The 57671-nt window shown below is 69.9% G+C and carries 50 protein-coding genes, 1 pseudogene and 1 riboswitch (1 of these 52 running past the window's edge); of the genes and pseudogenes, 24 read left to right on the top strand and 27 right to left on the bottom strand.

What is annotated here, in order from left to right:
* Nucleotides 1–524, bottom strand: partial view of an L-2-hydroxyglutarate oxidase gene (lhgO, locus tag IMZ11_RS17555; RefSeq protein ID WP_228642700.1) — the 5' end (the start) only. Its footprint begins 658 nt before the window's first position; only the first 524 of its 1182 coding nucleotides appear in the window; the start codon lies at nt 522–524; its stop codon lies beyond the left edge, outside the window.
* 101 nt (nt 525–625) lie between these two features.
* Between lhgO and IMZ11_RS17550 the strand changes: the two genes are divergently transcribed.
* On the top strand, nt 626–994 hold the full coding sequence (locus tag IMZ11_RS17550) for a hypothetical protein (RefSeq protein WP_228642786.1): 369 nt from the start codon (nt 626–628) through the stop codon (nt 992–994).
* Nucleotides 995–1010: 16 nt separating this feature from the next.
* Here the strand turns inward: IMZ11_RS17550 and IMZ11_RS17545 are convergent, their stop codons facing one another.
* Complete coding sequence (locus IMZ11_RS17545; protein ID WP_228642698.1) at nt 1011–2129, bottom strand: hypothetical protein; 1119 nt, start codon at nt 2127–2129, stop codon at nt 1011–1013.
* A gap of 151 nt (nt 2130–2280) precedes the next feature.
* Here IMZ11_RS17545 and IMZ11_RS17540 point away from each other — a divergent pair, with 151 nt between their 5' ends.
* On the top strand, nt 2281–3249 hold the full coding sequence (locus IMZ11_RS17540; RefSeq protein WP_228642696.1) for an aldo/keto reductase: 969 nt from the start codon (nt 2281–2283) through the stop codon (nt 3247–3249).
* A 94-nt stretch (nt 3250–3343) separates the two neighbouring features.
* Here IMZ11_RS17540 and IMZ11_RS17535 read toward each other — a convergent pair whose 3' ends face one another.
* The 4 genes from IMZ11_RS17535 to IMZ11_RS17520 all read right to left on the bottom strand — a co-directional run bounded on the left by IMZ11_RS17535 (nt 3344) and on the right by IMZ11_RS17520 (nt 7623).
* Complete coding sequence (locus tag IMZ11_RS17535; protein ID WP_228642694.1) at nt 3344–4033, bottom strand: 2'-5' RNA ligase family protein; 690 nt, start codon at nt 4031–4033, stop codon at nt 3344–3346.
* Nucleotides 4034–4142: 109 nt separating this feature from the next.
* Nucleotides 4143–5636, bottom strand: coding sequence for an MFS transporter (locus IMZ11_RS17530; RefSeq protein WP_228642692.1), 1494 nt, complete (start codon nt 5634–5636; stop codon nt 4143–4145).
* Complete coding sequence (locus tag IMZ11_RS17525) at nt 5543–6004, bottom strand: MarR family winged helix-turn-helix transcriptional regulator (protein ID WP_228642689.1); 462 nt, start codon at nt 6002–6004, stop codon at nt 5543–5545. The genes IMZ11_RS17530 and IMZ11_RS17525 overlap by 94 nt, the downstream gene beginning before the upstream one ends.
* Before the next feature lie 146 nt (nt 6005–6150).
* The gene (locus IMZ11_RS17520; protein ID WP_061260819.1) at nt 6151–7623 is read right to left on the bottom strand and encodes an NCS2 family permease; all 1473 of its coding nucleotides are present in this window, start codon (nt 7621–7623) and stop codon (nt 6151–6153) included.
* A gap of 252 nt (nt 7624–7875) precedes the next feature.
* Between IMZ11_RS17520 and IMZ11_RS17515 the strand changes: the two genes are divergently transcribed.
* Nucleotides 7876–8082, top strand: coding sequence for a DUF2530 domain-containing protein (locus tag IMZ11_RS17515; protein WP_228642687.1), 207 nt, complete (start codon nt 7876–7878; stop codon nt 8080–8082).
* Between the two features lie 93 nt (nt 8083–8175).
* Here IMZ11_RS17515 and IMZ11_RS17510 read toward each other — a convergent pair whose 3' ends face one another.
* Both IMZ11_RS17510 and IMZ11_RS17505 read right to left on the bottom strand, forming a co-directional pair.
* Nucleotides 8176–11286 (bottom strand): sacsin N-terminal ATP-binding-like domain-containing protein, encoded by a 3111-nt coding sequence (locus tag IMZ11_RS17510; protein ID WP_228642685.1) that lies wholly within the window; start codon nt 11284–11286, stop codon nt 8176–8178.
* Between the two features lie 210 nt (nt 11287–11496).
* A complete protein-coding gene (locus tag IMZ11_RS17505) occupies nt 11497–12366 on the bottom strand; it encodes a DUF3027 domain-containing protein (protein WP_228642683.1) in 870 nt (289 codons plus the stop codon).
* 88 nt (nt 12367–12454) lie between these two features.
* Here IMZ11_RS17505 and IMZ11_RS17500 point away from each other — a divergent pair, with 88 nt between their 5' ends.
* Complete coding sequence (locus IMZ11_RS17500) at nt 12455–14167, top strand: MFS transporter (RefSeq protein WP_228642681.1); 1713 nt, start codon at nt 12455–12457, stop codon at nt 14165–14167.
* 15 nt (nt 14168–14182) lie between these two features.
* Here IMZ11_RS17500 and IMZ11_RS17495 read toward each other — a convergent pair whose 3' ends face one another.
* Both IMZ11_RS17495 and IMZ11_RS17490 read right to left on the bottom strand, forming a co-directional pair.
* Nucleotides 14183–14581 carry a cold-shock protein gene (locus IMZ11_RS17495; RefSeq protein WP_061260809.1) on the bottom strand — a complete coding sequence of 133 codons (399 nt, stop codon included), beginning with the start codon at nt 14579–14581 and terminating at the stop codon, nt 14183–14185.
* Between the two features lie 88 nt (nt 14582–14669).
* Complete coding sequence (locus tag IMZ11_RS17490) at nt 14670–15281, bottom strand: HAD family hydrolase (RefSeq protein WP_228642679.1); 612 nt, start codon at nt 15279–15281, stop codon at nt 14670–14672.
* Nucleotides 15282–15444: 163 nt separating this feature from the next.
* Here IMZ11_RS17490 and IMZ11_RS17485 point away from each other — a divergent pair, with 163 nt between their 5' ends.
* The 5 genes from IMZ11_RS17485 (at nt 15445) to IMZ11_RS45290 (ending at nt 24139) form a co-directional block, all read left to right on the top strand.
* The gene (locus IMZ11_RS17485) at nt 15445–17952 is read left to right on the top strand and encodes a helicase C-terminal domain-containing protein (RefSeq protein WP_228642677.1); all 2508 of its coding nucleotides are present in this window, start codon (nt 15445–15447) and stop codon (nt 17950–17952) included.
* A gap of 312 nt (nt 17953–18264) precedes the next feature.
* A complete protein-coding gene (locus tag IMZ11_RS17480) occupies nt 18265–18837 on the top strand; it encodes an MgtC/SapB family protein (protein WP_228642675.1) in 573 nt (190 codons plus the stop codon).
* A gap of 67 nt (nt 18838–18904) precedes the next feature.
* Nucleotides 18905–20569: a DNA repair helicase XPB gene (locus IMZ11_RS17475; protein WP_228642673.1), complete on the top strand. Its 1665-nt coding sequence runs from the start codon at nt 18905–18907 to the stop codon at nt 20567–20569.
* A 442-nt stretch (nt 20570–21011) separates the two neighbouring features.
* The gene (locus tag IMZ11_RS17470) at nt 21012–23033 is read left to right on the top strand and encodes an AAA family ATPase (protein WP_228642671.1); all 2022 of its coding nucleotides are present in this window, start codon (nt 21012–21014) and stop codon (nt 23031–23033) included.
* A 527-nt stretch (nt 23034–23560) separates the two neighbouring features.
* Complete coding sequence (locus IMZ11_RS45290; RefSeq protein WP_308066805.1) at nt 23561–24139, top strand: septum formation family protein; 579 nt, start codon at nt 23561–23563, stop codon at nt 24137–24139.
* An 80-nt stretch (nt 24140–24219) separates the two neighbouring features.
* On the opposite strand, the gene groL is transcribed toward IMZ11_RS45290, so the two are convergent.
* The 5 genes from groL to IMZ11_RS17440 form a co-directional block, all read right to left on the bottom strand.
* The gene (gene groL, locus IMZ11_RS17460; protein ID WP_228642667.1) at nt 24220–25845 is read right to left on the bottom strand and encodes a chaperonin GroEL; all 1626 of its coding nucleotides are present in this window, start codon (nt 25843–25845) and stop codon (nt 24220–24222) included.
* A 361-nt stretch (nt 25846–26206) separates the two neighbouring features.
* Nucleotides 26207–26410: a cold-shock protein gene (locus IMZ11_RS17455; protein ID WP_061260793.1), complete on the bottom strand. Its 204-nt coding sequence runs from the start codon at nt 26408–26410 to the stop codon at nt 26207–26209.
* A 361-nt stretch (nt 26411–26771) separates the two neighbouring features.
* Nucleotides 26772–27047, bottom strand: a complete 276-nt coding sequence (locus IMZ11_RS17450) for a MoaD/ThiS family protein (RefSeq protein WP_228642665.1) — start codon at nt 27045–27047, stop codon at nt 26772–26774.
* A gap of 37 nt (nt 27048–27084) precedes the next feature.
* Complete coding sequence (thrC, locus tag IMZ11_RS17445) at nt 27085–28347, bottom strand: threonine synthase (protein ID WP_228642663.1); 1263 nt, start codon at nt 28345–28347, stop codon at nt 27085–27087.
* 14 nt (nt 28348–28361) lie between these two features.
* A riboswitch (SAM riboswitch) is annotated at nt 28362–28501 on the bottom strand.
* Between the two features lie 147 nt (nt 28502–28648).
* Entirely contained in the window at nt 28649–29200 is a 552-nt protein-coding gene (locus IMZ11_RS17440) for an RNA polymerase sigma factor (RefSeq protein ID WP_061260787.1), read from the bottom strand.
* Nucleotides 29201–29316: 116 nt separating this feature from the next.
* Here IMZ11_RS17440 and IMZ11_RS17435 point away from each other — a divergent pair, with 116 nt between their 5' ends.
* Together IMZ11_RS17435 and IMZ11_RS17430 are read left to right on the top strand one after the other, a co-directional pair.
* Nucleotides 29317–30744 (top strand): trehalose-6-phosphate synthase, encoded by a 1428-nt coding sequence (locus IMZ11_RS17435; RefSeq protein ID WP_228642661.1) that lies wholly within the window; start codon nt 29317–29319, stop codon nt 30742–30744.
* 144 nt (nt 30745–30888) lie between these two features.
* Nucleotides 30889–32055, top strand: coding sequence for a sugar MFS transporter (locus tag IMZ11_RS17430; RefSeq protein WP_228642659.1), 1167 nt, complete (start codon nt 30889–30891; stop codon nt 32053–32055).
* Here the strand turns inward: IMZ11_RS17430 and IMZ11_RS17425 are convergent.
* The 3 genes from IMZ11_RS17425 to IMZ11_RS17415 all read right to left on the bottom strand — a co-directional run bounded on the left by IMZ11_RS17425 (nt 32033) and on the right by IMZ11_RS17415 (nt 33924).
* Nucleotides 32033–32623, bottom strand: coding sequence for a hypothetical protein (locus IMZ11_RS17425; protein ID WP_228642657.1), 591 nt, complete (start codon nt 32621–32623; stop codon nt 32033–32035). The genes IMZ11_RS17430 and IMZ11_RS17425 overlap by 23 nt on opposite strands.
* A gap of 121 nt (nt 32624–32744) precedes the next feature.
* On the bottom strand, nt 32745–33590 hold the full coding sequence (gene otsB, locus IMZ11_RS17420; protein ID WP_228642655.1) for a trehalose-phosphatase: 846 nt from the start codon (nt 33588–33590) through the stop codon (nt 32745–32747).
* Nucleotides 33591–33615: 25 nt separating this feature from the next.
* Entirely contained in the window at nt 33616–33924 is a 309-nt protein-coding gene (locus IMZ11_RS17415) for a DUF3263 domain-containing protein (protein WP_061260776.1), read from the bottom strand.
* Nucleotides 33925–34019: 95 nt separating this feature from the next.
* On the opposite strand from IMZ11_RS17415, the gene IMZ11_RS17410 reads away from it, so the two are divergent.
* On the top strand, nt 34020–34841 hold the full coding sequence (locus IMZ11_RS17410) for an S-adenosyl-l-methionine hydroxide adenosyltransferase family protein (protein ID WP_228642653.1): 822 nt from the start codon (nt 34020–34022) through the stop codon (nt 34839–34841).
* 110 nt (nt 34842–34951) lie between these two features.
* Nucleotides 34952–35989 carry a S8 family serine peptidase gene (locus tag IMZ11_RS17405; protein ID WP_228642651.1) on the top strand — a complete coding sequence of 346 codons (1038 nt, stop codon included), beginning with the start codon at nt 34952–34954 and terminating at the stop codon, nt 35987–35989.
* A gap of 51 nt (nt 35990–36040) precedes the next feature.
* On the opposite strand, the gene IMZ11_RS17400 is transcribed toward IMZ11_RS17405, so the two are convergent.
* The 5 genes from IMZ11_RS17400 to IMZ11_RS17380 form a co-directional block, all read right to left on the bottom strand.
* A complete protein-coding gene (locus IMZ11_RS17400) occupies nt 36041–37060 on the bottom strand; it encodes an ABC transporter ATP-binding protein (RefSeq protein ID WP_228642649.1) in 1020 nt (339 codons plus the stop codon).
* A complete protein-coding gene (locus IMZ11_RS17395) occupies nt 37044–38072 on the bottom strand; it encodes an ABC transporter ATP-binding protein (RefSeq protein WP_374462281.1) in 1029 nt (342 codons plus the stop codon). Before IMZ11_RS17395 ends, IMZ11_RS17400 begins: the two co-directional genes overlap by 17 nt.
* Nucleotides 38073–38087: 15 nt before the next feature.
* Nucleotides 38088–39038 carry an ABC transporter permease gene (locus IMZ11_RS17390; RefSeq protein ID WP_228642644.1) on the bottom strand — a complete coding sequence of 317 codons (951 nt, stop codon included), beginning with the start codon at nt 39036–39038 and terminating at the stop codon, nt 38088–38090.
* On the bottom strand, nt 39031–39957 hold the full coding sequence (locus IMZ11_RS17385; protein ID WP_228642642.1) for an ABC transporter permease: 927 nt from the start codon (nt 39955–39957) through the stop codon (nt 39031–39033). The genes IMZ11_RS17390 and IMZ11_RS17385 overlap by 8 nt, the downstream gene beginning before the upstream one ends.
* A 193-nt stretch (nt 39958–40150) precedes the next feature.
* Nucleotides 40151–41851: an ABC transporter substrate-binding protein gene (locus tag IMZ11_RS17380; protein WP_228642640.1), complete on the bottom strand. Its 1701-nt coding sequence runs from the start codon at nt 41849–41851 to the stop codon at nt 40151–40153.
* A gap of 472 nt (nt 41852–42323) precedes the next feature.
* Between IMZ11_RS17380 and IMZ11_RS17375 the strand changes: the two genes are divergently transcribed.
* The 4 genes from IMZ11_RS17375 to IMZ11_RS17360 all read left to right on the top strand — a co-directional run bounded on the left by IMZ11_RS17375 (nt 42324) and on the right by IMZ11_RS17360 (nt 44875).
* Nucleotides 42324–43229, top strand: a complete 906-nt coding sequence (locus IMZ11_RS17375; RefSeq protein ID WP_228642638.1) for an ABC transporter permease — start codon at nt 42324–42326, stop codon at nt 43227–43229.
* Nucleotides 43230–43251: 22 nt separating this feature from the next.
* The gene (locus IMZ11_RS17370) at nt 43252–44034 is read left to right on the top strand and encodes an ABC transporter ATP-binding protein (RefSeq protein ID WP_228642784.1); all 783 of its coding nucleotides are present in this window, start codon (nt 43252–43254) and stop codon (nt 44032–44034) included.
* Nucleotides 44035–44112: 78 nt separating this feature from the next.
* Nucleotides 44113–44649 carry a YbhB/YbcL family Raf kinase inhibitor-like protein gene (locus tag IMZ11_RS17365; RefSeq protein WP_228642636.1) on the top strand — a complete coding sequence of 179 codons (537 nt, stop codon included), beginning with the start codon at nt 44113–44115 and terminating at the stop codon, nt 44647–44649.
* Between the two features lie 64 nt (nt 44650–44713).
* Nucleotides 44714–44875, top strand: coding sequence for a hypothetical protein (locus IMZ11_RS17360; protein ID WP_228642634.1), 162 nt, complete (start codon nt 44714–44716; stop codon nt 44873–44875).
* 200 nt (nt 44876–45075) lie between these two features.
* On the opposite strand, the gene IMZ11_RS17355 is transcribed toward IMZ11_RS17360, so the two are convergent.
* Together IMZ11_RS17355 and IMZ11_RS17350 are read right to left on the bottom strand one after the other, a co-directional pair.
* Nucleotides 45076–46116: a hypothetical protein gene (locus IMZ11_RS17355; RefSeq protein WP_228642632.1), complete on the bottom strand. Its 1041-nt coding sequence runs from the start codon at nt 46114–46116 to the stop codon at nt 45076–45078.
* 374 nt (nt 46117–46490) lie between these two features.
* Nucleotides 46491–47807, bottom strand: coding sequence for a KamA family radical SAM protein (locus tag IMZ11_RS17350; RefSeq protein ID WP_228642782.1), 1317 nt, complete (start codon nt 47805–47807; stop codon nt 46491–46493).
* Nucleotides 47808–47999: 192 nt separating this feature from the next.
* On the opposite strand from IMZ11_RS17350, the gene IMZ11_RS17345 reads away from it, so the two are divergent.
* The 4 genes from IMZ11_RS17345 to IMZ11_RS17330 all read left to right on the top strand — a co-directional run bounded on the left by IMZ11_RS17345 (nt 48000) and on the right by IMZ11_RS17330 (nt 53015).
* Nucleotides 48000–48593 (top strand): DUF1707 domain-containing protein, encoded by a 594-nt coding sequence (locus IMZ11_RS17345; RefSeq protein ID WP_228642630.1) that lies wholly within the window; start codon nt 48000–48002, stop codon nt 48591–48593.
* Between the two features lie 74 nt (nt 48594–48667).
* The gene (gene plsX, locus IMZ11_RS17340) at nt 48668–49714 is read left to right on the top strand and encodes a phosphate acyltransferase PlsX (RefSeq protein ID WP_305075886.1); all 1047 of its coding nucleotides are present in this window, start codon (nt 48668–48670) and stop codon (nt 49712–49714) included.
* Between the two features lie 53 nt (nt 49715–49767).
* Nucleotides 49768–51489 carry an arginine--tRNA ligase gene (argS, locus tag IMZ11_RS17335; protein WP_228642628.1) on the top strand — a complete coding sequence of 574 codons (1722 nt, stop codon included), beginning with the start codon at nt 49768–49770 and terminating at the stop codon, nt 51487–51489.
* A gap of 212 nt (nt 51490–51701) precedes the next feature.
* A complete protein-coding gene (locus tag IMZ11_RS17330) occupies nt 51702–53015 on the top strand; it encodes a hypothetical protein (protein ID WP_228642778.1) in 1314 nt (437 codons plus the stop codon).
* A gap of 272 nt (nt 53016–53287) precedes the next feature.
* Here IMZ11_RS17330 and IMZ11_RS17325 read toward each other — a convergent pair whose 3' ends face one another.
* Nucleotides 53288–53668 carry a cell division protein SepF gene (locus IMZ11_RS17325; protein ID WP_061260749.1) on the bottom strand — a complete coding sequence of 127 codons (381 nt, stop codon included), beginning with the start codon at nt 53666–53668 and terminating at the stop codon, nt 53288–53290.
* A gap of 165 nt (nt 53669–53833) precedes the next feature.
* On the opposite strand from IMZ11_RS17325, the gene IMZ11_RS17320 reads away from it, so the two are divergent.
* Nucleotides 53834–54724 (top strand): PhzF family phenazine biosynthesis protein, encoded by an 891-nt coding sequence (locus IMZ11_RS17320; RefSeq protein ID WP_228642626.1) that lies wholly within the window; start codon nt 53834–53836, stop codon nt 54722–54724.
* Between the two features lie 749 nt (nt 54725–55473).
* Nucleotides 55474–55770 (top strand): annotated as a pseudogene (locus IMZ11_RS46715) (nuclease-related domain-containing protein); the annotation flags it as partial.
* A gap of 210 nt (nt 55771–55980) precedes the next feature.
* On the opposite strand, the gene IMZ11_RS17315 reads toward IMZ11_RS46715, so the two are convergent.
* Entirely contained in the window at nt 55981–56610 is a 630-nt protein-coding gene (locus IMZ11_RS17315; protein WP_228642621.1) for a TetR/AcrR family transcriptional regulator, read from the bottom strand.
* Nucleotides 56611–56756: 146 nt separating this feature from the next.
* Here IMZ11_RS17315 and IMZ11_RS17310 point away from each other — a divergent pair, with 146 nt between their 5' ends.
* Nucleotides 56757–57512, top strand: coding sequence for an SDR family oxidoreductase (locus IMZ11_RS17310; RefSeq protein WP_228642619.1), 756 nt, complete (start codon nt 56757–56759; stop codon nt 57510–57512).
* The last annotated feature ends 159 nt before the right edge of the window (nt 57513–57671 follow it).

Raw genomic sequence — 57671 nt, 5'->3', positions numbered from 1 at the left:
GTCTCGCGCAGCCGCCTGACCGGATGCGACAGCCGTACGGCACCGCCCATGGCGGCCAGGTCCTCGGCGAGGCGGCGGGCGACGGCCGGGAAGTCGGTGATCGCGGTGGTGGGCGAGTGCACCGCGCCCGCGCCCACCGCGAACGGCTCGATCTCGCGCAGGGCGAGCGCGTCCAGTTCGGCGATGCCGGGCACCCCGTTCTCGCGTGCCCTGGCCGCGATCCGCCGCAGGCCGGGTAGCTCCGCGCGGGTCGAGGCGATGACCAGCTTGCCCACCTCGTCGTACGGCAGGCGGTGCTCGGCGCAGTATTCCCGGAGCATGGCGGCGCCGTCCCGGCACAGCCGCGCCTTGAGCGATCCGGGGGCGTAGTAGATGCCCGCGTGCACGACCCCGCTGTTGTGCCCGGTCTGGTGCGCTCCGACTCGGCTCTCCTTGTCGAGCACGGTCACATCGGCGCCCGTGCCCGCCAGCTCCCGGGCCACGGCCAGCCCGAGGATGCCGGCGCCGATCACCCCGATCTTCATGGACGTACGGCTTTCGCCCCCAGAACGCGCATCATCGCAAGTTAGCGCAGGCGACACCCCAAGGGACAGTCCCCTTGATCGAACTCTTGTTCGGTATGCTGATGGGCGTGTATCTGCCTCCCGGATGGCCGTCCGAGGTGCGCCCGCCGGACACCCCCGACTGGGAGGAGTCGGCGGCGGCGTGGCTGCTCGACGCGGTCCCGCCGGACTACCGCGCGTACGGCGTGCTCAGGCGGCATCCGCTCGCGCTCGCCCGGATGGCCCGCCACCACGTCCAGGCCGAGATCGAGGCGGCGAGGACCGGTTATCGGGGCGCCGCGGTCGAGCTCAAGGGCCACCTGCCGCCGCACGCCGTCGAGGCCGTGCTGGACGCCTACCGCCGCGAGGGCCCCCGCCTGGTCCGCCTGGCCCGGTCGATCGAGCTGGTGGAGCACGCGCTGCGCGGCGAGCCGTTCGTCGCCAGGATGTGACCCACCGTCCCGGAGGTCAGCGCGCGGTCCGATAGGCGATCACGGTGATGATGCCGATCGCCCCGACGGCCGTCCCCAGCCAGAGCGCGACCATCGAGAGCGGGATCCCGCCGCTCTCCCGCCCGCCCGACGCCGCGGTGGAACCCGTGTCGGCGGGCCGTGCCGTACCGGCCGGGGCGTCCGCGGCCTCAGCCGGCGTCGGGGAGGCCGATGCCGAGGCCGACGTGACACCGGCCGGCAGCGGCACGAGGTAGACCGGGCTGCCCACCCCCTCCGAGCCGGTCAGCAGCGCCTTGCCGTCCCGCGTGTACGTGATGGACTCGGCCTGCTTGAGCGGCGGCATCGTGAGATGGGCGATGAGATCGCCGGGCGCGCGGTAGAGCGAGGCGGAGAAGTAGGTGCGGATCACGAAGCTCGACCCGTCCGGCGCGTACGCGGCGTCCGTCGCCATGATCGGCGCGGGGCCGACCCGGCGGAGCAGGTTGACCCGGTCGGTCCGCAGGCTCTTGGGCGCCGCGTAGACGGAGCCGGAGAACTCCTTGCTCACGATGTACAGCCGGCCGGTCTTGGGGTGGACCATCAGGCCCTCGGCGTTCCTGGCGCCGCCCTCGTACCGGAAGCGGTACCGCGTGGCCTGGAGCGTCGCCGACCGCATCGTCTCCGGCTCGGCGACCTTGTACACCGAGACGTCCGGCCAGGCGCCGTCGAGGTTGTCCCCGATGTCGGCGAACCACAGCACGCCCTTGCCGGTCGCGGGGTCCACGGAGGCGGCCATGGCCTCCCAGTCCCGCGCCGTCACCCCGGCCAGCCTGAACGTGGCCCGGGTCCGCCCGTCCGTGCCGACGGCGAAGAACCGCGCGCTGTCGCCGCTGTCGTTGTGGGTGTAGACGATGTCGTCATGGGTGGGCGAGACCGCGAGACCGCTGGACTCGTCGATCCGCGAGTCGCTGAAGCTGAACAGCAGCCGCTCGCCGTCCCGCGTCGCGGAGGAGCCTGTCCCGGCGGTCGCCTGCTCGGCCGTGGCGGGACCGGCGCCGAGCGGCAGGGCGAGCACCGGCACGAGGGCGAGCATCGGCGGCACCAGCCGGCGCAGACGCCCACCGGCGCGGCCGTCCGAGTGCTTTGTCCTCCGCATCGGCAATCTCCCCGTCCCGCTCCCCATGCGCCAATCATTCCCGACGGAACCCGCGCCGACGCCGGGGCCGGGCCGCGCCGGCCGTGATCGGGTGGATTCGGCGCCGGATGCGCTCGACTGGAGTCCACTCCAGGTTCCTAGTGTGGACTCCATGGATTACGGACAGCTCGGCCGCACAGGTCTCCAAGTCAGCAGGCTCTGCCTCGGCACGATGAACTTCGGCCCCGTGACCTCGGAGGCCGATTCCTTCGCCATCATGGACCACGCCCATGAGCTGGGGATCAACTTCTTCGACACGGCCAACGTGTACGGATGGAAGCTGGGCGAGGGGATCACCGAGAACATCATCGGGCGCTGGTTCGCCCAGGGCAGGGGCCGCCGCGAGAAGACGGTCATCGCCACCAAGCTCTACGGCCCCATGGGCGAATGGCCGAACGAGGGACGCCTGTCGGCGCTCAACATCCGCCGGGCCTGCGACGCGTCGCTGAAGCGCATGCAGACCGACTACATCGACCTCTACCAGGCCCACCACGTCGACCGGAACACCCCGTTCGAGGAGTTCTGGGAGGCCATGGACATCCTGAAGCAGCAGGGCAAGATCCTGTACGTCGGCTCGTCCAACTTCGCCGGCTGGCACATCGCCAAGGCGCAGGAATCCGCCCGCCGTCGCAACTCGCTCGGGCTGGTCTCCGAGCAGTCCCACTACAACCTGCTCGTCCGGGCGGCGGAGCTGGAGGCCATCCCGGCGTGCGAGGACTACGGGCTCGGCCTGATCCCGTGGAGCCCGCTCGCGGGCGGCCTGCTCGGCGGCATCCTCCGCAAGATCGACAAGGGTCGCTCCGCCTCGGACGTGATCGCCAAGGAGCTGGAGAAGCACCGCGACAAGATCGAGCGATACGAGGGGTTCTGCGACGAGCTCGGCGAGGACCCGGCGAACGTCGGCCTGGCCTGGCTGCTCCACCAGAAGGCCGTCACCGCGCCCATCATCGGGCCGCGCACGCTGGACCAGCTCGACGGGACGATGAAGGCCCTGGAGATCACGCTCGACGAGAAGGCGCTCGCCCGTCTCGACGAGATCTTCCCGGGCTTCAAGACCGCTCCCGAGGAGTACGCCTGGTAGCTAGCGGAGCAACGCTCCGACCACCACGATGAGCACGAGCAGCGCGAGCACCGTAGGCAGCAACCAGCGACGAGGACGATCCACGCATTGGAGCCTAATCGCGTCCACCGAGTGGGTAGACCGCGACCTGCTCATAGCGAACATGGGATCCCAGATGGCTGCGCACCAGATGGACGGCTCCCGCCTCCCATTCGCGCCCGTGGAACGCGCTCATCGAGGAGACGAGCGACCGCAGATCGTCGCCGTGCCGTGAGCGGGCCCGTGAGCGGGCCAGGGTCAGGTGGGGGTGGAACGACTTCCGGTCCACCTCCGCGGCCCCGGCCCGCCGCGCGCCGGCGGCGAGCGACGCCGCCAGCCGTACCAGCGGCTCCGCGAACGGCCCCGAGGGAGATCGGCCGTGAGCGCCCCCGTGATCATCCCCGTGAGAGCTCTCCTGCAGGTCGCCGGGAGGGCCGGCGTACGCGTCCCGGGCGCTCGCGGACCCGGCGGGAACGGTGTTGAGGCCGATCCAGAAGGTCCTTGCCCGGCCGGGCGAGGGAAACGCCCCCGCGGCGCCGAACCACACCGTCATGGGCGCATAGCGCGAGGCCGCGCGCGCCAGCCGTACGTCGAGCTCGGGCAGCACCTCGTCGGGCACCTCACCGAGGAACGCGAGGGTGACGTGCCACAGCGCGTCGTCCACCCACCGCAGATCCGGCCACTCCGCCCGCCTCGGGCCGACCTCGGCGGCGATCTCGGCGAGCACGCCGGCAGGCGGTGACAGCGCCACGAACAACCTGCTCACCCAGTGATTCTCACCCATCGGCGCGCGTCGGCGTGAGGGAGGGTCCGGCGGCCCGGCCCCGATCCGCGCCCATCGGCGTCGAGGGAGGGCCGGGCGGCCCGGCGGACCGTCAGGCGGCCCGCCGCAGCCTCCAGCGCGGCGGCACCGTCACGGGCTCCGCCGCCTCGTCCGGCGTCTCGACCCGGGCCGCGCCCGAAGCGTCACCGGGAATCTCGGCCACCGCCCCTTCCAGCGCCTTCTCCGGGCGCGTCCGCGCGGCCACGATCCTGGTCACCAGTACGGCGAGGCCGACGCCGAGCACGCTGAGCACGCCCGCCACCACGACCGACACCCGCGGCCCAGCCATCTCGGCCAGCCAGCCCACCAGGGGCGAGCCGATGGGAGCGCCACCGGTGAAGACGAGGACGTAGATCCCCATCACCCGTCCGCGCATCTCGGGCGACGCGCCCATCTGGACGGTGGCGTTGGCGGTGGTGTTCACCGTGACCACGGCCATCCCGGCCGGGATCAGGAACGCCAGGAACGCCGGGTAGCCGGGCGCCAGTCCCGCGATGGCCTGGAACACGCCGAAGCAGATCGCGCCGATTATCAGGAATCTACGGCTCGGCCTGACCCGCTTGGCGGCCAGCAGCGCCCCGCCGAGGGCGCCGACGGCGAACGCGCTGGACGCGACGCCGAACGAGGACGCGCCCGCGCCGTACACCTGGGTCGCCATGAGCGCGATGCTGGTCGAGAAACTCTGCGTGAATATCGCCATCGAGCCCACGATCAGGATCGGCAGCAGCAGGTCGGGACGCCGCCCGACGTACCGCAGCCCCTCGCGGAGCTGGCCCTTGGCGCGCGTCACCGGTTCCGGGGTGCGCAGCTCGGACGTACGCATCATCGCGAGGCCGCCGATCACCGCGGCGAACGACACCGCGTTCAGCAGGAAGATCGGACCGGTGCCCATCCAGGAGATGAGCACGCCGGCCAGAGCCGGCCCGAAGACCCGGGCCAGGTTGAACGTCGAGCTGTTGAGGGCGATCGCGTTCGACAGGTCGTCGCGGCCGACCATCTCCACGACGAACGACTGCCGGGTGGGGACCTCGACGCAGGAGATCACGCCGAGGACGAACGCCATCACGTACACATGCCAGACCTGGGCGGACCCGGTGAGAGTGAGCAGGCCCATGGTGAGGGCGAGCACGCCCATGAGCGACTGGGCCACCATGAGCACCGGCCGCTTCGGGTAGCGGTCGGCGAGCATCCCGCCCCACAGCCCGAACAGCAGCACCGGAAGGAACTGCAGCGCGACGGTCACGCCGAGCGCCACGCCGCTGCCGGCGGTCAGCTGGAGGACCAGCAGGTCCTGGGCGGTCCGCTGCATCCACGTGCCGACGTTGGACACGATGCCGCCGGCCGCGAACAGCCGGTAGTTGTGGTTGCGCAGCGACCGGAACATGCCGCCGCGCGCGGGCGCGCGCTCAGGCGCGGGCGTGGTCGGGGCGTCCCCGGCCTCCTCGGCGCGGGTCAGCTCTTGGAGAGTTTCTCCAGGATCGGCGCCGCCGCCCTCAGCGTCGCCCTCTCCTCGGCCGTCAGCTCCTTCAGCCGCCGGGCCAGCCATGCCTCCTTGGTCCGCCGCTCCTCCTTGAGGAGCGTCGCTCCCGCGGCCGTCACACTCACGGTGACCTGCCGCCGGTCCGTGGGATGGGGGCTGCGGGCCAGCAGGCCGCGCTCCTCCAGTTTTGCGATGACGCGAGTCATCGAGGGCGGTTGCACCTTCTCGTGCTCCGCCAGCTCTCCGGGCGTCATCGCGGTGTGCCGCTCGACGGCGGCCAGCGTCGCGAGCTGGGTGGGCGTCAAGGCGTGCCCCGCGGCCTGCTTGCGCAGCCGGCGATTCAGCCGCGCCAGGGAGACGCGCAGCGCGGACGCCAGCCCTGCGTCGGAGCGTAGGTTCGCGATCGGTTCTGTCTTGGGTTCGTTCGTTAGCATGCGTCATTACCTTTGCTAACTATACCGGCCGTGGCCGGTATTCCACAGTTCGGGCTTACGTCAAAAAAACGCAAAACGCGACCCTCGCGGAAGGACCGCGAAGGTCGCGCGGCGCGTACGGCGTCAGCGTACGACGAGGTGGGACGTCACAGACCGAGGACGGACTTGATCGGCTCCACGGTGAAGTAGATCAGGAAGAGCAGCGCGACGATCCAGAGCAGTGGGTGGACCTGCCGCGCGTGACCCTTCAGCGTCTTGATGAACACGTAGGTGATGAACCCGGCGCCGATGCCCGCCGTGATCGAGTACGTGAACGGGATGAGCACGATCGTGAGGAACGCCGGGATCGCGATCTCGTAGTCGCTGAAGTCGATCTCCCGGATCTGCGTCATCATCAGGAAGCCGACGATGATCAGCGCCGGGGTCGCCGCCTCGGACGGCACGACCTTCGTCAGGGGCGCGAAGAACATGGCCAGGAGGAACAGGAGGCCGGTGACCACGCTGGCCAGACCGGTCCTGGCGCCCTCGCCCACTCCGGCGGCGGACTCGACGTAGGTGGTGTTGGACGAGACGCCGGCCGCGCCACCGCCGGCCGCCGCGAGGGAGTCGACCAGCAGGATGGCCCGGGTCCGCTCCATCGTGCCGTCAGGGGCGACCAGCCCGGCCTGACGGCCGACGCCGACGACGGTGCCCATGGTGTCGAAGAAGTCGGCGAGCAAGAGGGTGAAGACCAGCAGGATCGCCGCGACGCCGCCGACCTTCGCGAAGCCGCCGAAGAGGTTGAAGTGGCCGAGCAGCGACAGGTCCGGCAGTTCCAGGAACGTCGAGGGCCACTCCGGCTTGATCAGCGCCCAGCCGTTGGGGTTGACGGGCTTGCCCGGCGTGATCTGCGTGCCGATCTGCGCGATGGCCTCCACGATGATCGCGAGGATCGTCGTGCCGATGATGCCCATGAGGATGGCGCCCTTGAACCTGCGGGCGATCAGGAACGCGGTCACGATCACACCGACGACGAAGACCAGCGTGGGCCATCCGGTGAGCGATCCGTTGCCGAGAGCACCCAGCTTCACGGGGACGGTGGTACCCGCGACGTCGGGGATGCGGCGGACGAAACCCGCGTCGACGAACCCGATCAACGCGATGAACAGACCGATGCCAACACTGATCGCCGTCTTCAACTGGGCCGGGATGGCGTTGAACACGGCGACCCGGAAACCGGTGAGCACGAGGATCGCGATCACGATGCCTTCGAGCACCACGAGGCCCATGGCCTCCGCCCAGGACATCTGGGAGGCGATGCCGACGGCCACGAACGCGTTCAGGCCCAGTCCCGTCGCCAGGGCCAGCGGCACCCGGCCGAACACGCCCATCGCGATCGTCAGGATTCCGGCTGCGAACGCGGTCGCCGCCGCGATCAGCGGGAAGTTGGGGACGGTGCCGCCACCGAGGAGGTTGCCGGTCTTGTCGGCGACCGTGCCGATGATGATGGGGTTGAGCACGACGATGTACGCCATCGTGAAGAAGGTGGCGAACCCGCCGCGTACCTCCTGGCCGATGGTCGAGCCACGCTCGGAGATGAAGAAGAAACGATCAAGAAAGCCGGTGGCCCGAGGATTCATGCTGTTACTCACGCGCGAAGAGTGGCAGGCGGTATCACCTGCGAAAAGAGTCTGGTGGTCAGTGTGACGGTTCCGTGACCGTTTTGTGCATATTTTACGGCTTGGGCGAGATGCACCATTCCCTCGCCTCGCTCCCGGCCCCGGATCCGCTGCCGCGGCGGCATCCCCGGGCCCTACGGACTCCGGCCTCCGCCCTTGTGAACGCGCCATCCGCCGCTCCGCGGATTTGCGGTGCCTTTAAGCTTGGGTCCCGTGAGCCAGCAGCCCCGGCCGGACCTCGAGCCGATCAAGACCAACGACACCGCGACCATCCTCGTCGGGACGGCGCTGTGGCTGGTCGCGCTGGTCGCGCTGCTGGTCGCGCGGCCGGACGAGAGCCGATGGCTGTGGACCTGCGCGGCGGGGATCGGGCTCGGACTGTTCGGCCTCGCCTACATCCGCCGCCGCGACCGCCGCTAGGAAGACCGACGAGTCAAGCCCCCGCTGCGCGCGGCCGGCATCCGTCGGGCGCCCCATACAGAGCGCCCGAGTGAACCGGCCGCCGCGACGGTCTCAGGAGTCGAGATCCGCCTCGGCGAGCAGCAGCGGAACCCGCTCCGGATCACGCAGCAACGCCGCGACGGCGAGGCGGTCACCCCACTGCCCGGACGCCCAGGCGAGCCCACGCGCCAGCCCCTCGATCCCCGACGCGTGGACCTTCCCCTCGAAGAAGCGCCACGGCACGGGCCTGCCGTCCACCAGCAGCTCTCCGTGCTCGACATAGCTCAGCGGAGCCGACGGCAGCAGCGAGCCCACCTCCGCGGGCACCGGCCGCTCCTCGCCCGACGACGTGACCACGCCGTTCACCAGCTCGCCCGCGAGCGGCAGGTCGAGCAGCTCCGACAACGCCTCGGCCAGGTCGAACGGCGCGAGCACCAGCGGCCGGTCCGCCACCAGGGCGAGCAGGTCCGGCGCCTCGACCACCACCGGCTCCCCCGGGCCCTCGGCCGGCTCTTCCCGGCTCGACCCGTCGAGGATCCGCCCGTCCTCGGCGTCCGCCACCACGATCGCCCCGTCCAGTACGGCACGCACCGCGGACGGCGGGCGCACCCGCGTCGGGTCGACCGCCGCGAGGGCGATCCACAGGGCGCGGAGCTGGGCCCGGTCCACCTCGATCGACGGATCGGCCAGCAGGTCGAGCAGCTCGTCCGGGCCGCCGTGCGACGCCAGCAGCTCCGCCAGCGACGACCGGACGCCGATCATCGTCAGCGCGACCTCGTCCACCCCGGCGGGCGCGTCGCCGTACAGGCCGAACAGGAGCGGGTCGCCCCCTGGGAGCCGCAGGGACGTGGGCCGCCTGCCGTCGAGCACCGGATGGGTGGAGAGCCACCACGAGGTGTACGACGGGATCTCGACGACCTCTCCCGAGACCAGCACACGCAGCGGCTGAAGGGCGGCGCGCAGCGGCGGGCGGGACAGGAGCGCGAGCGCGGCCGGCCAGTCCGCGACGTACTCCAGGTCACGGACGGCGGCGAACTCGCGGGCGACCGGAGGGACGTCGAGCTCGGGCAGCAGGTCGAGCACCGCTTCCAGCCACTCGTCCTCCAGGTCGAGATCGTGGTCGCAGTCCTCGGGGTCGAGCAGCACGTCGGCGTCGTTCACCACGGCGAACCCGTCCAGCACACCGGCCGCCGCCAGGACGTGCGAACCGTACCGCTCCACCAGGTCGGGCGCCGCGACACCGAAGGGCACGTCCTGGTCGATCAGCGTGGCCAGAGAGCCCTCGGCCAGCAGCAGGTCGCCCGCGGGGTACAGCTCGCCGTCCGCACCGCGCAGCGCCAGCTCGGCCAGCCACGGAGCCTCCCCCGCCGACAGCCCGGCCGCCTCGACCAGGGCGAGTACGGCCTGCGCCACCGGCTCGGGGTCGGCGCTTTCCAGCGACTCGGTCACCGCGGCGTGGGTGAGAGGGTCCTCCAGGACGGTGCGCGGGGTCGCCTCGGCCGCGCCCAGCCGCAGCAGCAGCGGGTGCACGGCGTCGGGATGCACGACGCGCAGCCCCAGCGGCGCCAGGACGGACGGGTCGAGCGGCCCGGTTCCCCCGCCCGAGCCGTCACCCGAGCCGTCACCCGAGCCGTTCGTCAGGGCGAGCGTGCCGCGCGGCCCTCGCACCAACCGGCCGTCCGCCAGCGGGACGGGAACCGCGCCGACCGCCTCGGGGTCGTCCGCGGGAAGCACCTCGTAGAGCGACCGCCACCACGCGGGCTCCCTGTCCTTCACGGCGTCGCCGGACAGCATGTCGATCACGTCGGCCAGCTCGACCCGGCGTACGCCGAGGGCGGTCAGCGCCGGGTGGCGGGCCGACCAGCCCGCGGGCAGCAGCCCGGGCACCATGTCGGCGATCTTCTCCAGGAACTCCGCCGGACCGGCCACGACCCTGGCCTCGCGACCGGCCACCAGCCAGCCCGGACCGCCGTCGCCGGACGCCTGGATCGCCTCTCCTGCCACGCCGGAGCCGTCCTGCGGCTCCTCGGGCGCGGAGATGGCCGGCAGCAGGGGGACATCCGGGAGCCGGTTCAGGATCGCGCGGCGGATCCGCGCGTCCAGCTCTCCCTTGCCGATGAGCCCCGGCACCAGGTCGAGCAGCCGCGGCGTGCGCGGCAGCGACGCCAGCAGCTCGACGTACGCGTCCGCCGCCCGCTCGACCAGGAACTCCGCCAGCGGGCCGGGGGCGGCGTGTCGCCGGTCGGTGGCCATCGGCAGCGTGGCGATGAGCAGCGCGGGGAGGGCGAGCGGCTCGTCACTGGGCGTCGGCGCGTGCACGACGGGCGGCACGTCGTCCGGCAGCGGACGCGGCTCGCCGGAGGCCGCCGTCGGCACCGCCCAGCGGACCTGCCAGTACGGCCGGGAGCGCTCCTCGGTGGGCCGGTCGGCGAACAGCTCGGCCACCTGCTCCGAGGTGAACGAGCCCGACGCGGTGACGAAGTGCCAGCCCTCGGCGGAGATCGTGCGGGCCTCCCCGTCGAGCTCGATCTCGATGGTGGACAGCGCCGGCATGGCCAGCGGCAGCGCCGGTCCGGCCTCCCGCAACATCCGGCGCACGGCCCGCTCCGCCGCCTCGTCCCGCAGCGGGAGCCGTACGAGCGTGTCGAAGCCGTCCGGCACCTCGGTGGGCTCGCCGGGGAAGGGCAGGCGGAGCAGGGGCACGTGCCCCTCCCGCCCGGTCAGCTCCGCCGCCAGGGCGGGCCGGTCGGCCACCAGGGCGGCCGTCTCCTCACGCGACCAGCGCACGCCGCCCGTCTTGCGCGAGGTGACCGACGGGGAGTCGCACACCGAGACCACGGCGGCGAATCCCACCCCGAACCTGCCGACGGCGCCCGTCTCGTCCTTCTTGCCGGACACCCGCAGCGTGGACAGGCCCTCCACGCCCTCGGCGTCCAGCGGGGCTCCGGTGTTGGCGGCGAGGAGGACGCCGTCACGCAGGGTCAGCCGCAGGTGGCCGGGCAGTCCGGCGCGCAGCGCGGCGTCCGCCGCGTTCTGCGCCAGCTCGACGACCAGCCGGTCACGGTAGCCGCCGAGCGCGAAGTCCTCCTCCGCGTTGGCGTCCTCGCGGAACCGGGCGGGAGAGGCCGTCCACGCCGCGAGAACGGTGTCGCGCATCCGCGCGGTGCCGAAGGAGTCGTTCATCTTTAGAGCCCCCAGGTCCCAGATCTCGCCGCCACGTCCGGACGTACCTTAACCAACCCCCGCACACTTCCACGTACCGCCGCGATCACGCGTAAATCGGCGCAGAAGGCCGGTAACCTGCCCGAACATCAGAGGTTGCTCGCGCGCCGGTTCCAAGGGACCCCGGGTACGGCCCGGCGGGACGCGCCCCGCCGGCCGATGGGGCGTGAATCAGGAGTGACCGAGCGGTTCCGAGTCGGACTCGTCCACGGAACCGGCGGACTCGGCGGGTCCACCGTTGGGCGCGACCTCCTCGGTCGCCGCCACGACCACCTCTTCCTCGGTCTCGGCGGGCAGCAGGTCGTATCCCAGATCGTCCAGGATCGGCGGCGGCTGGTCGACGATCATCGACGGGACGGTGGTGGCCTCGGAGTGGGCACCGCAGCCGTGGTCGGCGGCGACGACACGGCCGTCGTCCGGGGCGTACTCGTTCGCGCAGACGCCGAACCCGAGCCGCAGCGCGCCCGCGAGCGGCCAGTAGAACCCACAGGTGGAGCACTGGGCCGGGGCCGCGTGCGCGATGGGGCTGTGCGGGCCGGACTCGCCGGAGTGCCAGCGGCGCACCGCGAGATCCCGGCCGAGAGCCGAGAGCACCCGGGCCCTGCCCAGGCCGTACTCGAAGATCATCTGGCGGTCGGAGTCGTCGTCGGTGGCGGTGAATCCCGGGGCCAGCCGGTCGTCGTCGGCCTCGGTCGGCAGCAGGTCGCCCACGCCGAGGTCTCCGGGGAGGAGCCGCTGGTTCCACGGCACCCAGCTCGGTGCGAGCAGCGCGCCCGCCCCGGGCAGCAGCACGGTCTCGCTCACCGTCACGACACGAGCCCGCGACGCGCGGGCGACCGTCACGGCCCAGCGCCAGCCCTTGTACGCTCGATCAAGACAATCGAAGAAATGCGTGACGACGCGGTCGCCCTCGCTGTCGAAGCCGAGGTGCTCGCCCACCTCCGCGGGCCGGGCGACCTCCTCGGCGGCCCGGCGGGCCAGCTCGACGGCCGCAGCGCAGGCCTGGTCCGCTGCGGTGCTTCGGGTTCGGGTGCGACTCACACTCCATTTTCACCCACTCCGCGAGCGGACGGCACCCCGATCAGTGGGTAAGACTGGAATTCCCCAGCTGGGAAGGGAGTCGTTCTTCGTGGCGAATGCCTGGAACCGAGTACGGCGCGCGAGTCACGCCACCGCGGGAGCCACCCGCCGGGCGGGCCGTTCGGCCGCGCACGCCGGTCGGCGGCTCGGGCGGGGCACCCGGAGTCTCGGGCAGGCGACGCGCAGGCTCACCCACGCGCAGGGAGCCGGGCGAACCGGGCTCGGCCGCCTGATCGAGCTCACATCCGCGCACTCCGCGGGCGACGCCTTCGTCACCGTCGCCCTGGCGGGAGCGCTGTTCTTCAAGTTGCCGGTCGGGCAGGCGCGCGGCCAGGTCGCGCTGTACCTCCTGGTCACCATGATCCCGTTCACGGTGGTCGCGCCCTTCGTGGGCCCGGTGCTCGACCGTTTCCGCTCCGGCCGCCGTTATGTCATGGCGGGAACGCTCTTCGCGCGGGGACTCCTGTGCTGGGGCATGGCCGCGGCGATCCGGCCGTCGGACGCGCTCACCCTCTTTCCCGCGGCCCTCGCCGTGCTGGTCCTGTCGAAGGCATACAACGTGTCCCGGGCCGCGATCATGCCGAGCGTGCTGCCCGCCGACATCACGCTGGTCGCGGCGAACGCCCGGGTGGCGCTGTTCGCACTGGTCGCCGCGGGCGCGGCGGCGGGCCTCTCGACCGGGCTGACCGCCTGGATCGGGGCCGACTGGGTTCTGCGCGCCACCACGGCGCTCTTCCTCGTCGCGGGCGTCGCCGCCGTACGGCTGCCGCGCCACGTCGACTCCCCCGATCTCGACGCCGACCTCGACGCCGACCTCGAACCGGATCTCGAACCGGGTCCCGAGGCCGATCCCGAACCGGGCGTCACCGCCGATCTCGGCGCCGCACCGCACACCGCCCAGGAAACCGGTACGCCCGGCGCCGGCCAGGGCACGGACCTCGGTGCCGATCACAAGGCCGGCCTCGGGACCGGTCAGGGCAGGAAGGCCCGGTCACGGCATCGATGGCGCGAGCTGATCCGGGTCGGCCCGGTGGTCGGCGAGGCGGTGCGCGCGAACGCCGCGATCCGCGTCCAGGCCGGGTTCCTCGTCTTCTTCCTGCTCTTCCTCGTGCAGGACGGCAACATCCCCGGCCTCGCCCCGCACATCACGCTCGGCCTGCTCGCCGTCGCCGCGGGCGGGGGCGGCTTCCTCGGAGCGGCGGTCGCCTCGTGGACGCGGTCACGCTCCCCGCAGCTCATCATCCTGGGCACGCTCGCCCTGGCCACCGTCACCACGATCGTCACGGCGGTCTTCTTCACGTTGTGGACGGCCGTCGTCGTGGCGCTGGCCGCGGCCTTCGCCCAGGGACTCGGCAAGCTGGCGCTGGACGCGATCATCCAGCGGGAGATCGCCGAGGAGGTGCGGTCGTCGACGTTCGGCGTCGCCGAGGCGCTGCTCCAGATCGCCTGGGTGTTCGGCGGCCTGGCCGGGCTGGTGATGTCGCTGTCCGGGCACGGCCCGGCCGGGCTCGCGGTGGTCTCCGCCGGGCTCGCCGTCACCTTCGTGTGGCTGCTCGTCCGGCGGCGGACCCGGCTCGCCGCCGCGGCGGGGCGCGTCCCCGAGCCCGGTGGTACGCCACCGGACGCGCCGGGCGGCACGGCGCCGACCCCGCAGGGTGCCGCGTGGGCGCCCCACGAGGAGTCCGACATCACACCGGTCGTCCCGCGCGAGCCCCTGCGGCCCCGGCGGGACGACACCAAGCCGCTGACCAACCCGTACTAGAGGCTGATCGGCCGTCTAGCCGTCGATGTCGTCCGCGACGGCGCGCAGCACGCTCGCGACCTTCTTGGCGTGCGCGGCGTCCGGCTGCTTGCCCTTCTGGTAGGACGTCGAGATGTCGTCGAGCAGCTTGATCAGATCCTCGACGATGACGACCATCTCGTCCGGCTTCTTGCGCTTGCCCTTCACCCGAGCTGCCCTGGCGAGGGTGGGCGGCTGCTCCAGAACACGGACCGACAGGGCCTGCTGACCGCGGCGGCCTTCGGCCACTCCGAACTCGACCTTCTGCCCGGGCTTGAGGACGTCCACGCCCTTGGGCAGCGCCGATGAATGCACGAATACCTCACCGCCGTCGTCGCGCGTGAGGAAGCCGAATCCCTTGTCGGCGTCGTACCACTTGACCTTGCCACTCGGCACAGGGGTGACCTCGTTCAGACTGTCGTGAAAGGAATGGATGTAGGTTATGCCCGCGAAGGGCGCCTGTGGACCGCCTGACGGCCGTGTTTTACGCGGATACGGCGGTCCATGAGTCGAACCACGCGACGAACTGGGTGAGGTCCTCCAGCACCACGTCAGCTCCATGATCGACTAGTTGGTCCGCCGTGAACGAACCGGTGGCCACCGCGACGCTCGTGGCACCACCGGCACGCGCCGCATCGATGTCGGCCACGTGATCTCCAACATATGCTCCGGCACCGAAACTCGCGAGGGCCTCGCCCTTGTCGGCCCCGAAAAGCGAACCGACGACCTCGTCCACCTCGAACCCCAAGGCGGCCACGGTGCGCCGGGCGTCCAGCACGTTCTTGCCGGTGACGACGATGATCCGGCCACCCGCCCGGCGGACCGCGGCGAGCGCCTCGCCGGCGCCGGGCATGAGCCCCGTCATGGGCAGCGCGATCCGCGGATAGAGCTCCCGGTACAGCGCGGCGGCGGCCGGGATCTCCTCCTCCGGCATCCAGTAGGCCAGCTCCTCCTCCAGCGGAGGCCCGAGCCGGGAGACCACCACGTCCACGTCGATGGGGTAGGCCAGCCGCGGCGACATCGCCTCATACACGGCGGCGATGGCCGCGCGCGTGTCGGCCAGGGTCAGGTCGAGGTCGAATCCCACCGAGTTCACCCGATAAAGGATGCCAAAGTGCGCGGTACCGCGCACCGGCATATGGCGCGACCCCCCTGGCCAGGCCGCGGATCCCACCCCGGTCACGGCTCCCGGTGGTTTCGCGGGGCCGCGGGCCGCCTTCCAGGCGAATCACCCGCACCCGTACTCCTACGATGAAGAGATGAGTGAGGGGATGGACGGTGATTTCACCGCGTGGCTGCGCGGCCGCGCGGACGAGCAGCTCCGTGCCCTCGTGACGGCACGTCCGGAGCTCATCATGCCCGTCCCGCCGCACGTCGAGGGGTTGGCGGCGCGCGCGGGCACGCCGTCGGCCGTCGGCCGGGCGCTCGACCGGCTGGACCGCTTCTCCCTGTCCGTCGCCGAGACGCTGATCCTCCAGCCCGGTCCGCTCGCGTACGCGGAGCTGCGCTCGATCCTCGCCCGCGCCCTCCCCCACGGGAGCCGCGCGAGCGACAAGCGGTACGCCGCGGAGCTGGACACGGCGCTCCGGGAGGGCGTCGACCGGCTCAGGACGGCATGCCTGATCTTCGGGCCCGATGACGCGCTGCTGCCGGCGCCCGGGGTCAAGGAGGCGCTCGATCCTCCGGCGGGGCTCGGGCCGCCCGCGACGGACGTGTTCCGGCACCACTCCCCCGAGTCCCTCACGATCCTGCTCGCCGACATCACCGGCATCGCCGACATCGCCCCGACCGCGACGGACGCGACGGATCCGGCCGTTCCTCCGGGGCGGCGGCTGGCGACGCTGCTCGCCGACCCCGCCACCCTCGGGCGGCTGATCGGCGAGGTGTCCCCGCAGGCCCGCGCGGCGCTGGACGAGCTGGCCTGGGGCCCGCCGAGCGGCCGGGTGGCCGGCGCCAGGCGCGAGGTCCGTACGGCCACGGCGCGATCGCCGGTCGAGCAGCTTCTGGCGCGCGGCCTCCTCGGGGCGACCGGCGAGGAGACCGTGGCGCTGCCCCGCGAGGTGGCGCTGTACCTGCGCGCGGGGCGCGTCCACCGCGACCTGTCCCCGGGGCCGCCCGAGCTCGATGGCGTGGCCCGCGACCAGACGCTGGCCGACCGGACCGCCGCCGGCCAGGCGTTCACCTTCGTCCGCACGGTCGAGGAGCTCTGCGAGCTCTGGAGCCACGACCCTCCGGGCGTCCTGCGCGCCGGCGGCCTCGCCGTACGGGACCTGAAGCGGACGGCGCAGATTCTCGACCTCCCCGAGTGGGCGACCGGGCTCGTCGTGGAGGTGGCGCACGCGGCCGGACTCGTCGCGTCGGGCGGATCCGTCGACGGGGAGTGGCTGCCGACCGCCGCGTACGACGCCTGGCGGCTCAAGGCCACCGAGGACCGATGGACCCTGCTCGCCTCGGCCTGGGCGGGCATGGACCGCGCCCCCGGCCTGATCGGGGAGCGTGACGACCGCGACCGTCCGATCAACGCCCTGCACCCGGATCTCCGCAGGTCGGCCGCCTCCGAGGTGCGCCTGCGCACGCTGTCCGTACTCGGCGCGGCAGGCCCCGGCATCGCCCCCACGCCCGCGTCGGTGATCGGCCGCCTCGCGTGGGAGCAGCCACGCCGACGGGTCACGCAGCGCGACCGGCTGGCCGAGCTCACGCTGCGCGAGGCCGAGCACCTCGGCGTCACCGGGCTCGGCGTCCTGTCCGGCCATGGCCGCGCGCTGCTGCGCGCCTTCCCTCCGTACGGCCCTCCGTCCAGCCCTCCGTCCAGCCCTCCGTACGGCCAGGGGGCCGGCGGCGGAGGCGGTGCCGGGAAGGCTCCGGCGGAGCTGCTGGCACCGCTGCTGCCCGAGCCCGTGGACAAGGTGCTGCTGCAGGCGGACCTGACCGCCGTGGCGCCGGGGCCGCTCACCAGCGATCTCGGCCGCTGGCTGGCGCTGGCGGCGGACGTGGAGTCCAAGGGCGGCGCGACCGTCTACCGGTTCGGTGAGGGGTCGATCAGGCGGGCGCTCGACGCCGGCCAGTCGGCGGACGAACTGCTCACGATGCTGGAGCGACACTCCGCCACCCCGGTGCCGCAGCCGCTGCGCTATCTGGTCACCGACGTGGCCCGCAGGCACGGCCGTATCAGGGTCGGTACGGCCTCGGCCTACATCCGCTGCGACGACCCCGCGGTCCTGGACGAGGTGGTGGCCGACCGGCGGGCGTCCGTACTGCGCCTGCGGCGGCTCGCGCCCACCGTCCTCGCCTCCAAGACGTCCCGTGCGACGCTGGTCGACGCGCTGCGCGCGATGGGCTACTCCCCCGTGGCGGAGTCCCTGGAAGGGGACGTGCTGGTGTCGCGGGCGGACACCCGGCGGACCGAGGGCCAGCCGCTCGCGCGCGGCGGGACCGCGACCGGGCCCGACCCCGACATGGTCGCGGCGGCCGTACGCGCGATCAGGGCCGGGGACGACGCCCACCTCGCGCGGCGCGGCCCGTCGGACGCACCCCGTGGACAGGTCCCGCGCTCCCCCTCGACCGCGACGATCAGCGCGCTCCAGGAGGCGATCCGCCAGGGGGCGCGGGTGTGGATCGGCTATCTCGACTCGCAAGGTCATGCCACCAGTCGCATCCTGGAGCCGGCCCGGATGGAGGGCGGCTACCTGACCGCCTACGACGAGACCCGTGCGGCCGTGCACCGGTTCGCGCTGCACCGGATCACCGGCATCGCCGACGTCAACTAGCGGGGCCCGGCTCCGAACGTCGACCGGACGTCAGCGCCCAGATGGCGGCTCCCGCCACCCGGATTCCCCATCACGGTGGCGTGACGCATCGGTTCGCGCCTCTGCCCGCACCGGGCGTTTAATCCGTTGCCTTTCGGCGCCCGATTTGGCGATGATCCGGCTGACCGGTAGGGGCTGGATTGGCGACTGGTCCCTCAGGTCGCCGCGCTCCCCGTTTCGATGCGGTCCTCAGCACCGGAGCGGGGAGCGCCATACCGTGATATTTCTGGAACCCGACAATCTGGACCCCGAGCGACGAAGGATCGACCTACGGTGACGACCCCAGAACAGCCGGGCCAGAACCCCCAAGAGTGGCAGAGCCCCCACAACCCGTACGGAACGGATCCTCAAGCCGGGCAGCCCTACAGCGGGCAGCAGTTCGGTCAACAGGGACACGGCCAGCAACAAGGGCAGGCGTACGGCCAGCCGTACGGGCAGCCCTATGACCAGCCGGGATACGGCCAGCAGGGGTACGGGCAGCAGGGATACGGCCAGCCGGGATACGGCTCGCCCTACGGCCAGCCGGGGTACGGCCAGCCGCCCTACGGCCCGCCGGGATACGGCTACCCTCCCCAGCCCGCGGGCCCGCGCACCCACGCGATCGTCGCCCTGGTCATCAGCCTCGTGCTCGCGTTGAGCTGCTACATCACGCTCGGCGGTATCGCGGGCGCCATCCTGTCCGGCATCGCGCTCAGCAAGGTCGACACCGAACCGGACACGGCCAGGCGCCTGCTGAAGTGGACGTGGATCTCCATCGGCATCAACGTCGTGCTGTTCATCATCGGCATGATCGCCCTCGTCTGGGCCGGAGTGAACGGCTATCTCGACACTCCCACCCCCGATTGACCCAACCCGGGAGTGATTCGGCTCGATCCCTTGTTTGATAGGCGGTAGCCGTACAAGGGAGCAGGCATTGAATGACGGACCGCTGATCGTTCAGTCGGACAAGACGCTGCTGCTCGAGGTCGATCACGAGCGGGCGGACGCGTGCCGCAAGGCGATCGCGCCGTTCGCCGAGCTGGAGCGGGCCCCCGAGCACGTCCACACCTACCGGGTGACCCCGCTCGCGCTGTGGAACGCGCGCGCCGCCGGGCACGACGCCGAGCAGGTCGTGGACACGCTGATCGGCTTCAGCCGCTACCCGGTCCCGAACGCGCTGCTCGTGGACATGGTCGAGACGATGGCCCGCTACGGACGGCTCCGGCTGGAGAAGCACCCCAGCCACGGCCTGGTGCTGACCAGCACCGACCGGGCGGTGCTCGAGGAGGTGCTGCGCTCCAAGAAGATCCAGCCCCTGGTCAGCGAGCGCATCGACGGCGAGACGGTCGCCGTCCATCCCTCGGAGCGCGGCAACATCAAGCAGGTGCTGCTCAAGCTGGGCTGGCCGGCCGACGACCTCGCCGGTTACGTCGACGGAGAGCATCACACGATCACGCTCGCCGAGGACGGCTGGACGCTCCGGCCGTACCAGCAGGAGGCCGCGGACGCCTTCTGGCACGGCGGCTCCGGCGTCGTCGTGCTCCCCTGCGGCGCGGGCAAGACGATCGTCGGCGCGGCGGCGATGGCCCACGCGCAGGCGACCACGCTCATCCTGGTCACCAACACGGTCTCCGCGCACCAGTGGAAGCAGGAGCTGATCAAGCGGACGTCGCTGACCGCCGACGAGATCGGCGAGTACACCGGCACCAAGAAGGAGATCCGGCCGGTCACCATCGCGACGTACCAGGTGATGACGACGAAGCGCCAGGGCGTGTACCGCCACCTGGAGCTGTTCGACGCCCGCGACTGGGGCCTGGTCGTCTACGACGAGGTCCACCTGCTGCCCGCGCCGATCTTCCGCATGACGGCCGACCTCCAGGCCCGCCGCCGGATCGGGCTGACCGCCACGCTGGTCCGCGAGGACGGCCGTGAGGGTGACGTGTTCTCGCTGATCGGCCCCAAGCGGTACGACGCGCCCTGGAAGGAGATGGAGAACCAGGGCTGGATCGCCCCGGCGGACTGCGTCGAGGTCCGGGTGACCCTGAGTGACCAGGAGCGGCTCGCCTACGCGATGTCGGAGGCCGAGGAGCGTTACCGGTTCTGCGCCACGACCCCGTCGAAGAACCGGATCGCCGAGGCCCTCGTACGACGGCATGTGGGCGAGCAGGTCCTCGTCATCGGGCAGTACATCGACCAGCTCGACGAGCTGGGCGAGCACCTGAACGCCCCGGTGATCAAGGGCGAGACGCGGGTCCGTGAGCGTGAGCGCCTGTTCCAGGCGTTCCGCGACAAGGAGATCCAGGTGCTCGTGGTGTCGAAGGTGGCCAACTTCTCGATCGACCTGCCCGAGGCGTCCGTCGCGATCCAGGTGTCCGGCACGTTCGGGTCGCGTCAGGAGGAGGCGCAGCGTCTCGGCCGCGTGCTCCGGCCGAAGGCCGACGGCGGCGGCGCCCGGTTCTACTCCGTGGTCAGCCGCGACACCGTCGACCAGGACTTCGCCGCCCACAGGCAGCGGTTCCTCGCTGAACAGGGGTACTCGTACCACATCATCGACGCCGATGAGGTGCTGGCCGAGGGGGAGGAGGACCCGGCGAGGTGAGCCTTGCCGGGGATTTCCTCCACGGGGGACGGCCATCGCCGTCCCTGCGTCCATGACCCGGATACGCGTCCGGATCCGTGTACGGAAAGTCGCGATCTACGTCCAGGAAATACCGTCGGCCCGAGACAACCGCATCACCCCCTCACACGTCGGCCGGGTGCCCATCACAACCGGTCGCGGCATACCCCATCGTTAAGGCAAATCACGTAATTTGCGCGGATTTTTCGGCATTGGCGCCATGCCGATTTGTTCGATTTCGCACCGTGTTGGGATGATTACGGGGAGATCATGTCAGCCGCGTGATCCGCGCCCGCGACACGACGCCCCACAGGCGGAAAACCGGTTGGGGACCACATTCCGGCACGGGTAGACTGCTGCGTTTCGCTACCCGCCGTGACCGAACGGCGTACCACCACCGACCGACCCGCGAGGAGTCTTTCGCATGCCCGGACACCAGCTCGCCCCCGACATACCCGCGCCGGATGAGGTGCTCGCCTCGGAGCGCGCCCATCTGGCCACCTCTCGCTCGGCGCTCAAGGACATGCGGGAGCACGCGGCGTCCCTCTCCGCCGACGCGGCCGGCGACTGGGTCTCGCAGCAGGTGCTGCAGGGGCTGCTCGACCAGCGGGTCGCCGCCCTCGCCGACCACCCCGACACCCCGCTCTTCTTCGGCCGGCTCAACAGGTCGGCGATCGACGACCTCCCGGACACGATCTACGTCGGCCGCCGGCACGTCCACGACGACAACAGCCGCGCCCTCGTGATCGACTGGCGGGCGCCGGTCTCCCGCGCGTTCTACCAGGCCAGCCCGGCCGACCCGATGGGCGTGGCGCTGCGCCGTCGCTTCGGCTACCAGGGCGGCTCCCTCACCGCGTACGAGGACGAGCCCCTCGACGGCCGGGAGCTCGGGCAGAGCAAGCTGCTCACCGAGGAGATCGAACGCCCACGCACCGGCCCCATGCGCGACATCGTCGCGACCATCCAGCCCGACCAGGACGAGATCGTCCGATCCGATCTCGGCGTGACCGTCTGCGTCCAGGGCGCCCCGGGCACCGGGAAGACCGCCGTCGGCCTCCATCGCGCGGCCTACCTGCTGTTCACCCACCGGGAACGACTCTCCAGGTCGGGCGTCATGATCGTCGGACCGAACCGCGCGTTCCTCTCCTACATCTCCTCCGTGCTGCCCGCCCTGGGCGAGGTGAAGGTCGACCAGACGACCGTGACGGGCATCCTCGGCGACCACGCCCATCCCGAGGACCCGGTCGTCGCCGCGGTGAAGGGCGACGCGCGGATGGCCGCGGTGCTGAAACGCGCCCTCTGGCTGCACGTCGCCAAACCCGAGGAGGGCGTGCTCTTCACCAAGGGCGTCAACCGCTACCGGGTCGCCGACTACGAGGTCCGCGAGATCGTCGCCTCGCTGCGCGGCACCACCCGCTACGGCCCGGGGCGTACGGCCCTCGCCCAGCGGCTGGCCAACGCCGTGCTCATCCAGATGGAGCGCCGCGGAGAGTCGCCCGACGACCGGGTCCAGGACGCCGTGGCCAGGTCACGGCCGGTCAAGCAGGTCCTGGACGCGGCGTGGCCGAAGCTCACGCCCGAGCAGGTCCTGTTCCGGCTGCTGTCCGACGCCGAGTTCCTCGCCCACGCCGCCAAGACCGACCTGTCGCCCGACGAGCAGGAGACGCTGATCTGGCGTAAGCCGTACCGGTCGTACAAGTCGGCACGATGGACGGCGGCGGACGGAGCGCTCCTCGACGAGTTGGGCGACCTCATCGAGCGTACGGCCTCTCACGGGCATGTCGTGGTCGACGAGGCCCAGGACCTGTCCGCGATGCAGCTCCGCGCCCTCGGACGGCGCTGCCGCAACGGCTCCGCGACCATCCTCGGCGACCTCGCCCAGGGCACGACTCCGTGGTCCGCCCAGTCGTGGAAGGCCGTGCTCGATCACCTGGGACAGCCGTCGGGCGAGGTCACGGAGCTCACGCTGGGGTTCCGCGTGCCGCGCGAGGTCCTCGACTACGCCGCTCGGCTGCTCCCCTCCGTGGCCCCCGAACTCGCCGCCCCGCGCTCACTCCGTCCCGGTGCCGGCTCCCTGTCCGTACGGCCGGCGGCCGACGTGGTCACGGAGATCGTCCAGGTCGTACGGCCGGCGCTCGCGCAACCCGGATCCATCGGTGTGATCGTGGCGGACTCCGGTGTCCTCGACGTGTCGGCGGCCCTGACGGCCGACGGCGTCGAGCACGGGGTCCTGGGCCCCGACTCGACCGGCGACCATCGCCTGCTCGTCATCCCGGCGACCCTCGCGAAGGGCCTGGAGTACGACCACGTCATCGTCGCCGAACCCGCCGACATCGTCGCGGCGGAGGAGCGCGGCCTCGCCCGGCTCTATGTGGTCCTGACCCGTGCCGTCACGTCACTGACCGTCGTCCACCAGAAGGACCTCCCGGCCGAACTGGCCGAATAGCCGCCGAACGGATGCCCGAAAAGCCCCCCGAACCCACGTTCGGGGGGCTGACTTTATGTAGCCGCTCGAATGCATAAAGAGATCGCGGACTGGGCGAGAGTCAACGACAGGGTGCCGGCGCGGCGGCGGGATGTGTGCGCCGGCGGTCGCTCCGAGCCGGTTCTGAACCGGACGTGAGGGATCGGCAGACCGGCGCACGTCGCCAGGCGTCCTGACAACCCGGCTGACATAGGCGGCTTGCCCGCGGATAAGGGCACGGGCCACTATGTGGTCGTGTGAATGACTTTCCCCCGGGTTATCCCCCAGCCTCGGGTTCCCCCTATCCCCCGCCGCCGGATTCGGGTTCCTCTCAGCCACCAGGCACGCAGGGCTCCGGATACGGGCCGAATCCATACGGCCCACCGTCCGCCTACCCCGATGGCCCGTATGGCCCGTACGGCCCGTACGGCCCGTACGGCCCGGGCCCCTATCCACCCCAGCCCCATCCGTCCTACGGGGCTTACCCGGCGAGGACCAACGGCTTCGCCGTGGTGGCTCTCGTCTTCGGGATCATCGGCGGCCTGCTGTTCTCCGTCGTTTTCGGGATCGCCGCGCTGGTCCAGATCAGAAAGCGGGGCGAGAAGGGCCGGGGCCTCGCCATAGCGGGGCTCACCATCTCCGGCCTGTGGGCGCTGTTGATCGTGGCCGGCGTCGTCATCGCCGCCATGACGTCGGCGGAGCGGGACAGCTCCGGCGCGATCACGGAGAGCGGCTCCCTGAGCGTCGCCGACCTACGGACGGGCGACTGTCTCGACGGTGTCGCCGACGGCGAGGTGTCGTACACCATCAGTGCCAAGTCGTGCTCGGAGCCGCACGACGCCGAAGTGATCACCCAGTTCGACCTGCCCACCGGTGCGTGGCCCGGCAGGGACGCTGTGAGTGACAAGGCCACGTCCGGGTGCGAGAAGCGGCTTGCGCGCCTGCTCTCCGACAGCCCGATGGTCGACCGGCTCTCCGGTTTCATCCTCTATCCGCCCGACGCCGCGTCGTGGGGGAAAGACCGGTCCGTCACGTGCCTGGCGGTCGACACGAACGGCGGCAAGCTGGCCGAAAAGGTCAAGCGGTAACGCCGGCTCCATAGATCATCCCGACAGAGAAGGGCGGCTCCCCCGCGAGGGGAACCGCCCTTCTCTGTTGACGAGCAGACTCAGAAGTCCATGTCGCCGCCGCCGGGCATGGCGGGAGCGGCCGGGGTCTTCTCGGGCTTCTCGGCGATGACGGCCTCGGTGGTGAGGAACAGGGCCGCGATGGAGGCGGCGTTCTGCAGCGCGGAGCGCGTCACCTTGGCCGGGTCGATGATGCCCGACTCGAACATGTTGACGTACTCGCCGGAGGCGGCGTTGAGGCCCTCACCCGGGGTGAGGTTGCGCACCTTCTCCACCACGACGCCGCCCTCAAGGCCGGCGTTGACGGCGATCTGCTTCAGCGGCTCCTCGAGAGCCTTGCGCACGATCGCGGCACCGGTGGCCTCGTCGCCGTTGAGCTCGAGCTTGTCGAACGCCTTGGCGCCGGCCTGCAGCAGGGCCACGCCACCGCCGGGGACGATGCCCTCCTCGACGGCCGCCTTCGCGTTGCGAACGGCGTCCTCGATGCGGTGCTTGCGCTCCTTGAGCTCGACCTCGGTCGCCGCGCCGGCCTTGATGACGGCGACGCCGCCGGCCAGCTTGGCGAGGCGCTCCTGGAGCTTCTCGCGGTCGTAGTCGGAGTCGGTGTTCTCGATCTCGGCGCGGATCTGGTTCACCCGGCCGGCGATCTGCTCGGCGTCACCGGCACCGTCGACGATGGTGGTCTCGTCCTTGGTGATGACGACCTTGCGGGCCTTGCCCAGCAGGTCGAGGGTCGCGGACTCGAGCTTGAGGCCGACCTCCTCGCTGATGACCTGGCCACCGGTGAGGGTGGCGATGTCGCCCAGCATGGCCTTGCGGCGGTCACCGAAGCCGGGAGCCTTGACGGCGACGGACTTGAACAGGCCGCGGATCTTGTTGACGACCAGGGTGGCCAGGGCCTCGCCCTCGACGTCCTCGGCGATGATGACCAGCGGCTTGCCCGCCTGCACGACCTTGTCGAGCAGCGGGAGCAGGTCCTTGTTGGCCGAGATCTTCGAGTTGACGATGAGGATGTAGGGGTCCTCGAAGACCGCCTCCATACGCTCCGGGTCGGTGACGAAGTAGCCCGAGATGTAGCCCTTGTCGAAGCGCATACCCTCGGTGAGCTCAAGCTCGAGGCCGAAGGCGTTGCTCTCCTCGACGGTGATGACGCCTTCCTTGCCGACCTTGTCCATGGCCTCGGCGATCATCTCGCCGATCTGGGCGTCGCCGGCGGAGATGGTGGCCGTGGAGGCGATCTGCTCCTTGGTCTCCACGTCCTTGGCCAGCTTGGAGAGCTCCTCGCTGACGCGCTCGACGGCGGCCTCGATGCCCTTCTTCAGGGACATCGGGTTGGCGCCGGCGGCGACGTTGCGCAGACCCTCGCGTACCAGAGCCTGGGCGAGCACGGTGGCGGTGGTGGTGCCGTCACCCGCGACGTCGTCGGTCTTCTTGGCGACTTCCTTGACGAGCTCGGCCCCGATCTTCTCCCACGGGTCCTCGAGCTCGATCTCCTTGGCGATGGAGACACCGTCGTTGGTGATCGTGGGGGCGCCCCACTTCTTCTCCAGCACGACGTTGCGGCCCTTGGGGCCGAGAGTCACCTTCACGGCGTCAGCGAGCTGGTTCATACCGCGCTCGAGACCGCGCCGGGCGTCCTCGTCAAACGCGATCATTTTGGCTGCCATAAGGCTAGACCTCCCAGTTGCAGGGTGGCTTGCGAGGACCGAGCCGACGCCCGCGACGGCGTCTGGGCCCGCATTCCCTTCGCCGGCCCCATCGCCTCGATCCTGGTGTTTCTGTCACTCTCGACATCAGAGTGCCAACGAACTGTTTAGCACTCTACCCAGGCGAGTGCAAGCCGCAACGGGTCTGAGCTGGAAGCATCACTCTTTTCGCACGTCCGGCATCATGGATCTACCCGTGCCGTACCTGGCGGACTCGGCGGACTCGGCGGACGCGCGCCGGAACGCGAAGGCCCGGCTCGCCCCACGCGAACCGGGCCCCAGGCCGACGCTCCACGAAGCGCCGTCAGATGCCGTTCCAGGATCAAACGACGGTCCGTACGCCTTCCGCCTGCGGGCCCTTCTGACCCTGCGTGATGTCGAACTCCACCCGTTGCCCCTGCTCAAGGGCCTTGTAACCGTCCATCATGATTGCCGAGTAATGGACGAACACGTCCTTACCACCGTCTACCGCGATGAAGCCGTAGCCCTTGTCCGCGTTGAACCACTTGACGGTGCCCTGCGCCACTTCCGACTCCTCTTGCTGGGCTGGAGATCACGCCCATTCCCGCGCGATCCGTAACAGCTGATCTCAATGCAGACGCCCGAGACCAGTGCCGACCGCCGATACCGAAGAGGCCCCCGGTTACGTCGATCGTCCTCGACCATACCCGTGTCAAGCCGTAGGGCAACAGAGTCAATCCCCAAACTACTTCTTGGCGTTCGCCCAAAGCAGGATCAGGAGAATATTCGGTTAACGATTAGTTAGTTGAGAATTGCACCACATGCCCTGATGTCCAGATAAACGGCCATTAGCCAGAACCCCACGTCAACATGCGAACACCCACGTACCCGGCCTGGGTACGTGGGTGTCGTGGGCTCGCGAGGGGTCAGCCGCCGGCCACCGCCGGGATCACCGAGATCTGGACGCCATCGGGAGTGGGGGTGTCCAGACCCTCCACGAAACGGACATCCTCTTCCCCGACATAGACGTTGACAAAACGCCGAATCTTGCCCGTTTCATCGAGGATCCGCGCGCCGATGCCGGGATAGTCGGCGTCCAGCTTCTGCAGGACCTCGCGCAGCGTTCCGCCTTCACCGGACACCTCGGCGGCTCCCCCCGTGTATGTACGAAGAATCGTCGGAATCCGTACAGAAACGCTCATTTTTCGCTCACTTTCGTTGCTTCGTTGGTAAACGCGGTCAGTTGGCGAAAGCCGTACGGAATGCCGCGAGAGAGGGGCGGATGACGGCCGCGGGCCGGGCCTCGGCCGCGACGGCGTCCAGGGTCTTCAGGCCGTCTCCGGTGTTGAGCACGACCGTCTCGGCCTCCGGGTCGAGCGCGCCGCTCTCGGTGAGCTTGCGCAGCACGCCGACGGTCACCCCGCCCGCCGTCTCGGCGAAGATGCCCTCGGTCCGGGCGAGCAGCCGGATCGCGTCGACCACCTCGCGGTCGTTCACGTCCTCCACCGCGCCGCCGGTGCGCCGCGCGATGTCCAGCACGTACGGCCCGTCGGCCGGGTTCCCGATCGCCAGCGACTTGGCGATCGTGTCCGGCTTGACCGGCTGGACCACGTCGTGACCCGCCTTGTACGCGCTGGAGACCGGCGAGCAGCCCTCGGCCTGCGCACCGAAGATCTTGTACGGCTTTTCCTCGACCAGACCCAGCTTGATCAGCTCGCGGAAACCCTTGTCGATCTTGGTGAGCTGGGAGCCGGAGGCCACCGGGATGACGATCTGGTCGGGGATCCGCCAGCCGAGCTGCTCGGCGATCTCATAGGCCAGCGTCTTGGAGCCCTCGGCGTAGTACGGGCGGAGGTTGACGTTGACGAAACCCCACTTCTCGCCCAGCTCGTCACCGATGAGCTCGGAGCAGAACCGGTTGACCTCGTCGTAGGTGCCGTCGATCGCGACCAGGCGGCCGCCGTACACCGAGGCCATGGTGATCTTGGCCTCTTCGAGGTTGGAAGGGATGAACACGCACGAGTCGAGCCCCGCGCGAGCGGCGGCCGCGCCGACCGCTCCGGCGAGGTTGCCCGTGGAGGAGCAGGACAGTGTGTGGAAGCCGAAGTTCCGCGCGGCCTCCAGGGCGATCGCCACCACGCGGTCCTTGAAGGAGTGGGTGGGGTTGCCCGAGTCGTCCTTGATGTACAGCGAGCGGAGGCCCAGCTCGCCGGCCAGGTTGTCGGCCTTGACCAGCTTGGTCCAGCCGGGCTGGAGGTTGGGCCGGGTCTCGACGTTCCCCGGAACGGGGAGGAGCTTGCTGTACCGCCAGATGTTGGTCGGACCGGCCGCGATCTCCTCGCGGGTCACCGGACCGAAGTCGTACGCCACCTCGAGTGGCCCGAAACACTCGATACACGCGAAGATCGGGCCGAGGTCATAGCGGGTGCCGCACTCACGACAGGACAGAGCCGAGGCGGGGCCGAAGTCGAGAGCGGAGTTTGCAGTGCTTGCGAGCGCCATGAAGCGAGGCCTTTCCCTCATCTTCGCTCGTGGCCACCCTGGTCACGAGCCGGAATTGGCACCTGTCCCGGCCGGCCTCGTGGTCACGAGTACGGGCACCGGGAGGGTTGCCGGGGCTTCGCAGGGCCGGTCCCTCCACCCCTCTGGATGAGCAATATTCAGTTGTTCCCTGGCGGGCATGCCGCAGGGCGTATCCCAAAGATCATCGGCGGGACACTCCCTAGCACTGTACCTTGTCGTCCCAGGTGTCCGATCCGACGTCTCATTATTCGAGATGAAATCGCATTACCAGGTAAGACGATCAGCCGTATGCCTCGCCCAGGGCCGTCTGCACGTACTTGCGCGCCTGATGGATGCGCGACTTGGCGGTGCCGAGCGGGATGCCCAGCTGATCGGCCACCTCGGTGTAGTCCAGCTGGCAGATGTCGCGCAGCACCAGCGCCTGGGCGAGGTCGGGCTTCTCCGCCTCCAACGCCTCCATCGCGTCCAGCAGGTCGAGCCGCGATCCGGCGATGACGCTGACCCGGCGCGGATCGGGACGCTGCTCGGGCAGCTCCTCCGCCTGCTCGGACGCCCGGCGCTTCAGCGACCGGTAGGTGGTGCGGGCGCAGTTGGCGGTCACGATGTGCAGCCAGGTGCTGAACTTGGCCCGCCCCTCGAACCTGCCGATGTTGCGCGCGACCGCGAGGAGGGTGTCCTGGGCCGCCTCCTCGGCGTCCTGCCGGTAGGGCAGCAGCCGTTCACAGTGCCGCAGCACGTGCGGCTCGATCATGCGCAGCAGCTCGCCGAGAGAGCGGTGATCGCCCTGGGCGGCCGATCGGGCCAGTTCCTCGGTCGTCTCGTCCAGTGCCATCTCTGATCTCATCCCGCCTCGCCGGGGCACCCGCGGTTCCCTGACATCCTATTGGCGACGGTCAGGATTTATTACTCTTCCGGAATGCGCGCCCTCACAGTAACGGGAGCCGGATCATGAGCAGCAACGTGCTGATCGCCTCCAATCGGGGGCCGGTCTCGTTCACCCTGTCCGACGACGGCGCGCTCACCATGCGGCGCGGCGGCGGCGGCCTCGTCTCCGGGCTGTCCGAGGCGTTCAAGGACTCCGACATGCTCTGGGTCTGCGCGGCCCTCTCCGACGGCGACCGCAGTGCCGCACGGCTCGCGCCGGGCGGCCGGCTGGACCAGGCGGGCTACGACACGGGACGGCTACGGATGCTCGACATCCCTCCGGCGACCTTCCACCGGGCCTACAACGCGGTCGCCAACTCGACCCTGTGGTTCGTCAACCACCTGCTCTACAACACCCCGACCATGCCGCACTTCGACACGCGCTTCCGCCGCGAGTGGGCGTCCTACCAGGAGTACAACGGGGCGTTCGCGCTCGCGCTCGCCGAGGAGGCCGCGCACGGCGCCAAGGTGATGATCCAGGACTACCACCTCACCCTGGCTCCGGCCATGCTGCGGGTCGAGCGGCCCGACGTGCGGATCGCGCACTTCTCGCACACGCCCTGGGCCCCGCCCGAGTACTTCTCGCTCCTGCCCGACGACGTCGCCGCCGAGGTGCTGTCGGGCATCCTCGGCGCGGACCACGCCGGGTTCCTCACGTCCCGCTGGGCCGCCGCGTTCATGGACTGCTGCGCCGCCATCCTGGGCGCGCGGGTCGACCGGGCCGGCCGTACGGTCACCTACGAGGGCAGGACCACCCGCGTCGGCGTACACGGGCTCGGAGTGGACGGGGACGCCCTCCGCGCCAGGGCCGCCGAGCCGGACGTCGAGGCGCGCATGACCGCGCTCAAGGAGCAGGTCGGCGACCGGCGGCTGATCGTCCGCATCGACCGGACCGAGCTGTCCAAGAACATCGTCCGCGGCCTGATGGCCTACCGGGAGTTCCTGGCCGACCACCCCGAGTGGCACGGCAGGGTGGTCCACCTCGCCTTCGCCTACCCGTCGCGGCACGACCTGCCCGAATACCGTGAGTACACGGCGGCGGTGCAGCGGTGCGCCAAGGAGATCGAGGACGCCTACGCCACCGAGGAGTGGGACCCGCTCATCCTCAACGTGCACGACGACTATCCCCGCTCCCTCGCGGCGTACCGACTGGCCGACGTGCTGCTGGTCAACCCGATACGCGACGGCATGAACCTCGTCGCCAAGGAGGGGCCGATCCTGTCGCCCCGGTGCGCGCTCGTGCTCTCCCGCGAGGCGGGCGCCGCCACGGAACTCGGAGCGGACTCCCTGCTGGTCAACCCCTTCGACGTCTCGGGTACGGCGGCCGCCCTGCACGAGGCGCTGATCATGCCGGAGGACGAGCGGGCGGAGCGGTGCGCGCGGTTGCGCGTCGCGGCCACCGCGCTCCCTCCGCGGCGGTGGCTCGCGGAGCAGCTCGCCGCACTCTCCTGACCATGCCGCGGCGTCCCGCCGCGGCCCGATGGACCGGCGGGGACCCACGCGTTCGCACGCCTGTCTGACCTCAGGGTGATCTCTCCTGAATGAGGTCCGGTGATAGCGTCTGCGCTAGTTTGCGCTTCAGCACGGGGGACGAGCTTGACCACGACCGTCGCGGCCGCCAGGCTCACCAGGGATCGGCCGACCTGGCTGATCTACCTCCAGCTCGCGACCTTCGCGACGTACCTGTACGCGCTCTCCGCCGCGCTTCCCACCCTGCGTGCCGAGCTCGGCGTCTCCCAGGCCGTCGCGGGCCTGCACGGCACCGCGATGGCGGTAGGGGCGATCGTCACCGGCCTCGCCCTGCCCACACTGACCAGGCGCTTCGGACGCCGCACCATCACTTGGGCCGGGCTTGTCGGCATGAACGCGGGCATGCTCACCGTCGCGCTCGGCCACGCGCTTCCGTTCACGCTGAGCGGCTACTTCCTCGCCAGCGGATCGGCCTCCATGGCCCTCTACGTGTCGATGGCCGTCCTGAGCGACCACCACGGCCTCGCCGGGCCCGCCGCGATCAGCGAGTCCAACGCCGTCGGAGTGAGCGCCGGCATCGCGGCCTCGTACGTCTTCAGCCTGGCCGCCGGGTCGGTACTCGGCTGGCGGTCGGCGCTCTACATCCCGATCGTCGCCACCGCCGTCCTCGCGCTCACGATGGGCAGGGTCTGGGTGCCCGACCCGCAGCAGGCCGCGGTCGCCGTCTCCGGCCCCGCCAAGGCGCCCTACGGGTGGCGCTTCCATGTGGCCGGGGCGGTGCTGCTGTGCTGCGTGGCACTGGAGTTCACGTTCAATCTGTGGGCGGCCGAGCTGTTCGCCCAGCGGACCGGGCTCACGGCGGCCACCGCGGCGACCGGGCTGTCCGCGATGCTCGGTGGGATGGCCGTCGGCCGGTTCGGCGGCGCCAGGCTGGCTCTGCGCCTTCCTCCGTCGACGGTGCTTCTCGGCGCGCTGGCCGTGACTCTGGCCGGGTGGGCGATCTTCTGGACCAGCGCCTCGGTGCCGCTCGGCTACGTCGGCCTCGCGCTCAGCGGGCTCGGCATCTCCGTCCACTTCCCGCTCGCGCTGGCCAGGATCATCGACGCCTCCGGCGGCAGGCCGGACCGGGCGTCCGGCGCCGCCTCCATCTGGGCGGGCGTGGGGTCGGGCGCCGGGCCGTTCGTTCTCGGCGCCCTGGGCGACGGGTTCGGCACCCACGCCGCGTTCCTGCTCGTGCCCGCGCTGATCGGGCTCGCCGTCGGCGGGATCATCAGCTCCAGGTCGCGTACTTGAGGACCGTCGAGAGGCCCTGCGTGTTCCACTGGTCCACGACCAGGATCTTCGACTTCGGCAGGTACCACTCACGCTGGGTGAAGCGGCCCTTCACCTTGCCGCTGTTCAGGCTGACGCAGTTGGCCGACCAGGCGCGGTAGTACGCCTTGTGCCCGGGGCCGATCTGGCGCAGCCCCTTGGCCGTGAGCGTCATCTGGCCGGTCGAGAGGTTCGCGTCGTACACGCAGGGGCCGACGTCGGTGGCCGGGTAGAACGGGCCTTCCGGCGTGTACGCCTGGAACACCTCGTGCCCGATCTCGATCGCGCTCGGGCCCAGCACCCAGAAGCTGCGGCAACCGGAGTCACGGAACCCGAAGATCTCGTCGTTAACGGTCGGGCACGAACCCGTCACCACACGGGTCCAGTCCTTGCTGATCTTGTAGACCTTCCAGGACTTGGGAACGATCAGGTTCAGTCCGGCACGCAGCCGGAGGATCTTGGTGTCGGAAGCGGAAGTGGAAGCGGAAGCGGCGGCCGGGGTCGCCAGGACGGCGAGGCCGGCCACCGCAGCCATGATCGTCTTCTTCATGGCGGAATCGTATGGTCGTGAAGTTGTAAACGACTTGCGGGAGACCGCACGCGCCCTTCCGTACGCATGCCGTGGCCCGGCCGGGCCGTTCGGGAATCGCCTGTGGCCGGCTGTAGCGGGTTCAGGCGCCGGCCGGGGAGATCGTCGCGACCAGGGAGCGCAGGAGCCGTACGACGCCCTCGGGGCCGTCCACGACGGCGTCGGCGTGCTCGACCAGCCGGGTGACCTCCGCGGAGCCGCTGCACACGCGCACTCCCGGCAGGCCGGAGGTCGCCACCGCGTCGAAGGCCGCGATGTCGCCGAGATCGTCGCCGAAGAACATGACGGACCTGGCCGACCGTTCGGCGAGGAACGCACGCAGGGCCTGCCCCTTGTCCATGCCGGGCGGCCGCAGCTCCAGGACCAGCCGTCCCGGCTCGACGATGAGGCCGGACGCGGCGGCCAGCTTCGCCACCGGCTCGCCGAGCGCCAGCAGCGCGCCTTCGGGATCGGAGGCCCTGCGGGTGTGCACGGCCACCGCCCGGCCCTTGTCCTCGATCAGAACGCCGTCGAAGGCCCGCGTGATCGAGGGCAGCTCGGCGCGTACGCGGTCGAGACCCGGCGGCGGAGGCGGCGCGGTGACGTCCCCGCCCTCCCACCGCTCCAGGCCGTAGTGGCCGAGGACGACCAGACCGGGTACGTCGGCGAGGGCCGGGCCGCCGGGCGCCTCGCCCAGGGCGAGTGCCTGGAGGGGCGGACGGCCGGTCACGATGACCACCGCGCGCACCAGCTCGCCGAGCCGTACGAGCGCGGCGGGCGCCTCGGGGTGGATCCTGGCGGACGCCGGGTCGGGCACGATGGGCGACAGTGTGCCGTCGAAGTCGAGGCCGATCACGGCCCCGGAGGGGTCGTCGAGCACCGCCGCAAGCCCGGCGCGTCCCGTCTCGGTCCTGATCAGCGCCTCGACGGGCGCCGTCTCGTCTCCCATAGCGGGCTACATACCCCCAAAACAGTCAAGGGCGCGGGCCGAAACGGCGCGCGGCCCGATCACGGCGACGCGTCGCCCGCATCCGTCGCAGGCGCTTGACCAGCATCGGGTCGTGCTCCATGGCCTCGACCCTGTCGATCAACTCCCCGAGGATCTGGTAATAACGGGTCGCGGAGATGTCGAAGGTCTCCCTGATGGCCTGTTCCTTGGCTCCCGCGTAGCGCCACCACTGGCGCTCGAACGCGAGCACCTGGCGATCGCGATCCGAGAGTGCCTGAGGTCGGGGGGCGTTCTCGGGAGCGGGACCTTCGCCGCCGACCGGCGCAGTATCCATGCTCTCCTCCTCAGCCGGGCTTGTGGCCCGCCCTCATGGTAGTCGTGGAACGCCGGGGTGTTCAGAGCGGAGAGCCGGACGTAGTGTCACCAGGTGTGACCTCAGTTATCACGCTCCTCACCGACTACGGGCTGGAAGACGGGTTCGTCGCCGCGTGCCACGGAGTGATCATCGGAATAGCGCCGGAGGCCCGGATCATCGACGTCGCGCACCTCGTGCCCGAGGGCGACGTGCGGCGCGGCGCGGCCATCCTGGCGCAGACCCTGCCCTACCTGCCCCCCGGCGTGCACATCGCGGCCATCGACCCCGCCATGGGGGGCAACCGTCGCCTGGTCGCCATCGAGGCCGGCGGGCGGATGTTCCTCGGGCCGGACAACGGCGTGCTGTCCTGGGCGGTGCACGCGGCGGGAGGCGCCGAGGCGGCGTACGAGATCGCCAACGATGACCTGTTCCTCAAGCCCGTCTCGCCGACGTTTCCCGGGAGGGACATCTTCGCGCCCGTCGCGGCGCACCTCTGCGCCGGACACCGGCCGGGCGACGTGGGCCCGCGGATCGACGTCCTCGGGCTGGTCTCGCTGCCCGCTCCCACGTCCCGGGTGCGGGACGGCGCGGTCGAGGGCGAGGTGCTCTCGGTGGACCGCCACGGCAACGTCCAGCTGTCCATCACCACCGCGGACCTGGCCGTGCTGGGCGTACGCGGGGGCGACACCCTCGGCGTGTGGCTCGGCAGGCGGCAGCTCGCCGTGCCGTACCGGGAGACGTTCGCGGCGGTGCCGCCCGGTGATCTGGTCGCGTTCACCGACTCGGCGGGCCTGATCGCGCTCGCGGTCAACTCCGGGGACGCCTCCGAGCGGCTCGGGCTCCCTCCCGGCGCCCACGTACGGCTGTCGCTGCAATCACAGAAGGGACAGCCGTGACATAACAGACCGCAAGGGGTCGTTCACCGAAACATCAACTCCGGTCGACGGTCCCATGCGAGAATTGGCCCTCCCTGACCCGTTGTCCCGGGGAGGAGGCCCGTCACGGCATGAGGTCGGCGATGCTCTTCTGCGTCGTACCGATCTTGCTCGCCGCCTGCCTGCTCACCGGAGCGACGGCCGTCCCTTCCGAGGATGTGGGCGCCGCGGTCCGCGCGCGCCAGTGGCCGCTCCAGGCTCTGGACGTCAGGAAGGCATGGCGGACCACCCGTGGCGCGGGAGTCACCGTCGCCGTGCTCGACACGGGCGTGGACGACCGGCATCCCGACCTCATGGGAGCGGTCGTCCGTGGACCCGACCTCACCGGAGCCACGACGGGCCCCGGCGGCTCCTGCGGCACGTGGACGAGCACGACCCGGCGGACACCGCACGCGCCCTCCGGAAAGCACGGCACCGCGATGGCGGCCCTGATCGCGGGGCGCGGGCACGGCCCGAACGACACCCACGGCATACTCGGCGTGGCCCCCGAGGCGCGGATCCTCTCGATCAAGGTCACGCTGGACGATGACGACCTGCTCGGCGCGGGCAACACGATCTGCCGCGACGCCGTCGCCCGCGGCATCAGGTACGCCGTGGACCACGGCGCGCAGGTGATCAGCATGTCGCTCGGCGGTGGCAGCGGCTCCTACCAGGGATCGGCCGCCGAGGAGAGGGCCGTGCGGTACGCCCTGTCCCGCCAGGTCGTGTTGATCGCCTCTTCCGGCAACGACGGCGCCGGAGCGAACAGGAGGAACTATCCCGCCGCCTATCCGGGCGTGATCGCGGTGGGCGCGGTGGACCGGGCGCTGCGGCCCGCCTCCTTCTCCAACCGGCAGGACTACCTGTCCCTGGTCGCCCCCGGCACGGAGATCGTCAGCGCCGAGGGCCGCCGCTCGTACGTGATGGCGGACGGCACGAGTTCGGCCGCGGCCCTCGTCGCCGGGGTCGCGGCGCTGGTCCGCTCCCGCTATCCCGACCTGTCGGCCCGGCAGGTACGGCGGGCGCTCCAGCGGGGCACGACCCCGCGCCCGCGCGGCGAGCGCGACGACGCGTACGGCGCCGGAATGGCGAGCGCCCGGCGCGCCCTTGAGGCGGCCGGGCGCATGTGACCCGTTCGACCGGCGACGCCGGTCCGGTGCCGGTCCGGTGCCGGTCCGGCGTCAGTTCACGTGGACGACGTCGGCGGCCTCGGCGAAGTGGCAGGCACTCGGGTGGTCCCCGGCCTTGTCGCGGATCTCCAGCAGCGGCTCCTGCTCGGCGCAGATGTCCTGCGCCTTCCAGCAGCGCGTACGGAACCGGCAGCCCGACGGCGGGTTGGCCGGCGAGGGCGGGTCGCCCTGCAGGATGATCCGCTCACGCTGCTCGCGTCCGTCGGGGTCGGGCACCGGGACGGCCGAGAGCAGCGCCTGGGTGTACGGGTGACTCGGCCGGTCGTAGATCTCGGTGTCCTTGCCCAGCTCCACCATCTTGCCCAGGTACATCACGCCGACGCGGTCGGAGATGTGGCGCACCACCGACAGGTCGTGGGCGATGAAGATGTACGCGAGGTTGAACTCCTTCTGGAGCCCGTCCAGCAGGTTCATCACCTGGGCCTGGATCGACACGTCGAGCGCGGAGACCGGCTCGTCACAGATGATGATCTCCGGCTGGAGGGCGAGCCCCCGGGCGATGCCGATGCGCTGCCGCTGGCCACCGGAGAACTGGTGGGGGTACCGGTTGATGTGGTCGGGGTTGAGGCCCACGACCTCCAGCAGCTCCTGCACCCGCTTGCGCCGGTCGCCCTTCGGCGCGACCTCCGAGTGGATCTCGTACGGCTCGCCGACGATGTCGCCGACGGTCATCCGCGGGTTCAGCGAGGTGTACGGGTCCTGCATCACCATCTGGATGTTGCGCCGCATGTGCTTGAGCTCGGACCCCCTGGCGGCGGCGATGTCCTTGCCGCCCACGAGGACCTTGCCCGAGGTAAGCCGTTCGAGCGCCATGAGCAGCTTCGCCAGGGTGGACTTTCCGCACCCCGACTCCCCCACGATGCCCAGCGTCTCGCCCCGATGGAGGTCGAAGGAGATGCCGTCGACGGCCTTGATCGCGCCGATCTGCCGCTTGTAGAGGATGCCCTGGGTCAGCGGGAAGTGCTTTACCAGATCGCGGACTTCGAGAACGACCTCACTGGGCGTCGCCATCGAGAACCTCCCTCCAGAAGTGGCAGGCGCTGCTGCGCATACCACTGATCGTGTGCAGCGGGGGAACGTCGGTCGTGCACGTCTCCTGCCGGTACGGGCAGCGGGGGTGGAACGCACAGCCCGACGGCATGTCGAGCAGGTTGGGCGGCATGCCCTTGATCGCGTACAGTTCCTGGCCCTTGAGGTCGACCCGGGGGATCGACTCCAGCAGGCCCTTCGTGTACGGGTGCGCCGGGTTCCGATAGAGGTCGTGGACCGGCGCGTTCTCCACGATCCGCCCGCCGTACATGACGGCGATCTTGTCCGCGACGTCGGCGACCACGCCGAGGTCGTGGGTGATCAGGATCAGGCCCATGTTGCTGTCACGCTGGAGCTCCGCGAGCAGCTCCATGATCTGGGCCTGCACCGTGACGTCCAGCGCGGTGGTCGGCTCGTCGGCGATCAGCACCTCGGGGTCGAGCGCGATGGCCATCGCGATCATGATGCGCTGGCGCATGCCGCCGGAGAACTGGTGCGGGTAGTCGCTCACCCGCTCCTTGGCGGCCGGGATGCGCACCCGGTCCATGAGCTCGATCGCCTTCTTCTTGGCGTCGGCCCGGGACGCGCCCCGGTGGATGCGGAACATCTCGGCGATCTGCCAGCCCACCGGGAAAACCGGGTTGAGCGCGGACAGCGCGTCCTGGAAGATCATGGAGATGCCCTCGCCACGAACCTTCCTGCGCTCGTCCTCGGGCAGCTTCAGCAGGTCGGTCCCGCGGAAGCGGATCTCACCACCGGTGATCTTGCCCGGCGGCATGTCGAGAATTCCCATGATCGTCTGAGCGGTCACGCTCTTGCCGGAGCCCGACTCGCCGAGCACGGCCAGGGTCTCCCCGGCGCTCACGCTGTAGGTGACGCCGTTCACCGCCTTGGCCACGCCCGCCCTGGTGCGGAACTCCACGTGGAGGTCGTCGACCTCCAGCAGAGCCCCGCCGTGCGTACCGCTGCCCGCGGACTCGGGAAGCACTTCGATCACTGTTCGTGCCTCCTAGCGAAGCTTGGGGTCGAGTGCGTCGCGTACGGCCTCGCCGAGCATGACGAAGGTGAGCACGCAGAGGGACAGGAACGCGGCCGGGAAGAACATCGCGTGCGCGCCGGTCCGGATGTACCGGGTGTGGTCGGCGATCGCGATGCCCCACGAGATGACCGGCGTGCGCAGGCCGATGCCGAGGAGCGACAGGGTCGCCTCGGCGCCGATGTAGCTGCCGATGGTGATCGTGGAGTACACCAGGATCGGCGCGAGCGAGTTCGGCAGCAGGTGCTTGAAGATGATCCGGAACGGGCCGGCGCCCAGCGCGCGGGCGGCCTGCACGTAGTCCTGGTGCTTGGCCTGGATGATCGACGACCGGGCGATGCGCATGAGCACCGGCCAGCCGAGCACGGCCAGCACGATGATCACAACGGTCATGATCATGGTCTTACCGGGGTTGGACTGCACCGGGGCGACCGAGCCGAGGATGATGACCGCGCCGAGCACGTACGGCACGCCGAGGAACATCTCGCCGACGCGGGAGAGCAGCGAGTCGAGCCACTTCCCCTGGTACGCGGCGATGACGCCGGCGATCCCGCCGAGCACCACGGTGCCGAGCGTGGCCAGCACACCCACGATGATCGAGGTGCGCGCGCCGTAGATGGTGCGCGCGAACACGTCCCGGCCCTGCAGGTCGAAGCCGAACCAGGCGTCCTCGCTCGGCCCCTCCATGCTTCTGGCGAGCGTGGCCCACTCGGGGTCCTTGTGCGTGAACAGCGTCGGGAACGCGGCCATCACCAGGAACACGATGAGCATCACGAAGGAGATCCAGAAGATCTTCCTGCGCTTCAGGATGTCCCAGGTGTCGTACCAGAGGCTGCGCGGCTTCCCCGACGAGTTGGCGACGGCGGCGGCCGAGGGCTCTGGCGTTCCCTGGATCAGATCTTGCGTGGCGGTCGGTTCACTCATAACGGATCCTCGGGTCGAGCACGCCGTAGAGGAGGTCGACGAGCAGGTTGGCGAGCAGATAGACGAGAACCAGCAGGGACGCGACGGGCACCACGATCGTGAAGTCGTGGTTGTTGATCGCGGTGAAGAGCAGTCCACCGATGCCGTGGATGTTGAAGATGCCCTCCGTCACGATCGCGCCCGACATGAGCGAGCCGATCTCGGTGCCGAGGAAGGTCAGTGCCGGGATCAACGAGTTCCGCAGGAGATGCACGCCCACCACGCGGCGGTTCGTCATGCCCTTGGAGACCGCGGTACGGACGTAGTCGGACCGGCGGTTCTCGACGATGCTCGTCCGGGTGAGCCGGGCGGTGAACGCGAGGTTGAGGCTGGCCAGCACGAACGCCGGGATCAACAGCTCGCCGACGGTCGCCGCGTCGGACACCGTCGGGTTGATCCACTGGAGCTGCACGCCGAGCAGCCACTGCAGGATGAAGCCGGTGACGAAGATCGGCAGCGACAGCATGACCAGCGTGGAAATCGTGATCACGTTGTCGATGAAGCCGCCGCGCTTGAGACCGGACAGCACGCCGGCCGCGATGCCGATGATCGCCTCGATGGCGACGGCCATCAGGCCGAGCCGGATGGTGATCGGCCAGGCGTCGGCGAGCTGCGAGGCCACGGACACCTGGTTGAAGTTCACGCCCAGGTCGCCGGACAGCAGGTTCTTCAGGAAGTGCCAGTACTGCACGAGCATCGGCTGGTCGAGGCCGAACTGCTCGCGCATGGCGGAGATGTAGGAGTCGGGGCAGGCCCGCTGGCCACAGCGCGCGGCGAACGGATCACCGGGGAGCTGCCAGACCATGAAGTTGATGAGGAAGGTCGTGCCTAGGAGCACGGGGATGAGTTGCAGCAGGCGCCGGATGGCATATCGGCCCATGCGCACCTCCACTCTGACGCTAAAGGTCGTACATGCATCCCTACCGGTCAACAATGCCGCAGGTGGATGAGTGCGGAGGACCGAAAGGGAGGGCTGGACAGTGGCGGATCCGTGACTTTACGTATCCGCCGTCAGACAGCCAGCGAGGCCGGCCCCGGTCTGGAACCGGCCTCGTGGCGCATGCGAGGCGAGCCTACGCTTCCTTGATCGCGATGGAGAGCGGGTCGAGCACACCGAACGGCGTGACCTTGACACCGGTCACCCACTTGGACGTGCCTGCCTGCAGACCGTACGACCACAGCGGAATGGCGTTCATCTCCTTGACCAGCATGGCCTCGGCCTCCTGGTAGTGGAGGATCGACTGCGCCGGGTCGGTGGAGGTGTCGGCTTCCTTCAGCTTGGCGTCGAGTTCCTTGTCGCTGAACTCACCGTCGTTCGAGCCCGCGCCCGTCTTGTACAGCGGGTTCAGGAAGTTCTCGATGCTCGGGTAGTCCATCTGCCAGCCCGTGCGGAACGCGCCCTTCATCTTGCGGTTCGTGATCAGGTCACGGAACTCGGCGAAGGTCGGCGTGGCCTTGCCCACGACCGTGAAGCCGGCGTCGGCGCCCAGGGCCTGGTTGATGCTGTTGGCGGTGGCGTCCACCCACTCCTTGTGCGCGGAGTCGCCGTTGTACCAGATCGGGTACTCCTTCGGCGGGGTGTAGCCCGCGGCCTTGGCCTTGGCGAGGTACTCCTTGGCCTTGGCCGGGTCGAAGGTGCAGAACTCGCCACACGCGCCCGGAGTCTTGTAACCCTCGACCAGCGGGGAGATCCAGCCGTCGATCGGGACACGACCCTTGTTGAAGATCTTGTCCGTGATCGTCTTCCGGTCGATCGCCAGGGACAGCGCCTTGCGGAAGTCCGCGTTGCCGCCGAACTCCTTGTCGTACAGCGGGAAGGTCACCGTCTGGATGACGCCCTGCTGGCCCTCGATGGCGCGGTCGCCGAGGTCGCTCTTCCACTTGTCACCGGCCAGGGCCGACGGCGGGACGAGCTCGGTGAAGTCGAGGTTGTTGGACACCAGGTCCGCGTAGGCCGCGTCGTCGTCCTTGTACATCTTGTAGACGATCTTCTTGACCTTGGGCTTCTCGGCGCCCGGGTAGTCCGCGACGGCCTCGACCACGATCTGCGAGTTGTGGTCCCACTTCACGAACTTGAAGGGGCCGTTCGTGACCGGGTTGGCGGCGAACGCCTTGGGGTCCTTGAAGAACGCCTCGGGCAGCGGGGAGAACGTGGTGTAGCCCAGCTTGGTGCGGAACACCGCCTCGGGGGCCTGCAGCGTGACCTTGAAGGTGAGGTCGTCGATCACCTCGAGGCCGGACATGGTCTCCTTGGCCGGCTTCGGGGCCTCCTTCGGCCCGTCGGCGCCGTCCGGGTCCTCGGTCGCGACGTCCGAGTAACCCTCGACGCTGCCGAACCACCAGCCGCCGTTCTGCGCGTTCGGCGTGTACGCGGTGTAGTTCCAGGCGTCAACGTAGTTCTTGGCGGTGACCGGCGTGCCGTCACTCCACTTCAGACCCGGCTTGAGCTTGATCGTCCAGACCTTGTTGTCCGGGCTCTCGATCGACTCCGCCTGGCTCAGCTCGGGCGCGGCCGTGTCGGTGTTGTACTTGATCAGCTGGTCGTACACGAACTGGTTGATCGTGCCGCCGCAGGTCTCGTTGATGTTGCCCGGGACGAAGCCGGTCTGGGGCTCACATCCCCGGATGTACACGGTGCCGTCGGCCGCGCGGGGGTTGGTGCCGCCGTCGCTGCCGCTGCCGCCGGAACCGCTGCCGCCACCGCCGCACGCGGCGACCCCAAGCGCAAGCAGCGCGGTGCCCGCGGCGATCTGTGCGCCCTTAGCTACGCGCATAGTGGATTGATCCTCCCTCTAAGGATGGGCATTGGCGGGCATGACCCGTTCACTCGCGCGGGTTCCTCGGATGGTGGTGAGGTTCCCTCGTTTGCAAACATGGTCAAGCCTGCTGACGCCCTGCCAGTCGTCGCGAGCATCCCTCACTCCGCACACCAGACGAGTCTCTGGTGCATTGCAGTTCGGTCACACGTGCGTCGGTGGGGCGTCATACGCATACCAACAAGGTCGGGCTAAATGCCGATACGAAGCCCAAACCACCCAATAAGGTACACATAGGATGCGGTTGATGGGGCATCGGCGTCTCCATGGCATCGGACCCGTGCCGTTGTCCCCATACCACGAGTCGCTGGGCTACCTTTGACCAAGCCGCGGCCCCGCTCCCCGCGACGGTCACGGCCGACGTCCACGAGAGGCCAACGGATCACCATCACCGGTCTCTTACTCATCACCATCCAATAGAGTCCATCCCATGAGCCAGCCGGATTCCGCGGTCGCGGACGCCCAGGCGGGCGGCGGGGCGCCGGAGTCACTGGCCGCGCTCGCCGAGCGCCACGGGTTGCGACGCGCCATCGCGCGCCCCACCCTGCCCGCGTACCTGCGCCAATTGTGGACGCGGAGGCACTTCATCCTGACGTACGCCACGTCCAGGAACGTCTCGAAGTACTCCGAGTCCGCGCTCGGCCAGCTCTGGCAGGTGCTCACGCCGCTGCTCAACGCCGCGGTCTACTGGCTGATGTTCGGTGTCATCCTCGGTCAGAGCAAGAACATCGACAACTACCCCGCGTTCCTCATCACCGGGGTCATGGTCTTCACCTTCACCCAGCGGACGGTGATCAGCGGCGCCAAGTCCGTCTCGTCGAACCTCTCGCTCATCAGGGCCCTGCACTTTCCCCGCGCCTCGCTTCCCCTGGCGTACGCGGTGCAGGAGCTGCAGCAGCTCGGCTGGTCGATGGGCGTGCTCATCGTGCTCGTCCTGGTCACCGGCGAGCCGATCACATGGCTCTGGCTGCTGATCCCGGTCACGCTGGCCCTGCAAATGGTCTTCAACGTCGGCGCGAGCCTGTTCATGGCTCGCGTCGGCGCGTTCGTCCGCGACACGAACCAGCTCCTGCCGTTCATCACCCGCACCTGGCTGTACGCCTCCGGCGTCTTCTACAGCATCAGCGAGCGCACGGAGAAGCTCCCCGACGTGCTCCGGTGGGCCCTGGAGTTCAACCCGGCCGCCGCCTACATCGAGTTCATGCGCGACCTGCTGATCTACCAGCGATTCCCGGAGCGATGGGCGTGGATTACCTGCATATTCTGGGCGATATTCGCGCTGATCGTCGGCTTCTGGTACTTCTGGCGGGCCGAGGAGAGGTACGGACGTGGCTGAGCTGACCAAGGAGCTGTCCCACGTGGCCCAGGAAGAATCGAAGGCATCCCCCGAGGAGCTCGGGACGCCGACGGTGATCGTCGACAACCTCCACATCGTCTACAAGGTGTACGGCGCCGCCTCGGACTCCCAGAAGGGCAATGCGGCGAACGCACTCATGCGCATCGCCAGGCGCCAGGGCCGTCCCCAGATGAAGGAGGTCCACGCCGTCAAGGGCGTCTCCTTCGTCGCCCGCCACGGAGAGGCGATCGGCATCGTCGGCCGCAACGGCTCAGGCAAGTCGACGCTGCTGCGGGCCATCGCCGGGCTGCTCCCGCCGCACAAGGGCGCGGTCTACACCGACGGCCAGCCGTCGCTGCTCGGCGTCAACGCCGCCCTGATGAAGGAGCTCACCGGCGAGCGCAACATCGTCCTCGGCTGTTACGCCATGGGCATGTCCCCCACCGAACTGCGCGAGAAGTACGACGAGATCGTCGACTTCTCCGGCATCGGCGAGTTCGTGCAGTTCCCGATGTCGACCTACTCCTCGGGCATGGGCGCGCGGCTGCGCTTCGCCATCTCCTCGGCCAAGACCCATGACGTCCTCCTCATCGACGAGGCGCTGGCCACCGGCGACCGCGAGTTCAAGAAGAGGAGCCAAAAGCGCATCAAGCAGATGCGCGAGTCCGCCGGCACCGTCTTCCTGGTGGCCCACAACCTCGACGTCATCGAGGACACCTGTAGCCGCGTCATCTGGCTGCACAAGGGCAAGATCAAGATGGACGGCGACCCCTCCGAGGTCCTCGCCGCGTACAACAAGGCCTGAGCGCGGCCAGTGGCGACCGCGCGGCGGCCGTACCAGGATGGGTGACGACCATGATGTCGACCCATCGGAGGACGGATCGTGCCGACGCAGCCGCCGATTCCCTATGACCATCTGCCTCAGGTGCCCAGCCTGACCGTCGAGAGCGACGACGTACGGGACGGGGAGCGCCTGTCCGACGCCTACGTCTTCAACGACTGGGGCATGACCGGGCAGAACCAGTCGCCGAACCTGCGCTGGTCGGGCGCGCCCAAGGGCACGAAAAGCTATGCGGTGACCTGCTTCGACCCGGACGCGCCCACCGGCAGCGGATTCTGGCACTGGCTCGTGTACGACATCCCCGCGGACGTCACCGAGCTGCCGACCGGCGCAGGGACGGCCCCGGGCTTCGCGGGCCTTCCCGAGGGGGCCGCGCACGCGCGCAACGATTACAGCCAGAAGTCCTACGGCGGCGCCGCTCCGCCGCCGGGCTGGCCGCACCGCTACGTCTTCGCCGTGCACGCGTTGAAGGTCGAGAAGCTCGGGGTGGGCGACGACGCGCCACCCGCCGTGGTGGGGTTCAACATCACGGCGAACACCCTGGCCCGCGGTTACATCGCGCCGACCTACGAAACCTGATGCGCCCGTGCCGGTGTTCCACTATGATTCGAACGTAGATTCGACCTGGACACCGGAGGGCGGGATGGGTGACCTGGCGACGGCGATCGACCATTTGGCCGCCGAAGATCCCTCGGAGCTTCCGTTGAGTTTGATCGCCGAGCAGCTGATCGATCTGCACTGGCAGATGGCCCGGCTGCAGGCGGAGATCGGGCGGCGCACCTGCCTGCGCGGCTCGTTCAACTGATCCGGCGCCAGGCGCGGGGGAGCGCGTCCCGCGCGCGTGGTTCCACGACCTGGCGGCCCCGGCCTCGCCCGGGCGCCACGCTGACGACATGAGAGAACCGGCCAGCACCTGGAGGGTGTCGGCCGGTTCTCTCATGTTCTTTCAGTGTTCCGAGTGCTCCGAGTGCGGCGACCGCACCCGGGGCGGCACCCGATCACCGCTCACTTGGTGCGCGCGGGGTAGGTCGTGCCCGGCGTGGTGGTCGTGGTGGTGGTCGTGGTCGGCGTACCGGTGGTGGTCGTGCCGGTGGTGGTGGTCCCAGTGGTGCCGGTGGTGCTCGTGCTGCTGGTGCTGGTGTTCTTGACCACGGTCACGGTGTTCCACGGAACGACGGTCGTGTTCACCGTCCTCACCCAGCCGTTGGAACGGGTGGTGGTGACCGACGAGGTCGACTTCACCGTGTTGAGGCCGGTGGTGAGCACGCCGGGCACCAGAACCCTGACGCCGGCCAGCGCGTTGACGCCGACGTTGACGTTGAGCAGGGCGCTGAGGTTCGCCACGAGACCGACGTTGATGGCGGCGTTCACGTTGGCGGTGAGCGCGGCCGAGGCGTTGGCCAGGGCGCGGACGTTGCCCACCAGGACGACGACGGGGATCCGGATGCCGGCGAGGACGGCCACGCCGGCGCCCAAGTGCGCGTCGACGAAGGCGGTCAGGGTGGCGGCCGCGTTGGCGGCGGCGCTGGCCGCGACGGCGAGCTGGGCCGCGACGACGGCGTTCGCGTTCACCGTGGCGACGGCCGCGGCGTTCACGTTGGCGGTGAGGGTGGCGGCGACGCTCGCGGTGAGGTTCGCGGCGGCGGTGAGCTGGGCTTGAACGTTCGCGTTCACGTTCGCGGTGAGGGCGGCGGTGACGTCGGCGGTCAGGTTGGCGGCGGCCACGAGCTGAGCCTCGGTCGCGGCCTTGACGTCGACGACCGCGCCGAGCGCGACGTTGGCCGTCGCGACGAGCTGCGCCGCGACCACCGCGTTGACGCTCGCGTCCGCGTGAGCCGCCAGGTTCGCCACGGCGGCGAGCTGGCCCTGCAGGGAGCCGGTCGCACCGGCGACCACGTCGGCGCGGACGTCGGCGAGCACCCTCGTGACGGCCGCGAGCTGCGCGTCGGTGCCCGTGTCGGCGGCCGAGGCCTGGGCCGGCACGGCGGACATGCCCGCGATACCGGCGGTGATGAGGACCGCGGCAGCCTTAATGATTCGATTCATAATTCCCCCGGTTCATATCCCTTTTCACGAGAGCGGGAATTACCCCCCGTGCGTCGGCGTACGTCGCCGACCAGGACTCAGCTACGGACGGCATTTCTATCACCCTTCTCGAAGGGTGGGCTGCCGCGCTCGTCCGCACCTCAGCCAGGGCAGAGGACCGGAATTTCCGGAAATCTAAGGCCTAGCGATCACCTTCCAGTCATCCCCAAGAATCCCTTTTCATCGGGATATCCGGCGAAGCGATCCCCGGCCTGGGAAAAAGGCTCGGTAAACATGCCTCCCAGGCCGGGCGAACAGATTTTCCGATCGCTTGAGAATTCAGACGGATACGGAGGCCGGCGACGGACGGCGGAGGGGGTGATTCCGCCTGTGCGTCAGGCGCTGAGCCGGCTGGGAGCGCCGGAGAACTCGAAGGGGAAACGGTCCCCGAACGCCGGTCTCAGATCGGTGAGCCAGACCGCTTGCGGGTCGTAGTGGGCGAAGAAGGGACGCCCGACCAGTTCGGGATCCCGCGCCTGGATGAAATGGAGGACGAAGACGCGCTTTCCGGCGACCTCCGCGACGCCGTCGACGCAGACCTTTCCGGGGGTGGCCGACATGGACGGCCCTCTGACGGTCCGGCACAGCCCGGACACCTGCGCGTACGCGTCACGGAAGATCCGGTGAGCGTCCGCGAGCTTGACCGCGAAGTAGTCCTGTGGACCGGTGTCGCGCTCGACGAACATGTAATAAGGGATCATGCCCATGGCCGTCTGCCGCCGCCACATGTGGGACCAGACGCCGGGACTGTCGTTGATGGAGCGGATGAGCGGTGCCTGTGTCCTGATCGTCGCCCCGCTCTCCAGGATCCGCCCGACCGCCGTCTGGACGATGTCGGGTTCGAGTTCGCGCGGGTGCGAGAAGTGCGCCATGAAAGCGAGGCTCTTGCCCGACTCGACCACCTCGGCGAAGAGCTTGAGCGTCGCGTCGGCGTCGGGATCTCCGACGAACCTGTCCGGCCAGTACGCCAGGGACTTGGTGCCGATGCGGATCGACTCGATCTGCTCCAGCCCGAGCAGCGGATCGACGTACCGGCGGAGGACCGCCTCACTCATGATCATCGGGTCGCCGCCGGTGAAGAGGATGCTCGTCACCTCGGGATGGGACTTGACGTACTCGACGAGGTTCCCGATGTCGTCGGACGCCATCTTGAGGTCGGGCTCACCGATGAACTGGGCCCAGCGGAAGCAGTAGGTGCAGTACGCGTGGCAGGTCTGGCCCTGCTTCGGGAAGAACAGCACGGTCTCGGGGTACTTGTGCTGCAACCCCGGAACGGGTTCGCCACCCACACGGGGCACGTTGAGTTCGAGTTGCCCGGCCGGATGCGGGTTGAGCCGCATCCGGATCTCGCGGGCCGCCTCCTGAACCCGCGTCGCCGGCGCGCCGTCGCGCAGTAGGCCTGCCAGCCGTGAAACGTCGGCCTCGGGCAGCATGTCCTCCTGCGGGAAGACGAGCCGGTAGATCGGGTCGTCGGGGACGGCCGACCAGTCGATCAGCTCGTCGACGACGTAGGCGTTCGTGCGGAACGGCAGGACCGTCGCCACGGCGCGGACCCGCAACCGGGCCGCCTCATCGAGGCCGCCGCGGCCGAGAAGCTCGTCGAGATGTTTGGTGGTGTAGGCCCGGAAGCCTCGCTTGCTTTCGCTAACGATCACTCGGCCTTCCTTTCTCGGTAGGTTTTGGGAACTGTGTAAACCAACTACCCCCGTCGCGCGTCTGAGGTTCCCATATAACCCGAGTCACCGCCTCCACGGCAGGTTCCACAGGCAGGAAACTTCCTTGTGAGGTTCTGCCGTATGTCATCAGATCTCGCGACATATCGCGAAAGGGAGTATCGTCGGCTTGTGACTTCCTTGACCCCATATGGCGATGGAGACGCAGGCCAGCGTGCCTCGGACGCCGACCGGGACAGGGTCGCGGCCGTCCTCGGTGAGGGCCTGGCCACCGGCCGTCTCACCTCCGCGGAGCATGCGGACCGGCTGTCCGCCGCCTACACCGCCGTGACGCTTGGCGACCTCGTCCCCCTCACCCACGACCTCCCCGACCTCCCCGGCACCACCGCTACGGCGGCGCTGAGGGCCGAGCGGCAAGAAGTGACCGCCGTCTTCAGCAAGGTCATCCGCAGCGGGCGCTGGGTGGCCGGCCGCCACACCGAGCTCCGCTCGGTCTTCGGCGCGCTGATCATCGACCTGCGCGACGCGGTGCTGCCCGGCCGGGAGATCACGCTCGAACTCAACTCGTTCTGCGGCAAGATGATCGTTCGCGTGCCCGAGAACGCCAGGATCATGGACGAGGGCAGCGCCCTGTTCTCCAAGCGCCACGTCTCCGGCGGCCAGGAAGGGGACGGGCCGCTCATCAGGGTGACGGGAAAGGCCCGCTTCGGAAAGATCATCCTGTCGCGGGTCGCCACCGACGTGCACTCTCCCTGGCACGGCTGACCGTCCCGCTCGCACGTACGGTCTACGCTCACGCCAACGATCCGCGCAGGTGGCAGACTCGTGAGGTGAACCGATTGGACCGCGTTGCGCCCGACCCGGGCCCAGTCGGGGCGCTGCCGGTCGCCCTCGACGCCATGGGAGGGGACAACGCTCCCGGCGAGATCGTGGCGGGAGCCGTCCAGGCGGTCAGGGAACGCGGGATCCCCGTGGTCCTCGTGGGCCAGCCGCGGCTGCTCTACGAGGCGCTCGCCGCGTACGACGCCACCGCGGAGATCCCCATCGTGCGCGCCGAGGAGGCGCTCGCCATGGACGAGGGCGCGCTCGCCAGCCTGCGCCGCCCCCGCTCCAGTATCGCCGTCGCCTGCCACCTCCTGCGGCGCGGAGACGCGTCCGCCGTCGTCTCCGCCGGGTCCACCGCCGGAGTGGTGGCGACCGGAAAACTCCGGCTGCGCGGACAGCACGGCGTCGGCCGGCCCGCCATCGCGGTCACCCTCCCGACCCGGCCGACGCCCACCGTGCTCCTCGACGCGGGCGCCAACGCCGACGCCAAGCCCGAGATGCTGGTCCAGTTCGCGCACCTCGGCGTGGCCTTCGCCCAGATCGCGCTCGATCTTCCCCGGCCTCGGGTCGGGCTGCTCACGATCGGGTCCGAGGCCGAGAAGGGCAACAAGCTCATCAAACGTGCACACGAACTGCTCTCCGGCACGCCCGGGATCGACTTCGACGGAAACATCGAGGGGCACGACCTGCTCACCGGCCGGGTCGACGTCGTCGTCGCCGACGGCTTCACCGGGAACGTCGCGCTCAAGACCCTCGAAGGCAGCATCAAGTACGCCTTCGGACAGTTCAGGGAGACGATCGAGGAGAGCGCGGTGGCGCGGTTCGGCGGCATGCTCCAGCGCCCCCGGCTACGCGAGCTCTACCGCCGGCTCGACCCCGAGGCCCACGGCGGTGCCGTACTGCTCGGCCTGAACGGGACCGTCGTCATCGCACACGGCTCGTCCAGGGCCGGCGGCGTGGCCGCGGCGTGCGAACTCGCCGCGCGCCTGGCCGCCGGGGAGATCGTCACCCGCATCGGTGAGCGGATCGCCTCCATCCCGAGATCGCATCGGCTCTGGTGACGCGCGTTTCCGAGCTGGAAAACGGATGGACGGCCGTCGATAAACTTGAGCACATGACCGACCCGCAACTCGTGCTCGCCGAGCGGGTCCAGCAGGCGCTGGGCACCGCCTTCGGCCAGGAGTACTCAGGCGAAGACCCGCTGATCAGGCCCTCACAGTTCGCCGACTACCAGGCGAACGTCGCTCTCAGCCTGGCCAAGCGGCTCCGACGTACGCCGCGGGAGGTCGCCCAGGCCCTGGTGGACGCGCTCGACACCGGCGACATCAGCGTCGAGATCAGCGGCCCGGGATTCCTCAATCTGACCCTCGGCGACGGCTGGATCGCCACCCAGGCCGCACGGCTGCTGGCTGACGAGCGGATCGGCGTGCCGCAGCCCGCGCCCAAGACCGTCGTGATCGACTACTCGGCGCCCAACGCCGCCAAGGAGATGCACGTCGGGCATCTGCGCACCACGATCGTGGGCGACACGCTGGCGCGCACCCACGAGCACCTCGGCGACCACGTCATCCGGCAGAACCACCTCGGCGACTGGGGCACGCCGTTCGGCATGCTCATCGAGCACCTGCTCGACATCGGCGAGGAGGAGTCGCTCGAGCGGCTCGCCGCCGGTGACGGCAACGCCTTCTACCAGGAGGCCCGCCGCAAGTTCGACAGCGACCCCGACTTCGAGGCGCGCGCCCGCCTCCGGGTGCCGTTGCTGCAGGGCGGCGACGCCGACACCCTCCGCCTGTGGCGCGAGTTCATCGAATTCACCCAGCGTTATTTCAACCGGGTCTACCAGCAGCTCGGCGTCACCCTCACCGACGACGACATCGCCGGCGAGAGCATGTACAACCCGATGCTGGCCGACGCCTGCGACGAGCTGGAGCACTCCGGCGTCGCCGTCATCAGCGAGGGCGCGCTCTGCGTCTTCCCGCCCGGCTTCACCGGGCGCGACGACCAGCCGCTCCCGCTGATCATCCGCAAGAGCGACGGCGGGTACGGCTACGCCACGACCGACCTCGCCGCGATCCGGTACCGCGTGCGCGACCTCAAGGCCGACCGCATCCTCTACGTCGTGGGCGCCACCCAGTCGCTGCACTTCCAGATGGTGTTCGCCTCCGCCCGCCTCGCCGGGTGGCTGACCGACGAGGCCAGCGCCGAGCACATCCAGATCGGCAGCGTGCTGGGCAGCGACGGCAAGATGTTCAAGACCCGCAGCGGCGAGTCGGTCAAGCTGACCGAGCTGCTGGAGGAGGCGGTCATCCGGGCCGAGGCCGTCATCGCCGACCGCGGCTACGACGCCTCCGCCCGCCGCTCGATCGCCCGCCAGGTCGGCATGGGCGCGGTGAAGTACGCCGACCTGTCGGTCAGCCACGACAGCGAGTACGTCTTCGACTTCGACCGGATGCTGGCGTTGACCGGCAACACCGGGCCGTACCTCCAGTACGCCACGGCCCGGATCCGCTCGATCTTCCGCAACGGCTCGATCGACCCGTCCACCGTGAGTGGGCCGATCATCCTCGGCGAGCCCGCGGAGCGCGCTCTCGCACTGCAACTCCTCGGCTTCGGCGCGGTCGTCGAGAGCGTCGCCGAACTGTCCGAGCCGCACCGGCTGTGCAACTACCTGTTCGACGTGGCCCAGGTGTTCACGTCGTTCTACGAGAACTGCCCGGTCCTCAAAGCCGAGGACGAGGCCGTACGACAGTCCCGCCTGGCGCTGTCCGCGCTGACCCTCCGGGTCCTGCTCCAGGGGCTCGACCTGCTCGGCATCGAGGTGCCCGAGCGGATGTGACGGCTCTCCCCGCCTGGAGCCACCGGTTCCGGGCGGGGCAAGTCCCCGCTCGCCGTTCGGCGCGTCTCGTCCAGATATGCCGCCGCGACGGTCTAGTCTTGACCCGGTCAGGGAGTGTCCGCCGATCCCCGCAGCGCGCGTGGCCACCGCCAGGGGCGGTTCTTCAGTCGGCGGCATTTCGTCACCTTCTCGGGGAGCGTTCTGCGTTGAGCATGGACCTGAGCAAGAACCCCGACGTCGCGGGTCTCGCCGACACCACCGAACTGCATCGGTACGCTGAGGCGCTCCTGGTCCACCTCACCGCCGACGGGAGCGCGCCCGTGGCGCCGCCCGGTCTCGACGACGTATCGGACTACTGGCTCGCCCCCGCCGTCCAGGCCCTGGTCCTCACCATGGCGGGCGAAGACGCGATGGAACCCCTCTCCCGCGCCGCCCGCCTCGACGAGGGCCGCACCGCGCTGTTCCTCTGCCTCGCCCTCGCCGTCGCCGGCCATGGCGACCGCATCCACGCCTCCTGGCTCGGCACGGCCTTCGGCGACCTCAGCGACGACCACCCGGTGACCTCCGGCCAGCGGGCGGTGTGGCTCGCCGCGGCTCGCGGCGCGTACGGACCGGTCGGCAAGATCTTCGTGCTCCGCAAGCTCGACGCGGTCGCCGTCCCCGCCGAGGACGCGCTCTGGTTGGACGCCCTCGTCCCCGACGATCCCGCGATCGTAGTACCGCCTTCGCTCAAGGACTTTCCCCAGCTGGCCGAGATCCCCGAGATCGCCGCCCCGGCCCAGGCCGCCGACCGGCTCACCCGCCTGCGCGAGCGCTGCGCCGAGATCACCTCCTCCCGGCAGCCCGCCACGGTCTCCAAGATCGTGACCGGCTCGGTGTGGCCCGATGCCGAGCCCATCGCCGTCCTCCGTACGCTGATCGGGCAAGGAGGCCACGAGGGGCCGCTCAGCTCGCTCCGGGGCCATCTGCTCCAGGACGTCCAGCCCGGCGCGGAACCCCACCTGGCGGCGCTCGCCCTCCATGTCGCCGCCCCCGCGGTGAAGGCGGCGGCGGAGTCACTCCTGCACGCCGCCCAGGAACCGCCTCCCGAGGCGGTGACCGTACCGGTGCTCGGCCATCCCGCGATCCTTCGCCCCGAAGGCCCCGATCGCAATTCCATGCACGCGGCCGAGCACGGCGTCGTCACCGAGTCCGTGCGGAACCGCCGGGGAAACTGGCTGGGGTACGTTCTCATCGGCATCGGCGTCGTCCTGCTCGGCACCGGTTTCGCGGTCCACCTCGTGGCCGCGCTCGCCGGGATCGCCGTCGCCGGCTGGGGTGGCTTCCTCCTGTGGAAGCGCCGGGTCCAGGAGCAGGCCGATCTCGACTTCGTCCAGGCGCGGCTCGCCGAGCTGAACGAGACCGCCGAAGGCGCGGTCTGGGCGCTGCACGAGCACGCGAGAGAGTCGCTGAAACGCGCCGACGCCGCCACCGAGGACTTCGGCGAGCTCACCCGCCTGCTCCGGCGCGGCCCCCGCGCCGCCTGACCGCGGTCGTCCTTTTACGGCCGGACCACCGTGGCCTTCTCCATGTACGTCGTCGTGGGATGTGCTCTCTGGTCCCCGTGCCGGACAGGTGCCGCGCCACCGCTGTGGCCGGCCGCAGGCCTGTCTCGATGTGGTGACGCCTGCCGGAGCTCGGGCTTCTCGCAGCCGTTCCGGCCACTGCCTGATCCGGGAGCCGGTGTGCTCTACTGGGTCGTTCCACGGGCCGAGCCGGGACGGGCGGATAGAAAGAGGCCCGGAAGCCCGGCTCGGCGTCAGACCATGGAGACTTCGACGTTGGCAGGAGTCAGCAGGAAGACCTTCTCGGCGATCCGCTCGATCCGCCCCTCGCAGCCGTACGCCAAGCCGGCCGCGAAATCCACCATCCGGGTGGCCTCGGCCATCGACATGCCGACCACATCCATGACCACCGCGTGCCCCTCGCGGAAGTGTCGTCCAACCGTCAAAGCGTCGTCGTACTTCTGCGGACGGACCATCACGATCCGTGCGGGCTGCTCCGCAGGCTGCCAACGCCTGGCCGCCCGCTCCGACGCCGGCATCCAGTCATCCTCGTATTCCTCGTCGCCATAGGGCTCGTCATACTGCTCAACGGCGCCCAGACCAAGGTAGCTCGCCACCTTGCGCACTGCCCCCATCGGCACTTCCTTTCCCCGAGATCCGGCCGCATTGGGCTACCCCGATAGAAAGGACAGTAACCACCGATTCGGCCCCAGGCGGGCGACACGCCCGACTGAATTTCATTTTGTCCGGCGTACGCCCCCGCGCCAGGCCGCATTCACGGCGTCGATAGCATCACCCACATGCGTATCTTCACCGTCGATTCGTTCACCGACCAACCTTTCAAGGGTAACCCGGCGGCCGTCTGTTTGCTGGAAGCCTCGGCCGCTGATTCTTGGATGCAGTCCGTCGCCGCCGAAATGCGTCACTCGGAAACCGCGTTCGTACTCGGACCCGACGCCTCGGGACGGTACTCGCTACGCTGGTTCACACCATCCGTTGAGGTCGCGCTGTGCGGGCACGCCACCCTCGCGGCGGCACATGTGCTCTATTCGACGGGTCGCGCCGAAGGCAAGATCGAATTTGCGACGAAGAGTGGAATTCTCGCTGTCAGCCAGTCAGAAGACGGCTCGATAGTGATGGATTTCCCGGCGCATTCCCCGTCGGAAATCACCCCGCCGAGCGGTTTGGCGGAGGCCCTCGGCGTTCCCGTACGGTGGACCGGAATGGGCGGGTTCGATCTACTGGCCGAGGTCGAATCGGAACAGGCGGTGCGCGATCTGACCCCTGACATCGACGCGCTGACCGCCTTCGATGTCCGAGCCGTCATCGTGACCGCCCCCGCCGCCTCCACGCACACACCGACGGCCGGAACCGCCTCCGTACCAACAGGTGGACCCGAGCACGTGTCACCGGTCGGACTCTCTTCAGAGGGCGCCGAACTTACGACATTCGGGGAACCCGACTACGTCTCCCGCTTCTTCGCGCCCCGCGTGGGCGTCCCCGAGGACCCGGTGACCGGATCTGCTCACTGCGTGCTCGCCCCGTACTGGTCGGCCAAACTGGGACGCGACACCCTCGTCGGCGCGCAGTTGTCAGCGCGGTCCGGCGTGATGCGCACCACCATCAAGGGCGAGCGCGTCGAACTCGTCGGCCAGGCCGTCACCATCTGGTCCGGCGAGCTCCACGCATAGCGCTGGAGCCGTGTCGCCTGACATCGTGGATCACCTTCGCCGCCCATGGCCACGAGGCCGCGCTCTGGATACGCAGATGCATTGTGTAGTGGGGAGTTCCGGTGGTTGATGTCCTTGCGGCCTGCGGCTGTGGGGCGAGTCGCGGTGGTTGGTGTCCGTAGGCACGGCGACGGGGGCTTGCTCCGGCCGGCCGTGATAGTGGGCCTCTGGTGATGCCGCTCTCGCGGCCGTCGCGGGCGCGGTGGTTGCTGGCACGGTCTTACGCCGGCCTCCACAAACCCCCGCCTCCGCACCACCCTCTCCCGCCATACACCTACTCGACACCCAATCGGCCGCCTCCATTGGCTCACAGCCGGCTCCCAAGCCATCCGCACACTTCGCCGCAGCCCTACTCCGTGGCGGTATCCCGCCTCCAGCCACACGACACGACGTCCGCCTCACGCCGCCCGGCGTTGGTCTGGTTCGGACCGTCACTGATCATCGATGGATGCAGGTGTTCCCGGCCTCCCGCCCGGAGTCAATCCACCCATCCACTGGGCTGCAGCCCCACCAGCTGGTGCGTCCAATCGCCCGACGTGGCGGGCCACAGCCAGATCCCCCGGACTCCTCCTCCCGGGCGAGTCAGTCGGACTTCTCCTTCCCCGGGCCGAGCCAGGCCCGCCGCCTACGGCATGGTCGCGTAGCGACGGGGTTTCTGGGCCCACACCTACCAGCGGTGCAGCTCGTCGGCCTGGCGCAAAGGCGCCAGCGGCGGACGCCGCACCGGGCGGGTCCTCGCGCCCCTGGCGGCCGAGGGCTACATCGTCATGCACGACCGCGCCATCCCCGGGAGTCGAGCCAACATCGATCACCTCGTGATCGGTCGCTCCGGCGTCTGGGTCATCGACAGCAAGGCATGGCATCGCCGTACGCGCATCTCCGGCCACGCCGGAGCGCTATGGATCGGCGGCCGCCCAGCCACGTCCACCGTGCGGGCCCTGCAGTACGAGCCCAGCGCCGTAACCGCTGCGCTGACACACACAGCCAGCCCGGTTCCGGTTCACGCGCTCGTAGCCGTCCACGGCGCCAAGCTGCCGCGCTGGGGCGGCCCACTCACCGCAGGCGGCGCGACGCTCCTGCGAGCCCGTCCTCCCCACCTATCCTCAACCTTCACATTGCAATGCCCTCGGCTGGACGTCTGCCCGCGCCCCGGCCCCGGGGCACCCGGCTCAACTGAACTGGCTGCGGCTGGCCGTTCAGCTGCAGGCATGGGCGCGTCAGGGGGCGGCGGCCAGGCGTCCCATCACCGTGTATGCCTGCTGCAGGGTCAGCGGTCCTGCCGGGAGGGGGTGTGCGGCTTCGGCGCGCAGGCCGTCAAGCGTGAGAGCGACGGCTCGGCGCCAGATGTCGGGGGCGGTGCTGGCGGCGGCGCGGGCCAGGAGGGCGTTGGTGCCGAAGATGAACAGCAGGTCCTCGCCGGTGTAGTCGGGGCGGAGGGTGCCGGCCTGCTGAGCGCGGGCGATGAGGCGGGCGGCGGCAGCCTGGATGCGGCCGCAGACGTCCATCAGGCGTTCGGCGTCGGGGTAGCGGCCGGTGACCACGTCGCTGATGGCCGGGTCGGTGGCCTGTAGCTCGCACACTTTCTCGACGTAGAAGGCGAATCCGTCCCAGGCGTTCTCGCGGGCCAGCGCCTCCTCTGCCACCTCGTCGAGGCGACCCACGGCGAGGTCGGCCACGACGGCGTTGATGAGCGCCTCACGGCTGCCGAACAGGTTGTACAGGGTGCCGTGGCTCACGCCGGCATGGCGGGCGATCTCCTTCAGCGGGACCTGCAGGCCACGTTCCCGGAAGAGCTCGGCCGCGGCCACCCGCAGCCTTTCGGCGTTTCGTTGCGCGTCGGCCCGCATCCGGTGTTCCTCCTGCTCATATGAGGGTTCGACCCTAAGGCCGCATCCCCGACGACACTAACTTGGGCCACGGGTCAACTTACTGCTAGCCTCGGCGAACAACTTGACCCCATGGTCAAGTTGTTATCGTCGCAAGGAGAGATCCCATGTCCAAAGTGATCGCCATCTTCGGCGCCGGTACCGGCCTGGGCGTGTCGCTGGCCCATCGCTTCGGCCGCGAAGGCTTCCGCGTCGCTCTGGTGGCCCGCCGCAAGGACCGACTGGAGGCGCTCGTGGAGCAGCTGGCCGCCGACGGCATCGAGACCGCCGCGTTCCCCGCCGACCTTGCCGACCCCGCCCAGGTCCCGGCTCTCATCGACGCGATCCGCACCCGCTTCGGCCGGATCGACGTCGTGGAGTACGGGCCGGTCAACGCCAGCCTGACGTTCACCGCCGCGACCGTACTGGAGGCAGCCCATCTGGAACGGCTCGTCCCGCTGCTCCTGCTCACCCCGGTGGAGGTCTTCCGCGCGGTACTGCCGGAGATGACCGAGCGCGGCGACGGCGCCGTCCTGATGACCACCGGCGCCTCCGCGGCCCACCCGGTGCCCTACCTCAGCGGCCCTGGAGTCGTCATGGCCGCCGCCCGCAGCTACCTGTACTCCCTCAACGGGGAACTCGCCGACAAGGGCGTCTACGCCGGCACCCTGTCGGTCGCCGCCGCCATCGCCCGCAGCGAAGGAGTCCAGACCGCCGCCGAGTCGGCCACCGCCGCCCGCGCCGACGCGCCCGCCGACGACCAGGCATTCAACGGCGAGCAGTTCCCCGTCGTCGACCCCGACGACCTCGCCGACATCTACTGGGACATGTACACCCGCCGCGACCGCGTCGAGCGGATCCACCCCACCTGGCCCGGCCAGTAGGCCGATTGGCGGCCGCGTCACCGCAGGACGCCGGCACCAGGTCGCGGACCACGAGCACCTGCCGGCGGCCCGGCGTCGGGCCGAGAGTACATCTCACACGGCGATCGGAGCGAATGCTCGCGTAGACAGGCCGAGCACGACCGGCCCCAAGCCCGCGAC

The organism is Microtetraspora sp. AC03309 (assembly GCF_020826795.1).
Classification (GTDB): domain Bacteria; phylum Actinomycetota; class Actinomycetes; order Streptosporangiales; family Streptosporangiaceae; genus Microtetraspora; species Microtetraspora glauca.
Note: the sequence above shows the minus strand (reverse complement) of the source record. Positions and strands in the feature narration are given on the sequence as shown.

Bases quoted from the DNA above. Each gene is read 5' to 3' on its own strand.
- IMZ11_RS17520 (WP_061260819.1), bottom strand. From the start codon at position 7,623: ATGAATCCTCGGGCCACCGGCTTTCTTGATCGTTTCTTCTTCATCTCC.
- IMZ11_RS17405 (WP_228642651.1), top strand. From the start codon at position 34,952: ATGAGGTCGGCGATGCTCTTCTGCGTCGTACCGATCTTGCTCGCCGCC.
- IMZ11_RS17550 (WP_228642786.1), top strand. From the start codon at position 626: ATGGGCGTGTATCTGCCTCCCGGATGGCCGTCCGAGGTGCGCCCGCCG.
- IMZ11_RS17310 (WP_228642619.1), top strand. From the start codon at position 56,757: ATGTCCAAAGTGATCGCCATCTTCGGCGCCGGTACCGGCCTGGGCGTG.
- IMZ11_RS17355 (WP_228642632.1), bottom strand. From the start codon at position 46,116: ATGAATCGAATCATTAAGGCTGCCGCGGTCCTCATCACCGCCGGTATC.
- IMZ11_RS17470 (WP_228642671.1), top strand. From the start codon at position 21,012: ATGCCCGGACACCAGCTCGCCCCCGACATACCCGCGCCGGATGAGGTG.
- IMZ11_RS17525 (WP_228642689.1), bottom strand. From the start codon at position 6,004: ATGCTAACGAACGAACCCAAGACAGAACCGATCGCGAACCTACGCTCC.
- IMZ11_RS17400 (WP_228642649.1), bottom strand. From the start codon at position 37,060: ATGGCGACGCCCAGTGAGGTCGTTCTCGAAGTCCGCGATCTGGTAAAG.
- IMZ11_RS17415 (WP_061260776.1), bottom strand. From the start codon at position 33,924: ATGGATACTGCGCCGGTCGGCGGCGAAGGTCCCGCTCCCGAGAACGCC.
- IMZ11_RS17540 (WP_228642696.1), top strand. From the start codon at position 2,281: ATGGATTACGGACAGCTCGGCCGCACAGGTCTCCAAGTCAGCAGGCTC.
- argS (WP_228642628.1), top strand. From the start codon at position 49,768: ATGACCGACCCGCAACTCGTGCTCGCCGAGCGGGTCCAGCAGGCGCTG.
- IMZ11_RS17380 (WP_228642640.1), bottom strand. From the start codon at position 41,851: ATGCGCGTAGCTAAGGGCGCACAGATCGCCGCGGGCACCGCGCTGCTT.
- IMZ11_RS17510 (WP_228642685.1), bottom strand. From the start codon at position 11,286: ATGAACGACTCCTTCGGCACCGCGCGGATGCGCGACACCGTTCTCGCG.
- IMZ11_RS17440 (WP_061260787.1), bottom strand. From the start codon at position 29,200: ATGGCACTGGACGAGACGACCGAGGAACTGGCCCGATCGGCCGCCCAG.
- IMZ11_RS17330 (WP_228642778.1), top strand. From the start codon at position 51,702: ATGGACCTGAGCAAGAACCCCGACGTCGCGGGTCTCGCCGACACCACC.
- IMZ11_RS17485 (WP_228642677.1), top strand. From the start codon at position 15,445: ATGAGTGAGGGGATGGACGGTGATTTCACCGCGTGGCTGCGCGGCCGC.
- IMZ11_RS17450 (WP_228642665.1), bottom strand. From the start codon at position 27,047: ATGAGCGTTTCTGTACGGATTCCGACGATTCTTCGTACATACACGGGG.
- IMZ11_RS17375 (WP_228642638.1), top strand. From the start codon at position 42,324: ATGAGCCAGCCGGATTCCGCGGTCGCGGACGCCCAGGCGGGCGGCGGG.
- IMZ11_RS17390 (WP_228642644.1), bottom strand. From the start codon at position 39,038: ATGAGTGAACCGACCGCCACGCAAGATCTGATCCAGGGAACGCCAGAG.
- IMZ11_RS17320 (WP_228642626.1), top strand. From the start codon at position 53,834: ATGCGTATCTTCACCGTCGATTCGTTCACCGACCAACCTTTCAAGGGT.
- IMZ11_RS17435 (WP_228642661.1), top strand. From the start codon at position 29,317: ATGAGCAGCAACGTGCTGATCGCCTCCAATCGGGGGCCGGTCTCGTTC.
- IMZ11_RS17385 (WP_228642642.1), bottom strand. From the start codon at position 39,957: ATGGGCCGATATGCCATCCGGCGCCTGCTGCAACTCATCCCCGTGCTC.
- otsB (WP_228642655.1), bottom strand. From the start codon at position 33,590: ATGGGAGACGAGACGGCGCCCGTCGAGGCGCTGATCAGGACCGAGACG.
- thrC (WP_228642663.1), bottom strand. From the start codon at position 28,347: ATGGCGCTCGCAAGCACTGCAAACTCCGCTCTCGACTTCGGCCCCGCC.
- groL (WP_228642667.1), bottom strand. From the start codon at position 25,845: ATGGCAGCCAAAATGATCGCGTTTGACGAGGACGCCCGGCGCGGTCTC.
- IMZ11_RS17325 (WP_061260749.1), bottom strand. From the start codon at position 53,668: ATGGGGGCAGTGCGCAAGGTGGCGAGCTACCTTGGTCTGGGCGCCGTT.
- IMZ11_RS17360 (WP_228642634.1), top strand. From the start codon at position 44,714: ATGGGTGACCTGGCGACGGCGATCGACCATTTGGCCGCCGAAGATCCC.
- IMZ11_RS17530 (WP_228642692.1), bottom strand. From the start codon at position 5,636: ATGGCTGGCCCGGCGGCTGAAGGAGCTGACGGCCGAGGAGAGGGCGAC.
- IMZ11_RS17545 (WP_228642698.1), bottom strand. From the start codon at position 2,129: ATGCGGAGGACAAAGCACTCGGACGGCCGCGCCGGTGGGCGTCTGCGC.
- IMZ11_RS17425 (WP_228642657.1), bottom strand. From the start codon at position 32,623: ATGAAGAAGACGATCATGGCTGCGGTGGCCGGCCTCGCCGTCCTGGCG.
- IMZ11_RS17315 (WP_228642621.1), bottom strand. From the start codon at position 56,610: ATGCGGGCCGACGCGCAACGAAACGCCGAAAGGCTGCGGGTGGCCGCG.